This window comes from Streptomyces sp. NPDC044719 (assembly GCF_056433405.1).
Window position 1 is genome coordinate 56,799 of the sequence record NZ_JBWKHE010000016.1, and the last position, 42,190, is coordinate 98,988.

The following is a 42,190-nucleotide window of genomic DNA, read 5'->3' on the forward strand; positions in this document are numbered from 1 at the left end:
TCCGGCATCCCTCTATTGGCTCCTCTGCCTTGCTGGCACACTCGTCCCGGCCACCGTCACCATCACCGTCTGGCTCTGAAGCGGCGGCGCCCCCCCGCTATCGAAACTCACCTACATTCCCCAGCATGCCGATCACCAACTGCTGCCAACAATCGGGGACGTGGGCTGTCAGCAAGCAGTCATCGACAGAGCGGCCGGCGCCGGACGTCTTTTTGGCCGGTTGCTTTTTCGCGGCCTTCTTCTTCGGCGGCTCGGGGTGTTCCCGCTTCGCTTCCCTCGAGGTCCTCACGGGTCATGCTGTCCATGAGCGCGAGCGCGCCGTCGATCTCCTCGTCGCTGAACTCGACTAACGGCGGCGGCTGTTCCTGCGGCGACCTGATCTCGTCCGGCCACTTCGCTCCCGCACTCCCCGTCAATGCAGACATCAAGACGCACTACCGGGCCTTCGAGAAGGTCAAAGAACATGGCTACGCCCTGAACGCCACTTCATGGCAACGTCTCGTCCAAGCTTCGGGCGGTGAACAGCATGTCGCGGCCCAGTCGAGGCTGATTCGGCGCGGGCGCGCAGCCAGGGTTTCCCTCACTTCTGGCCGCGCCACGGGACTCGGAGAACGTGCGCCGGTAGGCGCTCGGAGAGACGCCGACGATGCGATGGAAGTTCCGGCGCAGGGTGGTGGCCGTCCCCATGCCGACCTGTTCGGCGATCTGCTCGATGCTGCTGTCGGTCGTCTCCAGGAGTTCCTGTGCGCGGCGGATGCGCTGGGTGAGGAGCCACTGCAGGGGGCTGGTGCCGGTGACCGCGATGAAGCGGCGGCTGAAGTGGCGGAGGCTCATGTTCGCCCGGCGGGCGAGCTCGGCGACCGTGAGCGGCTCGTGGAGGCGTTCCCTCGTCTGGTCCAGCAGGGTCGGTAGACCGTACTGGTCGCCTCCGGTTCCCGAGCCGTGCCCGTCCGGCAGCGGGCTGGCGATGAACTGCGCCTGTCCGCCCGCGCGGTGCGGAGCGATCACGAGCCGCCGGGCGAGCGTGTTGGCCATGGTCGCACCGAGATCGCTGCGGACCATGTGCAGGCACAGGTCGATCCCCGCCGCCTGTCCCGCCGAGGTGAGTACGTCCCCCTCGTCGATGTAGAGGACTCCGGGGTCCACATCGACCCGCGGATAGTCGTCGGCCAGTCGCCGGGTGTACATCCAGTGGGTGGTCGCGCGGCGTCCGTCGAGCAGCCCGGCGGCGGCCAGCACGAACGCTCCGGTGCAGATGGAGGCGACCCGCGCGCCCCGCTCGTGTGCCGCGCGCACCGCCTCCACCAGGCCGGCAGGCGCCCGCTCCATGGCCTCGTCGCAGGCGGGGACGATCACCGTGTCGGCCTCCACCAGGTCGTCCAGCGTGTGCGGGGTCTCCGAGCGCAGCCAGCCTCCGACATTGGCTCCCGGGGCCCCGCAGACGACCAGCTCGTAGCCGGCCCCGGCTGCCTCGGGGTTACCGGGGCCGAAGATCGTGCAGGGGATGGAGAGTTCGAACAGCGGCATCCCGTCCGTGACGGCCAGTGCGACTCGCGTCATGGCACAAACTGTACGCTGAATGTCGTTTCGGCCACTTGAGGACCCTCGCGGACCGCCGTCAGTGTCGTATGCATGAGCTACCCGACATCGCATACGTCCCCAGAGGCCCCCCGGGGCGAGGCCCGGTTCTCCGGTGCGGGCGGCCGGGCCTGGCTGGCGATCGCTTCGGGGGTTGCTGCCGTCGGCTGGGGCGCGAACCAGTTCGCGCCGCTGTTGCTGATGTACCGCTCGGAGCTGGGCGTCCCGACGACGACGGTGGAGGCGACCTACGCCCTGTACGCGGTGGGGCTGATCCCCGGGCTGCTGCTCGGAGGCCCGTTCTCCGACCGGTACGGCCGACGTCGGGTGCTGGTGCCCGCGCTGGTCATCTCCGAGCTCGCCAGCGGGCTGCTCATGCTGGCCGGGTCAGGGATCGGATGGCTGTTCGTCGGCCGGCTGGTCGCCGGTGCCGCCAGCGGAGCGGCGTTCAGCTCGGGCACCGCGTGGATCAAGGAACTCACCGTCAGCGGTTCCGGCCAGGACGAGCACACCGGCGCCCGCCGCGCGACGATCGGCATGACCATGGGCTTCGCGGTGGGCCCGCTGGTCGCGGGTCTGCTGGCGCATGCGGCGCCGGACCCGGTGGTCAGCTCCTACGTGCCGCACGTGGTGCTCACCCTGGCAGCCGTGCCGTTCGTACTGCACACGCCGGAGGCCAACGCGGCCAACAGGGACGCCCCCCTCTGGTCTCGCCTGCGGTTGCCTGAGGAGAGCAACCGCCAGTTCTGGACGGTCGTCGCGCCGCTGGCGCCCTGGGTGTTCGGCGCGTCCTCCATCGCGCTGGCCTATCTGCCCGGCCTGGTGCTGGACCGGCTCGGTGACAATGCGCTGATGTTCAGCTCGGTCGTGACCATGCTGACCATGGTCGCGGGCATCGTCGTCCAGCCGCTGGCGCGCGGGGTCAGCCACCCGGACAAGCCGTACTTGATCGCGACCGCGCTGGGCATCGTGGTGGGCGGGCTGGTGCTCGGCGCGGTGGCCGCGGCGCACGCGCACTGGTGGATCGTCGCCGGCGCCGCGCTGGTGCTCGGCGCGGGCTACGGCTGCTGCCTGGTGTGCGGACTGATGGAGGTGCAGCGCATGGCCGGCATCGAGAAGCTGGGCCGGCTGACCGCGATCTTCCAGGCCTTCGCCTACCTGGGCTTCGGGGCACCTTATCTGCTCGCTCTGATCGAACACGTGGTGCCGCCGTCGGAGTTGCTGTTGGTGGCCGCCATGCTGGCGGTCCTGACCCTCGCCTGGACGACCTACCGGGCTTTGCACGGCTCCGATCCTGCGAAGCGGCCGACAAAGGCCGCTTCGCGTTCGGTGGTTCGGGGGTCACAGCACGATCCGACCGACTCTTCCGCGAACCGACAAGACCGGTGAAGGTGACCGATATGAAGACGGGCCCGATCTGCAGGTGCTGGCCCGGTGCGATCGTGGCCACGGAGCTGCCGAACTCGGGCAAGGACCACGATCGCGGGAACGATCGCCGCCCAACTGAGGGAGAGGTACCGCAGGGTGGAGACGCTGGACGGGGACGAGATACTCCGCGCGAACCCACCGCATCATCGACGCACTGGAGGAAGTCGGGGTGAGTGCGGTGCTGACAAGTGATCGCTGCAACTGACCGCCCGCCCGAAAGCGCGGAGAGGGCCTCGACATCAACGCCGGAGCCCCTCCCGCTCATCGGAGCCCAGCCCGATCAGCCACCCGCCGCAGCGTTCCCGCGCTCGGCGCCCCCTCCACCGTATGGGAGATTTTGAAGGGGGCCGGAATCGCCCCACCCCCCGGCCGCTTGTCCCCGACCTGGTCCGGATTCCGGCGCTCCAAGGCAGAGGCACTCTTGCTACAGGCGAGTTGAAGCAGGCCGAGGTGGAGGTCAGCGTGCCGTTCGTATCGGACACGGAGCCCTTGAACTGCTGCAGCCAGGCGAAGGCACCCTCGACAACCCAGCGCACCTTGCCCAGGCCGGAGCCGTCAGCGACGCCGCGCCGGGCGATCAACGGTTGACGTCAGGCTTCCACAGCAGGCGATGGTACTTGTCGAAGTCGTAGCCCGGTCGGCATACACCCTTCGGGGCTTGTGGCGAGGCCGTCCTCTCAAGCCCCGGATTGGCGGGACCGCGTCCAGTAGGGCAGGAGCTGGGTGATGTCGTGTCGGTTGCCGCCGGTGAGCGTGACGGTGAGTGGGGTGCCGTGCGGTCGACGATCAGGTGGTGCTTCCAGCCGGGACGCGCTCGGTCGACGAGTGAGGGCCCGACATGATCCCCCCTTTCAGAGCGCGGACATGCGAGCCGTCCACGGCACAGTCGCAAGGTCCAGCAGGTCGGCGCGAGGCAACTCGGGCAGTAAGGCGGCATGCGGCCTCGGCCAGACGCCGGCCTCGGTCCAGTCCCGCAGCCGGCGCCATGCGGTCACCCCGGAGCAGCCCACTGCCTCCGCAGGAACGTCGCGCCACGCGACACCGGTACGCAGCACGCACATGATTCCCGCGAAGGCCGCCCGGACGGGAACAGGCAGTCGGCCGGGATAGCGCGGCCGCCGCTCGGGAGCTGGTGGCAACAGCGGAGCCATTCGCTCCTAGATCATCCGGAACAAGATCAGCACGCACCCAGAAACCCTGTCGGCCAAGATCGCCGGGCACAAGACCCGCGGCTCAACTCATTCTGAAACGATCAGTTACTGATCTTTTCGTAAGTTCGGTGGGTGTGCTGGCCTTGCGAGTGGGAGGCTTTTGGGGTGGCTTATCGACCTTCGCCTTCGGCTGCCGGCTCGTCTCTTCCTCCTTTGTCGCGGCCTCAGTTGGCGGAGGCACGGCGTGTTCGGGCGGTCGAGTTGTTCGAGGAGGGCGCCTCGAATGCGGAGATCGCGCGGGCGGTGGGTGTGTGTGCCGAGAGTGTGCGGCGTTGGCGTCGGGTGTGGGAGGGAGGCGGCGTTTGGCCCTGCGGCGGCGTGCGGCTACCGGTCGCCCCCGCAAGCTGGACGACGCCCAGGTCGAGATGGTCCGGGCCGCGTTGGCGCGAGGAGCTCAGGCTCATGGTTTCGAGGCCGACCTGTGGACCCTGGAGCGAGTCGGCGCCGTCGTGGAGCAGATAACGGGGGTGGCGTTGTCGCGGGCGTCGGTGTGGCGACTGCTGGCCGGCCGACTCGGATGGAGTCTGCAACGTCCCGAGCGGAGGGCGGTCGAGCGGGACGAGTCCGAGATCGTTCGCTGGATCGCGCACGAGTGGCCGCGCATCAAAAAGGGGCCGTGAACACACGTGCCTGGATCGTGTTCCTCGACGAATCGGGTGTCTCCCTGCTGCCTCAGATCCGCCGCACCTACGCACCCCGTGGCCGGACCCCGCTGCTGCGGCACCGCCTGAACTGGAAGCGGGCGTCGATGGCCGGGGCCCTGGGCTACCACTCCACCGATCCCGAACGCGGGGCCCGTCTGTGCTTCCACCTCAAGCCCGGCAGCTACGACACCACCGCCCTCATCGAAGTCCTCGAGCAGATGAAGGCGTTCTACCGCGGCGAGCGAGTGGTGCTGGTCTGGGACGGCCTGTCGGCCCATTGGAGCCGGGCGATGCGCGCATGGGTCGCCGAGCAGGACTGGCTCACTCTGGAGCGATTACCCGCCTACGCTCCCGAGCTGAGCCCGGTGGAACTGCTGTGGTCCTCGCTCAAGAAGCGTGAACTCGCCAACCTCGCCGGCGACCACCTCGCCGATGTCGCCGACGCCACCGAACAAGGCATCCACCGCATCAACCACAACCAACAACTGCCATGGTCCTTTCTCGCCCACACCGGCCTGACCATCCACCCAGCACACCCACCGAACTTACGAAAAGATCAGTAGAAACAGGTACTTAGCTGTCGGTGCACGAGGGCCAGTGGTCTTCCGCCCACTCCGGCCAACCCGGCCGCCCCGCCGGCGGGGTGGGGATCTCGCCCCCGGCGAGTTCGGCGGCGTCAGGCACCTGGAACTGCTCCCGCCATTGGTCTACGTCGCCCTCGCTCATGGGAAACGTCTGATGCGGTTTCGTCGCTTGGCGGTGCGCGATGCGGGCGAGCTGGACGTCCTTGTCCACGGGCACGTAGACCACCTGACATGCTGCCCCGGCCGAGCGGGCCAGCCAGCGCAGTGCCGACCGTTCATCGCGGCCCCAGAGCCCGTAGTGGACCGACTCATTCGCCTCTGCTCGTAGGGCTCGACGAAAGGGCACAGACATGCCTTCGGCCATGCGTAAGACGACGAAAACCCGACGGGCACGGCTGGCCGCCGCGGCCGTCGCGCTGGGCAGTTTCCTGGCGCTCGCCGTCCCGGCGGCACCCGCCGGCGCGGCACCCGCGGACCCGGTGCCGACCGTCTTCTTCGGCGACTCCTACACCGCCAACTTCGGCATCGCCCCCACGAACGACCAGGACAACGAGAGGGGCTGGTGCTACCAGGCCACGGAAAACTATCCCGCCGTCGCCACCCTGCGCCTGGCCGACAACGGCATCACACTGGACGTCCAGTCGGACGTCTCCTGCGGAGGCGCGCTCGTCGAACACTTCTGGAAGGAACAGGAGATGCTCGGCGGCGGGACGGTCCCGGCGCAGCAGGACGCGCTCAAGGAAAACACCCAGCTGGTCGTGGGCGGTATGGGCGGCAACACGCTGGGCTTCACCAGCATCCTCAAGCAGTGCTCCGCCAAGCTCCGGGGCAACGAGGGAGCGCTGCTGCCCGGAGAGCCGGTGGACCCTAACAAACCGGCGGGCGAGTGCCGGGACTTCCTCGAGTCGGAAGACGGAAAGGCATGGCTGGACTACCAGTTCCAGCGGGTCGAAGGGGACCTGGAGGAGATGCTCCTGCGCATGAGCTACTTCGCTCCGGTCGCCGAGCGCGTCCTGGTCGGCTATCCCCGGCTCGTGCCCAAGGACACGGCCAAGTGCCTGACCGCGGCCCCCGGCCAGACGGAACTGCCGTTCGCCGACATCCCCAAGGACGCGCTGCCAATCCTGGACCAGGTCCAAAAGCGGCTGGACGACGTCATGAAGAAGGCCGTCGCGGATGAGGGCGCCGACTTCGTGGACCTCTACGGCCACACCGGGGACAACACGGCGTGCGACGGCGCCAACCGGGGCATCGGCGGCCTGCTGGAAGGCTCCAAGCTCGAATTCGGCCAGCCGATCCCGTGGTACGCACACCCCAACGAGAAGGGCCGTGACATCCAGGCCGAGCGGGTGGCTGCCAAGATCGAGGCAGTCCTCAACCGCTGACCGGTTCTACTCAGCTCCGAACCGGATGGCCTGTGCTCTGACGTGCGACATCCGCTCCTGAACGAGGCCCCGGGTCCGGACCTGGGGCCTTGCCGCGCAGCGCCCCGGGGCCGGCACCGGTCGGCTGGCAGTCCGGCACCGCCCGGCTCCTGCCGCGGCATCGCCGGCGTTGGGGCAGTGAGAGTCGCACGATCAACAGGACGGGCCTGCCGCTGCCGTCGGTTGCGGCCTGCTGTCGAGAGTGGCTGTCCACGAGATCGGACGGCAAATGTTCACGAGACCGGGAGGCAGCGGGTGGCGTTGCTGTTCGAATGGCATCTCGGCAGCGTCGTTCCGGGGTGGGAGGGGGCGGATGACTCGGTCATCGCGGCAGGGCGGCTCAGGCCGGCGACATCTTGCCCAATCGATGGCGGGCTACGTGACTCATGATGTGCTGGACCGTTGATCACGGCATGAAGCCGCGCACCGTACTCGGGGCCATCGCCCTCATGGCCATGCCCCTGTTCCTGGCGACTCCCGCCCAGGCCGCCGCACCCGAAACCCCGCAGAAGCCGGCGCTCGCTGCTGCCGAGGGGCCCGTAGGCCCGGGGCTCAGCGAACTCGTCGCGATCGCAGAAGGCATTCTGCGGACGTACGGCATCACCAAGTAGTTCTCGGACAACCAGGACCTCGACACAGGGATCCCGGGGTAGGCCGAGGTGTTGGCCCGCCTTCCCGTTACGGGCGGGCCAACGCCTGCTTGGTTCGATTCCTCCCCAGGCCAGACGTCTCCCGGTCGCGTGAACATCTGCTGTCCGGTTCTCGTGAACAAAGCCAGTCACCGGCCGGTCAGCGGAGAAGGACGCGGTCGAGTCTGTGCGGGGGAACAGGTCCTGGACCGCATACGCGGTGCTAGTGTCGCCGGTTGGACGAGCGCAGTCCTGCAACGGCACGAGTCCGTCAGAGTTCGCAGAACTCGGTCTCGGCGGTCGCGTCCTCCAGCCGCTGATCGCCCCAGTCGCCGTTGCGGTTCATGGTCATGACGTGCCGGCCGTCCGCCGAAACGAGCGCCCGGGTCGCGGAGCCCGGGATCATGCCGCCGTGGCCCCAGGCCCAGCAGCCCTCCTTGAGCTTGAAGTGCTGTATGACGAGGCCGTAAAGGTCCTCCGGAGCGCCGTGCCCCTTGTCTCCGTCGACGGGCACTGCGTCCAGCAACTGCCGCTGCTAGGCCGGTGGCAGCAAGTCACCGGCCAGCAGCCTGGACAGGAAGGTGTTCACGTCTCCCACGCTCGAGATCATCTGCCCGGCGGAGAAGGCAACGGTCGGGCTGAACTCGCTGACGTCGCGGACCCTCGCCTTGGGCCCGTCCTCGAACAGCGTGGAGTAGTGCCTCGCGTGCGGTGCGGGCAGCAGGGGCGAGGCGCCCGGCACGCTCGTGCCGTGCAAGCCGAGCGGCCGGATGACCATGCGCTCGACGGCCCGCGCGTAGGTGCCGCCGGTGGCTTTCTCGATGACCATGCCGGCGAGGACGTAGTTGGTGTCGGAGTAGTCCCATCGGCCGGGCTCGCCGGGCCTGCTGCCCTGCTCCGGCTGGAAGTTGGGCGGGTGGGCGAGTGCGATGTCCACCAACTCTTGCGGGGACCACCTGAAATGGCGGTTCCGGTCGAAGTCGTCCCCCGCGTACCGGGCGCGGAAGCCCTCGTCCATGTTGTAGTCGAAGACGCCGCTCGTGTGGTTCAGCAGGTGCCGCACAGTGATGCTCCGGGGCCGGTAGCCCTTGCCGCGCACCACCCCGGGCAGCCACTTTGCGACGCGTTCGTCCAGCGAGAGCCGGCCCTCGGCCTCGAGCCGGAGCAGCACCGTGGCGGTGAAGGTCTTGGTCACACTGGCGATACGAAACTTCTCGGCAGTGCTCCTCGGCCGCTCGGATCCCAGCTTCCTGACACCGGCCCGGCCCTCCCACACCCCGCGTGGGTCTCGCACCTGAGCGATGACGCCGGGGGTGCCCTGCGCGACGATCTCGTTCAGCGCGGCCTGGGTCTTCGCGTGTAATCGGGGCGGCGTCTGGTGGGGGTGGGGTGGCCCGGCTGGTGCGGTGGCGAGCGTTCCTAAGGAGACGGCTGCAACGGCAAGGGCGACGAAGAGTCCACGAAAGGACTGGCGATGGCTCATGAGAACAGCTCACCAACTGCCCGATCCTCACACTATGGGGGGATGCCCCGGAAAAGGGGTCTGGGACCCCACCTAGGGGTTGCTGCCCGCGTGATCTTTCCGTCCTGTTTGAACCCGCTGATGACCACGTTGTACTTCTCGCCGTCAATCATCGCGGTCTCGGGGGAGCGGAACTCGTCGAGGGTGACGAAGTCGGGGCCGTCATCCGTCTCGTTGTGGTGGAAGCGGAAGCTGAATTAGTGCTCGACTTCGTCCTCGAAGGTGATGGCCACCTTGAGGTGGACGTCGAACTCCTGGCCGGACGACTTCCTGGCGGGTGTTGCAGCCGTCGCGGTCGGCGTCGATCCAGTCGCCGAACTCCCTGACGCGGTTGTAGCCCTCGCGCTGCTTGGTCGCGACGGGAAGGCCTGCCGGCGTCCGTCCGGGCGACCAGGCAGGGAGCGCCTGAGTCCGGTCGCACGCGTAGTGGAGCCCTGCCTGCCCCGTGGGGCACGTGAGGGTTCACGCGGCATTGTTCTGTGCCGCGACCGGGCTGCTGAACAACGGTGCAAGGCGGTGTGATGGATACCAAGGGAGATCCCGGGGCGGCGCGGGGCGCTACCGCTCGTGTGCCGCGCCGCTCCGCAAGGCCGTACTCCTGCACCGAGACAGAGGGAGAACACCGATGAGCCCCGACGACGCCCGCCGGCCCGGAAGCGTGACCCTCGCGGTGATCCTGGTGATCCTGGGAACATTCGTGGCGGCCGTGGCGTCGTCCTCCGACCCGGGAGTGCAGAACCTGACGGCCGGGCTCGTGCTGGCCTGTTTCTGGTTCGGGATCCGGGCCGGCCGTGGACGGCGTACAGCCCGGACCGCAGTGACCGCTCTGACGGCCGTGACGCTGGTGTTCGCCACGCCGTTCGCCCTCGCCGACCCGCTCTACGGGGGCACCACACTTCTCCTCGGCGTGGCGCTCGCGGTCCCGGGCGTGGTCCTGCTGTACACGCCCAGAGCCGAGGCGTACGTCCGCGCCCGGATGGATCTCCTGCACGCCGGACAGGCTCTGAACGACGACTGATGCGGGCTGGAGTACCCGGCACCTCTGGTGGCCGGGTCGCGGAACTCGACGATGCATCTACCGGGGCGCTGGGGACTGCCCCAAGGGCGCCCACGCTCACCCGCCCACCTGCGGGCCAAGGACCTGCCGACGGTCACGCAACCGTGGCAACGTTGCCGGCATCCACGACGCCCTGGTCGGCCTCGGCTCCGAGCTGGAGCGCCGCATCGCCCTCGACGGCGACCTTGACGGTGTGCCGCAGCTGATGGTCGTGATCGACCGATCCGACGCCACCCTGCGGCACCTCGCCCGCTACTGGGAGACGTTCCGACGGAAGGGCGACCCGCAGCGCTCCCCGGCCATCGGCGCCCTCGAGGTCTCCTGTACGAGGGGCGCGAGGCCCGCATCCACGTCATCTTCGGCCGCCCCCCCACCGTCGGCGGTCGCCTCATCCCCGGCGCCCGTGAGTATTTCTCCACCGTCATCCTCGCCCGGCTCGGCGCCGGCACCTGGCAGCGGCTAGCCCCGACAGTCGACCCCGCCCCAGAAACAGCCCGCTCTCGGGCCGCGTCCACGTCGTCCAGGACGGCGACGCCCACCCGGCCCAGGCGCCGCTGATGACCGACGCCGAAGCCGCCGACTGGCTCACCGCCACGGCGGCCGGGGAGACCTGACCAGCGTCCGCGGTGCCCGAAGGCTCATGAGCGCGCCGGGCAGATCCGCTCCGGCAACTCCGACGGCAGGCTGCGGCGCTCGTCTTCGGTCAGGTCACGGCCGAGGACCTCGCACAGCCGCTGTTTCCACAGCGCCGCATCGAGCCGGAACAGGTCCATCCCCCCACCGTCCACCTGCCGTAGCAGCGTCCTGCCGTCCCTGGAGATCGCGTAGAAGACCTGGTCCTTCTCGAAGTCGTAGGAGTCGAGCCGGTCGAGATCTGTGAAGTGGAAAAAGCGGACCGAGTTGCCGTTGGCAATGGCGAAGGACGAGTCACCCACGGCCGTCAAGGTTCCCTCCTGGGGCCGCAGCGCCGGTCCCAGCGGGCCGAGAACGCGTGTGGGTGTGCGCCCCGGTACGGACCAGCCCTCCACGAATCCGCCCGTGGTCATGACGAGGGCGTGCTGTCCGTCTTTGGTGAAGGAACCGGCGATGAAATCGTCGCCGAACTGCATACGCAGTGACGTGTTTTCCCTTCCCGTGCGGCGGTCGACGGCGTGGATGGTGGGTTCGTCGCTGATCTTGACCAGCAGATGCCCAGGCGTGGGATGCCGCCGGACGAACAGGTCGGGTGACGGCTGTTTGGTGAGGCCGAGGGTGCGGATGTCGATGGTCTTCTCCAGCCGCAGCCCGTTGCGGGCGTTCCACTGCTCGATCCGGCTGCCGGATACCGTAAGGAGTTCGTCGTTGTCGAGGAACCCGAAGTACGGAGCAGCGGTCTGCCCCTGCATGTCCGGGGCCGGCGCCGCTGTCTTGATCACTGCGACCTGGCGCAGGGAGGGCAGGGACCGGATCACGACCCGGTTACCGGTGACCAGATCAGCCAGCAGGGTCTCCGAACGGTTCACCTGCATCTGTGTGAGTGGGCCTTGCAAGGGGTCCGGTGACGGTTCGCGGTCGGCCCGGCGCAGGACTTTTTGCTTTCCGCCGGTGAGGGCCGGCTTGGTGTCGACGAGGGTGAGGTGCTCCCCGTAGTCACCTTGGTGGGCCAGCATCTTGTCGCCGTCGTCGATCAGCACCGGCGGGCTGACGACGTCGAAGACGTCCGTGTCCATCGGCCGGGCAACCACCGCGCTCTCGTCCCACACCAGGGCGACTGGGAGGTCACGGCTGCCCAGCAGTGGCATGCCGACGACGCTGCCGGTGGAGTGCCCGATGGTCTGGCGCACCGCGCCGCCCCGGCCGGTGCCCACCATGGTCCACTGCCCGTTTCCGTGGTGGATCGCGAATCGGTTGCCGGTCCGGTCCACCGTAATGCCGTCGCAAAGGAACCCATGGCTGGGCCGGTGACGGGCCAACTCCTGCCCGTCCGCGACCCTGACGGCCCGGTACACCTCGGCGCTACCAGAGGACGGCTGGCAGAAGACCAGCACGCGTCCGTCCCCTGACAGGCCGCTCGTGGGGATCTCGTCCCTCACCTCGACGTCACGCGCCAGTGTGCGGGCCGTCCCGGTGCCGATGTCCACGGCGGCGAGGGTGGCCTTGGTGCTGTTTCCCTCTTCGTCTCGAAGCTGAGCGACCAGGGTGGCGCCGTCCGGACCGAACGACACGCCGTGCACGTGCCCGATCCGCACGGGCAGCCGCCGGTTGCGCCCCGTATCGAGGTCCCACAGCCACAGCTCTTCGTTGTCGGATGCCGTGACCACGCGCCGTGCGTTGGGGGAGAATCCGGCGATGCCGGCCGGGGACAGACCAGTGTTCTCGGCTCGGCGAGGGTTTTTGAATCCGGCGGCCCGGATCTTGTGCTGCGGGCCCAGTACCTCGTGCCCCGTGGGGTCGACGTCGTGCCAGTACAGATCGCTCTGCCGCGAGGACAGATAGGCGATGCGGCGTCCGTCGCGGCTCACGGCCGGGACGACGGCGTTCACCGGGACCCGGAGATGGGTTCGCCGCACCGTGCCAGTGGCATTGCGCACGTACAGGGTGGCGCGCCCGCGTTCCGTCGTCACCAGGGTCACCGTGCCGTCGCCGCTGGTGGCCACCCCGCGGATCGTGCCCTCGGCGCCGCTCAGCATCCAGCGCGCCTCCTTCAGCGCAGCGTAGCGGCGCATCAGCGCGCTGCGAGCCTCGCTGGTCGGCGAGAGGTCGAAGGCGGCGATGGCGGCCAGCGAGGCCAGGCCAGGGTCCCGTGCCGCCTGCTCGTCCGAGACGTTGGCCACCGCCCGGGACCGGGCCTGCGCGTCCCGCTCCTCGCTGATCTGCGACTGGTAGACGAGGAAGGTGCCGAGACCGGCGATGAGCGCGAGGACCACGGCGATCGCCGTCCACCCCGCACGGGCCCGCGTACGCCGGGCCTGCAGCCTGCGCCGGGCACGCGCGAGGAAGTCCATTTCCGCCGCGGTGAGTTCCCGCTCACGCCCATCCAGGCGCCCTTCCAGGACACTCAGCTGGATCGGGCCGGGCAGCAGGTCCGCAGACGTCCCGCCCCGTTTCCAGCGCTCCAGGTCGTGCGCCAGTTCCGCGCGGGCCGTGAGGAACTGAGTGTCCCGTGCGACTTGGTCGCGCAGCTTGTCCCAGACGGTGATCAGTGCCTCATGGGCGAGTTCGGTGGTCTCCGGCTCGCCCTCGTCTCCGTGCAGGACGAGCAGCCGCCGCTGGGCGAGTTCCCGGGCGATCCCCCAGCGCAGCTCGCCCGCCTCCTGGCGGGTGAGCCTGCGCCGCAGCGGGGTCTCGCTACCTGGCAGGACCCGAACCAGCCCGGTGAGCAGCCCCCTGGCCTCGACCCCGGTCTCGGTCACCGTCTCGTCGGCGCTGAGTTCGCCGACGCACTCCGCCCACACCTGGTCGGCATGCCGCTGGAGTGCACCACGGACACCGCCCATCTCCTCGTACGCTGCGGCGAGTAGTCGTCCGCCGCAGCGCCGCTGCCACAGCTCCTCCAGGACGAATCCCAGCAGCGGCAGGACCCCCGGCTCGCCGCCTGCGTCGTCCAGGACGCGGGCGGCGAGACCGGGGTCGTAGCGCACCGCGGGAACCCGTTCGACCGGCTTGGTGATCACTTCCTCCAGCTGCGGCCGGGACATCGGCGTGAGCGGTAGGGTCCGTCCGCCGCGCAGCGCGGGGCCCAGGCGCGGATGCTTGAGCATCGCGTCCATGAAGTCGGCGCGCAGGGTGAGCAGCACCCGCAGTCCCGTTCCCGGCCTCCGCTCCGAAAAGAGCAGTGCGACGGCTTCCGCGACTTCCCCTTCGGTGCGGTCCAGGAGAGTCTCGGCCTGGTCAAGCAGGACGAGTAGTCGGTCGTTCTGCGTTCCGCGCAGCCGGTGCAGGGTGTCCGCCAGCCCATATTCGGCGAGCCAATCCTCCACCTGGCCCGCGCCGCTCGCCCGGTACGGGCCCTGGCCGCAGTCCCGGACGGCCTCCCACAGCTCGATGGCAAGCGCGGCCCGCGGGGACGACACCTTCCCGGCGTCCACCACCAGCACCTCGTACCCGTCCCTCCGCATCCGGGGCAGCACACCGGCGCGCGCCAGCGAGGACTTGCCACATCCCGATGGCCCGTACAGAGTGACGGCCCCTCCGCTGCCCCGCAGGGCCGTAACCACTTCCTTGATGTCGTGGGAACGCCCGAAGAAGAGGTCCTCGTCGCTCTCCTCGAAAGCCACCAGACCACGAAACGGCGAGGGCGGGTCGATTACGGGCGCCAGTTCGGGGACCTCCCGCAGCACCGTGCCGGTGTGCAGCACGAAGGCCTGGGCGTCCTGCCCGAGCTGTGCCGCCACCATCAGGCCGATGACCGCGCTCAGCTCCTCGTCCCACACTGGGCCCCCGCTGAACCCTTCCCGGACGTGGGTGGTCTGCCCGTCCGCCCGGGACAGTTGGAGCCATCCTTCGCTGGTGCGCCCGCCGAGCCGTCCGCGGAACCAGATCTCGCTCGGCTCGCCGCCCGTGAATCCGACCGCGCGCGCCGGATGGTTCCAGACCTCCTCTGGCAGTGCTAGCGGCAGCGGACATGCGCCATTGGGGGCGGGTCCCGTCAACCGCAGTACGGCGATGTCTCCCGCGCGGTCGCGGCGGATCGGCGCCCAGTGCTCAACCTGGGCGGCCACGTCTTGCCGCTCGGCCCGGCCGGAGGCCTCCACCAGCGGAAATCCGACGTGCACCGTGGTGCCCTGAGCCACCGGTGCTTCACGCGGCCGCTCCAGGGCGTCCGACACGACATGGGCACACGTCAGCACCCGATCGGGCGTGATGAGAACGCCGGCTCCGCCGAGCGTGCCGTACTCCCCGCCGATCCGTACGACGCCCGCGGCGAGCATCTGATCAGTCCCGCGCGGCGGCGGTCCCGCCGTCGCGTTGGTGGTGTCGCTGTCCGTCATAGGGCGCCGGCTCCCTGCGCCGGGGCCTCGGCCGGGTCCGCTCTCTCCGCGTTTCGGTTCCAGGTCAGTGTCACCGAGAAGTTCGCCGCAGTCGCCGTGCTGGCGATGACGACGTCCGCTCCTGCCGACAGAGACACCCCGAACTCCAGCGTGATCTCGTCCGGCGCGCTCGCCAGGTCGCGGAAGCGTCCTACGAAGCTCTCCGCCACCGGCCGTACGGTGTCCAGCATCTGACCGAACGACCGCTCGGCCCGCGCCACCGAACGGCCCCCGCGCCCCACCCGAATCAGGGCCTCGTCGACCTCTCGAATCTGCACGCGGATCGCTTCGTCGCTTCCGTCGTCCAAGGGCACCTCGACCGTATGAACGGGCCGATCGCTCATCACAACCTCCAATGCCGGGAGCTGGAGATCGTAGGGAGACCGTGAACGGTCCAAGGGCGCTTCAAGCATGCTTCACCCCTGCGGGGTAGCGCAGTTCGCGAGCGGGCCAGCAAAGTGATTGGCCGGGGGCCGGGCATGACGGAGGCCGGCCATTGCCGGCCGTCGAGTTCTCGGAGAGCGGGTCAGCCGATCAGCACGAGCCGGGGAAGTTCTCGACCTCGGTCGTCGTGGTGAGCGCCGCCCACGAAGATGGCGCCGCCGAAGACGAGCGGCTTGAGTTCGGCGCGGGCTGTGTAGAGGGCGGTCCGGCGGGGCCGGAGCCGATGATGACGACCTCGCGTATGTCGTTGCCGGTCACCGGCGTCACGCCTTCTGCTTGGCGTCGATCTCGGCGATCAGGGCCTCGATGCGGGTCCTGATCTCGTCACGGATTGGGCGGACGGCATCGACGCCTTTGCCGGCCGGGTCGTCCAGGGCCCAGTCGAGGTACTTCTTGCCCGGGAAGATGGGGCAGGCGTCGCCGCAGCCCATGGTGATGACGTAGTCGGACGCCTGGACGGCCTCGGTGGTGAGGATCTTCGGCTTGGCGCCGGCGATGTCGACGCCGACCTCCTTCATGGCCTCGACGGCTGAGGGGTTGACCTGGTCGCCGGGGATGGAGCCGGCGGAGCGGACCTCGATCCGGTCGCCCGCGAGGTGGGAGAGGAATCCGGCAGCCATCTGCGAGCGCCCGGCGTTGTGGACGCAGACGAACAGCACGGAGGCGAGCGGGCTGGAGGACATCGGTTCTTCCTTCGTCAGTGGTTCTTGCGGTGGTGCGGGTGCGGATTCAGGTGCTCGGTAGGGAGGCGAGCAGTTCGGTGATGTGGGCGTCGATCTCGTCGCGGATGCCGCGGACGACGGCGATCGGGGCGCCCTCGGGGTCGGTGACGGGCCAGTCGAGGTAGCGGCGGCCGGGCAGGACGGGGCAGGCGTCCCCGCATCCCATGGTGATGACGATGTCGGCGGCCTGCACGACCTCGTCGGTCAGCGGCTTGGGGAACGCGTCGCTGAGGTCCACGCCGGCCTCGGTGAGCACCTGTGTGACGACCGGCTCGACCTCGGCGGCCGGGAGCGTGCCCGCGGACGAGACGACCACGTGTCCGCCCGCGCGGTGCGCGAGGAGGGCCGCTGCCATCTGCGAACGGCCGGCGTTGTGGCTGCAGACGAACAGCACGCGGGGCAGGCCGCAGCCGGGAGCGCCCTCGATGTGCGCAAGCGCGTCCAGCCGCTCGGTGGCCAGGTGTTCGGTCAGTACGACCAGGTGGGTGCGGATGCGGGCGTGCTCGGCGAGGCGCTCGTAGGAGTCGGTGACGAGGCGCTGGATGGTCTCCGGGGAGAAGCGCCCGCGGTAACGCAGGGCGAGTCGGGCGATGCCCGACGCGAGGCGCTCATCAGGCAGGACAGGAGGCGGGGAGGCGGTCACGGGAACCCCCTTCGGGGCGGAGGGATGCGGGTCCCAGGTATCAGCCCCGGCTGGTATCAGCTCGGAGTGATGTGAGAGTATCAGCCCATGCTGACGTCAGTCGACACTGATCTGATCCGGGTTCTGGCCGACCCGCTCAGGCTTCGAATCGTGACCTTGCTGGCCAAAGAGACGCTGTGCACGACGCATCTGGTGGAGGAGACCGGCGCCCGGCAGACCAACCTCTCCAACCACCTGAAGGTGCTGCGCGAGGCCGGGGTCGTGGAGACGGAGCCGTGCGGCCGGTTCACCTACTACCGGCTCAAGGCCGACGTCATCGCCGCGCTCGCGGGTCAGTTCGCCGACCTGGCCGAGGCCGCTCGCACTGCCGCCGACAACAAGAGGGCCTGCCCGTGACCCGCACCGAAGCATCCGCGACGTCCCCCACCGAGGATTCCTCGGTCGTCGCGAAGCTCTCCACGCTCGACCGTTTCCTCGCCGTGTGGATCCTGCTCGCCATGGCCATCGGCCTCGGCCTGGGCCGCGCCATCCCCGGCCTGAACGACGCCCTCGCGAAGGTCGAGATCGGCGGCATCTCCCTGCCGATCGCCATCGGCCTGCTGATCATGATGTACCCGGTCCTGGCCAAGGTCCGCTACGACAAACTCGACGCCGTCACCGGCGACAAGAAGCTCATGGCCTCGTCGCTGGTCGTCAACTGGATCATCGGCCCGGCGGTCATGTTCGCGCTGGCCTGGACCTTCCTGCCGGACCTGCCCGAGTACCGCACCGGCCTGATCATCGTCGGCCTCGCCCGCTGCATCGCGATGGTCATCATCTGGAACGACCTCGCCTGCGGCGACCGCGAGGCAGGCGCCGTACTGGTCGCGCTGAACTCGGTCTTCCAGGTCCTGGCCTTCGGCCTGCTCGGCTGGTTCTACCTCGACCTGCTGCCCGGCTGGCTGAACCTGGGCAACGGCGAGCACCTGGACATCTCCATGTGGAAGATCGCGCTGAACGTGGTCATCTTCCTCGGCATCCCGCTGCTGGCCGGCTTCCTCACCCGCCGCATCGGTGAGCAGAAGCTGGGCCGCGAGAAGTACGAGACGGGCTTCCTGCCGAAGATCGGCCCGTGGGCGCTGTACGGCCTGCTCTTCACGATCGTCATCCTCTTCGCCCTGCAGGGCAAGACCATCACCTCGCAGCCGCTGGACGTCGCCCGTATCGCGCTGCCGCTGCTGGTGTACTTCGCGGTCATGTGGTTCGGCACGTTCGCCCTCGGCAAGGTCATCGGCCTGGCCTATGACCGCACCGCGACGCTCGCCTTCACCGCGGCGGGCAACAACTTCGAGTTGGCCATCGCGGTCGCCATCGCCACGTTCGGCGTCACCTCCGGGCAGGCCCTGTCAGGTGTCGTCGGCCCGCTGATCGAGGTGCCGGTCCTGGTCGCGCTCGTGTACGTCTCCCTGGCCTGGCGGCGCAAGTTCAGCGACAGCCAGCAGCTGACGGCCACGCCGCAGGAGAGCTGATGTACTGCCTGGACTGCACCGGCACCGGAGCGCAGGTCGCCGCGGTCGGCGTCTGCGCTCAGTGCGGAGCCGCTGTCTGCGCCGCCCACGCCGAAGTCTCCAAGCAGTACCTGACCTGCATCAAGCCGGTCTCCCGCCCGGTGGCCACCGAGCCACCGGTGCGGCGGCTGCTGTGCGCCACCTGCGCCGCCGCACATCGCGCCCACGCCGCATGCTGCCCGCAGACCAGCGGCATGGTGCGGACCTCGTGACCGGAGACCGGCACACGCAGGTGGCGATCGTCGGCGGCGGCCAGGCCGGGCTCGCCGCCGGCTACCACCTGCGCCGCCTCGGCCTGGACATCGTCATCCTCGACGCCCAGGCCGAGCCGGGCGGCGCCTGGCAGCACACCTGGGACTCACTGCACCTGTTCTCCCCAGCCGCCTACTCGTCTCTTCCGGGGCGGCTGATGCCGCCGCAGCCGGGCGCGGAGTACCCGGACGCCGAGCATGTGGTCGCCTACCTGCGTGACTACGAGAAGCGGTACGACCTCCCGGTCGAGCGGCCTGTACGGGTGCTGGGCGTGCACCGGGACGGCGGGTTCCTGCGTGTGGAGACGGACTCGGGCACCTGGCGGGCTCCCGCCGTGATCAGCGCGACCGGCACTTGGCGGCGACCCTTCCTCCCAGCCGTGCCCGGCCTCACCGACTTCGGCGGCCGGCAACTGCACACCGTCGACTACCGACGGCCCCAGGACTTCGCAGGCCGCCGGGTGATCGTGGTCGGCGGCGGCAACTCAGGCGCCCAGATCGCCGCCGACCTCGCCCACGACACCGAGTTGACCTGGGTCACCCAGCGCCCGCCACGCTTCCTGGCCGACGACATCGACGGCCGCGCCCTCTTCGACGCCGCCACCGCCCGCCGCCACGCCCTCGACCAGGGGCGCACCGACACCGGCGGCGTCGCCTCCCTCGGCGACATCGTCGCCGTCCCGCCCGTACGCGAAGCCCGCGACCGCGGCCTGCTCAAGGCCAGCCCAATGTTCACCCGCCTCACCCCCGGCGGAGCAGAATGGGCCGACGGCACCCGCGCCGAGGCCGACACGATCATCTGGTGTACCGGGTTCCGGCCCGCCCTATCGCACCTCGCACCGCTGCAACTCCGAGGGCACCGTGGCCACATCGCCGCATCCGGCACGCGGGCGGTGGACGAACCGCGACTGCACCTGCTGGGCTACGGCGACTGGACCGGGCCCGCCTCCGCGACCCTCATCGGCGTCGGCCGGCCGGCCCGCGACGCCGCCCAGCAGATCCGTGATTTTCTGCGCTGAAGACCGAAGAGCGAAAACCCGGCGTGCTGAGGCCCGGCCGGGGCGTCTAATGAGCGTTTGTGACAGAACAGCCCTCATCTGCCCTGCGGCGTTTCGTGGAAGACGACGACCCCAGCGGTCTCACCCTCGTCGTGGACACGCCCCAGGGGACGCATCTGCTGATTCCGAGGTTCATAACTGGTGTGGCGGGAGCTCCTTGAGCTTGGGAGTTAGTGATTCCCTGATAAGGAGTCCGGCGCTTACGGGGAGTTGGAGGCAGTGGTGATGGGACGCCTGGCCTGTGGTTGTTGGGGGTTGGTTGATAACGGTGGTGTGGTGTGGGTGATGGTGTCCGGCATCTAAAGGGCTGACGCGGTTTTGTGCTGGTTAGAGGATTGGCGGCGGGGTGGGTCTGCCGGTCCAGTACAGGGCGGTGTCGATGTCGCGTGCCGTCCAACCGGCGGCGTGCGCTGCGCCGTGCTCGATGAGGTCGTCGAGGAGTTGCATGTAGCGGCCGTAGCGTCCCGGTGTGGGGGTGAGGGTGAGGGTGAGGGTGAGGGTGAGGGTGTCGAGGGCGTGTTGGACGCGGCGGTCGTAGACGGCCATCCGGTGCGGTGCTGCTGCGGTGAGGATGGCTGAGGCGAGGGCGTCGCCGGTGCGGAAGCCGGGCAGTTCCCAGATGATGCCGCGCCCCGTGCAGGCGGCCTCGCTGCGCGGGACCGTGTGGTCGCGGACGGCGGTGACGGCCCGTTCGGTGACGGCTCGGACCTGGGTGTCGGGCAGGGACATCAGTTCTGTCACCCAGCGGGTTTGTGCGGAGAGCCGTTTCCAGACGACCAGGGCTGCGATGTCCGTCTTGCCGAGGCTGCCCGTGTGCTCGGTTCGCTGCGCGACGTCGTGGAAGACCTCGTCGTAGTGGGGCGAGACGCCTGCCAGGTAGTCGGCGCGGGCGGGGACCAGGATGTCCCATGTTCGGCCGCAGAGAGCAGCGAAGGCCTCGTCAGCGGGCGTGTCAGCACTCCTCTTCACCTCCGCATCATGCCGTTCTGGCTGGTTGGCGGGTGCGGGGGCGGCTTGCTTCTTCGGCGAGGTGGTCGAGTTGGATGGCGTCGAGTGTTTTTTTGGTGATGCGTTCGGTGCCGTCGCAGATGGCGGTGATGGCGGCTTGGCGGATGAGGCGTGCGAGGGATCCGATGCGGCCGGCGGTGCGCTGGTGGAGGTAGGAGGCGTGGCGGGGGAGTGTGCCGGTTTTGTGCTGGGTCAGGTCGAGGGCGTTCTCCATGTCGGTGATGAGGTCGGTGAAGGGGCGGGCGTTTCCGTGGCGGGCGGGGAGGGGGCCGCAGGTGATGAGGCTGGCGCGGCCGGCGAGTTGGGCGCCGCGTACTCCGGCGAACAGCGTGGTTGAGGCGACGTCGATGCCGGTGTAGACGAAGGTTGCTCTGATGCGTTCGGTGAGGTCTTTGAGGAGGTCGGCGGCTTCGGCGCCGGTGGTCGTGCGCGGGTTGAGGCGGTGGATCTCGTCGATGAGGACCAGGCGGACGCCGGCGGCGGTGTAGGTGTGGCAGACGGCCTCGGTGATCTGGGGCTGGGTCATGCGGGTGGTGACGGGGATGCCGAGGTAGCGGGCGAATTCGGTGGCGAGGGTTTTCGCGGTGGCGCCGGGCGGCACCAGCAGGTACGCGACCGGTATCTGCTGGTGGGTGCGTCCGGGCGGGGCGGGGTGTTTGCGGGTGTGGGCGAGGTGGCAGGTGCGTCCGACTTCGAGGAGGGCGGTCGTTTTCCCGGCTGCGGCGGGGCCGGTGACGATCAGTGAGGGCCGGGCGGTGGTCTTTTGGTGGCGGCCGAGCAGCATGAGGGTGCGGACCTGGGTGGCGAGGGTGTTGATGGCTGGGGTGCGGACGGTGACGAACGCGGAGTGGTAGGCGAGGCGTTCTTCCGTGCTGCGAGGGGCGTTGCCGGGCTGGGGCGGAGTGGGGGGGGGGCGGCGTGGTGGCGAAGTGCTGCCAGCCCTGCCAGGTGGTGATCGGCCACTCCGGTTCGTTGGCAGGGGCGTCCGGCCACGGGCCGTCAGCGCGTGTGCGGGCAGGCTTGCTTGCCGGGCCGGCCGTGGTGATGTGCGGGCGGGTGGTCACCAGTTGAGGGCTTCCTGGGCGGGGTCGTAGAGGCCGAGGCCGGTGTACGGAACGGGGGCGTCGGCGGTGTCGTCGCCGGGCTGGTCCTCGCCGTCGGTCTGCTCTGGGTCGTCGGGCAGGTCGTCGAGGCTGTCGTCGTCCCAGCCGTCGGCCTGCTGCGGGTCCGGAGGGCGGGTGGCGGTCGCGGGCGGGGGTGTTTTTAGTGGTGCGGTGCGGGTGATCAGGCGTTGCTCGCCTGCGGTGGCGGTGCCGGTGTGGGCTCGGCGCATGAGCTGGTCGAGGGCGTCGGCGAGGTCGGCTTCGTGGGTGTCGCGGTCGCCGTGGCGGGTGGTGATGGTTTTGATGTGCTGCCAGGTGGCGCTGTTGAACGGCTGGTGGATGTGGTTGCGGTGGATCCAGGGGATCTCTGTCAGGTGTCCGTCGGGCAGGCAGATCCAGACCTGGCGGGCGTCGTGGGGGTTGGTGTGGACTTCCCATTTGCCGCCGCGCGCGGTGACGGGGGAGGGCTGGCCGCGGTAGGGGGCGAGGACATCGTGGTCGTAGGTGCGGTGGTCGACGCGGATGCCGCGTTCGGTGATGGCCTGCCAGCGCACTGGCAGCAGTTCGAGGTAGTCGCTGCCGCTGAGGGGGAGGGGCACGTGGCCGGCCACGGCGATGAGCGCGGCCCACATCTGGTTCGGGGTGAGGGCCTTCTTGGGCAGGGTGGGGTGGCGCAGGCCTTCGTGGGGGCGGTGGTGGTAGTGGATCAGCCATTCGTCCAGCAGGTCCTGCAGCTGGGCGACGCTGAAGCAGGCCTCGGTTTCGGCATCCGGTCCGCGGCGGGTGACGTCGGAGCCGGTGTAGCCGGGTAGGTGCTGGCACAGCAGGGCGTTGATGGTGCCGAAGGTGCGTTCGGCGATGCCTTTGGCGGCGGGGGCGTGGGGCGGGGTGGGCTGGACGCTGATGCCGAGGGTTTCGCAGGCGGCGCTGAACGCCGTGGACAGGTAGATCTTGCCTCGGTCCACGACGATCGTCTCGGGCACCACGACCGGACGGGCGGCGGCGCCCTGAAGGCGTTCGTCCAGGGTCATCAGCCTTTTCAGGTGGGGGAGTTGGGTGTGGGCGAGGCGCAGGGCGTCGGGCCAGGTGGGGCGGGCGGGGTGCGGGACGGTCATCTCCGCCAGCAGCAGGGCCGCATCCACGGCCTTGGTGCCGGCCGGGCGCAGGACGGCGGCGAGGATGGCGCGGGTGGCGACATCTACGGCGATCGTGAGTTCGGGCCGGCCGGTGGTGCCGTCGTCGAAGACGGCCAGGACATCCAGCCGCGTGGTGTCGACCTGCACTTGCTCGCCCGGCCGCAGCGCCACGGTCGGAGTGAACGCCCGCCTGCCGGCCGGGGTGGGCAGAGTGGGGGCGGGGCGGTGGGGGTGTTCAGCCGGGTTGGCGAGCTGGTGGACGAGCCGGTAGAACGTGGCCTGGGAGGGCATGGTCACCGTGTCGCGGCCGTGCCGGTCGGTAAGGATCTGCGCGACCAGGGGCATCAGGCCCTTTACGGTGCCCTTGGAGCGGCCGCGCTGGCGGCGCAGCGCTTCCTCGATGGCGGCGATGACGCGTTCGTCGGTGCGCCCGGTAGGCACGGGCCGACGGGTGGTGCGGTGGTCGACCAGCCCCCACAGTCCCTGCTTGCGGTAGGCCAGGCGCATGCGCTGCACCGTGGTCCGGGAGACAGGTCCGAAGCCGATCGCGTTCAGCTCCGCGGCCTTGGCCTCCTCGCGCTGCGCGAGCGTGAACCGGTCAGGGTCGTACTCGGCCCGGGGCACCCCGCCGCTGTCCGTCCCGCCGGGCAGGCCGGACTCCACCTCGCGGATGTGCCGCTGCCAGGCCAGCGCCTTGCGCCGCGCGTCCTCGGGCGCGGTTTCGAACAGACCCCACTGCGTCACGGCCTGGGGCATTTCGGCGCCCACGATGGTGAAGGACGGGTCGGCGAACAGATGCCCGGCCACGACCGTCTCGTCTTCGCCTGTTTCACCGGCTAGGTGGACCTGCTGCCCCGCCACAGCGATGACCTGCCAGACGCGGTCACGAAAACGGACGTGCGCTCCCACCTGCAGCACCGGCCGCCCGCCACGCCGCACGCTCATCGTCCATCCCCGCTGCCCGGGCCGCCGCGGCCGTTCGCACTGTCGGCGCCGGTGCTGACGAGGACCCGCTCGTGCAGCGGCGTCTCCAGGTCTGTCGTCAGCTTTCCGTGCCATAGGGAGTGGAAGACGACGGGCAGGACTTCGATCGGGTCGCCCGCCGCTTCGGCGCCCTCGATCAGCGGCCGCGGCTGTGCGAACGTTTATGCTGCTGTCTCCTGCGCCAAGAAGCACCGTGGGTGACTGCAGCGCGTCGGCGACGACCGGACTGCGGACCTCTACACGCGTCACGTGTTCCCCTGTCAGCGTCACGGAGCAGTAGTGATGCGGGCGGTGGTCAGCAGCGCCTGCTGATGGGGTGGAGCCGGTCCCACTGGGCGATCTGCAGGTGCGCCCAGCGCCGCAAGCTCTCCGTGCGATGTGCCGGTTTGGTGTCAGTGGGAGGGTGTCAGTGACGGCTTGTCAGGCCGGGGTGTTTCCGCTGGTCGGGTGTTGAGGTAGGGCGTGATCACTGTCGTGGGGCGGTTTCCGTAGCGGTGCGGCTGTCGTGGGGCGGTACACCCCGCTCCGTTCCACTGTCTTGAGAACGGTACTTCTGATCCTTCCGAGGTCTGCGCGGCTGCACGGTGGCCGGTGTCGGTCTTGCTGTGGCGTAGCTGTTGTGCTTGCTTAATGATCTTGATTGTGGCGTGGTGTTGCTCAGTTGTGTTGAGCGGTGTGTTCGTTTCGTGGGTGGGGTCTACGCCTAGCCGGGTGTCCGGCGCCGATGGGTATGTGGGCTGAGCTGGCTGTTTGGTGTTGCGCAGTGTGGTGGGTGGGGCGGCGGTTTTTGCGCAGGGTGGTTGGCGCGTCTATAGGTACGGGGGACTTGTCGGCCGATGTGCTGAGGTCAGGGCAGCAGGGGCATGTGGGTGGTTCAGCGGGTGCGCAGGCGTTGCCAGAGCAGGTCGTGGTCGGCGGGTGCGAGGCGGGGCAGGTTCAGGCGGCTGGCCAGGTCGTGGAGGAAGGCGCTCTGCTCTGTGCGTGTCAGGGGGTGTGGGGGCAGTCGGTCGAGGGCTGTGGCGAGGGTGAGGGTCTCGGGGTAGGTGATCAGGTTCCGGCAGGTCAGGGTGGGGGAGGCCGGGCCTGGGGGGATGTGGGGGTTGGCGGTGGTGAGCCGGTTGAGGCGTGTGTGCCAGCGTTCGTGCAGGTGTTGGTGGTGGTCGTACCAGCGTGTGGTGATCGTCGATGCCCAGCTCAGGGAGGTCGCTGTCGGGCGGCGGCGGGCTCGGAGGGGGGTCCGTGTGAGTTCGGGGACAGGGCGGATGTCGAGGGGTGCGGGGTGTCTGGGGTCGCTGGCGGCCTGCTGGTGGCGGGTACAGATCATGATTCTGGGCAGGTCGGGTGCCGGGTGGATCCATGCGGGGACGGCTTGATGGGGGCTGCGGCGGATGGTGCAGGCGGTGCATGCCGGCAGTGGCTGCATCGCGGGCGGGGCGGGCTGCCAGCGGGCGGTGGCGGCGTGGGCCATGCCGATGGCGGCGGGCGGGGGCCGGCGGGGCAGGGCGCGGGAGAGGTGTGCGGGCGGGATGCGGGTGAAGTGGGACAGGCGGCGGGTGGCTTCGTTGCTGAGGTGGATTTCGGTGGCGGGCAGGCCGTCGAGGTGCCGGTGGCGGTGATGTGCAGGCCGTCGAGGAGCTGGGCGGGGGAGAGGTGGTAGGCGGCTGTGAGGCGGGTGAGTAGGAGGCTGCGCTCTCGCGGGGCAGCGGCCTCACGCGCAGTGCGCCGGGCGGGGTGGGCCACATGGTGCCGGCTCGCACGGCGGGGCGGCTCGCGGTATGGGCGGTCACCGGCTGCGGGGCCGGGCGCGGCGGGGGGTGCGGGGCCGGTACTGCTCTTCGGCGAGGTGGTCCAGCGCGATGGAGTCCAGCAGTGGTTTGGTGATGCGTTCGCTGCTGTCGAGGATGGCTTCGATGGCGGCTTGTCGGATCAGGCGGGCCAGGCTGCCGATCCGTCCGGCGGTCCGTTCGTGGAGGTAGGGCGCGAGTCTGGGCAGGCTGCCCGGCCGGTGCGCGGTGAGGTCGAGGGCCTGTTCCAGGGCGGTGATCAGTTCGCGGAACGGTTCGCGCTCGCCGGCGCGCGCGGGCAGTGCGCCGCAGTCGATCAGTGAGGCCCGTCCGGCGAGTTGCGCCCCGCGCACGCCGGTGAACACGGCGCTGGCGGTGACGTCGATGCCGGCGTAGACGAACGTCGCGGGCACACGTTCGGTGAGGTCTTTGAGCCAGTCGGCGGCCTCCGCGCCGGTGGACGTGCGGGGGTTGAGCCGGTGGATCTCGTCGATCAGCACGAGCTTGATGCCGGCCGCGGTGTAGGTGTGGCAGACAGCGGTGGTGATCTGCGCTGTGGTCATGCGGGCGGTTGTGGGGATGCCGAGGTAGCGGGCGAACTCCCCGGCCAAGGTCTTGGCGGTGGCGCCGGGCGGCACCAGCACATACGCCACCGGCACACTGTCGTCGCCCGGGGCGGCGCGGCGGGTGTGGGCGAGGTGGCAGGTCCGGCCGACCTGCAGCAGCGCGGTTGTCTTGCCGGTGGTGGCCGGCCCGGTGACGATCAGTGACGGCCGGGCGGTGACGTGCTGGTGCCGGCCGAGGATCATCAGTGTGCGGACCTGGCGTGCGAGGGTCTCGATGGCCGGGGTGCGCACGGTGACGAACTGCGAGTGGTAGGCGAGGCGTTCCTCTACCGGTCGTGGTGTCTGGCCCGGCTTTGGTGGTGTGGGGGGTGCGGCGTGGGCGAAGCGGGCGAAGGCGTCGAACGTCGTCACCGTCCCCGCGGCTGCCTCTCCGTCACCGGGGGCGGGGGGATCGGTACGGGTCACCACAGTTCGGCCTCCTGATCGGCGTCGTACAGCGTGAGTGCGCCGGTCACCGGCAGCGGGTGCGCGCCGGGCTCTTCGGCGCCGACGTCGTCACGGGCCTCAGCCTGGGCTCGGGCTTCCAGTGCGTCGAGGCTGTCCTCAGTCTCGGCTTCGTAGCGGCTCACCGCTGGTCGGTCGCCCGCTGCCTGGGGGGCTGCCTTGGCGGTGTGAGTGCCCGGCGTCGTCTTGGGCGGTGCTGGTTGTGCCGCGGTGGTGGGCCGGGCGCGGCGCAGGACCTGGTCGGCGGCTTCCGCGAGGGCGGCTTCGTGCGCCTCGCGGCCTGCGCGCCGGTTGAGGGCGGTGCGGATGTGGCGCCAGGTTGTTTCACTCATCGGGGCGTGGACGTGGTCGCGGTGGATCCACGGGATCTCGTGCAGGTGTCCGTCGGGCAGCCGGATGTGGATCTGGCGTACGTCGTGCGGGTTGAGGTGGACCTCCCACTTGCCGCCCGCGCAGGCGGGGGAGGGGCGGCCGCGGTGCTCGTTGAGCAGGGTGTGGTCGTAGGTGCGGTGGTTGATGCGGATGCCGCGGCCGGTGACGGGATGCCAGCGCACGGGCAGCAGTTCCAGGTAGTCGGCTCCGGTCAGCGGCAGCGGCACGTAGCCGGATGCGCCCAGCAGCGCGCCCCACATCTCGTTGGGGGTCAGGGCTGCTTTGGGCAGGACCGGGTGGCGCAGGCCCTCGTGGGGGCGGTGCTGCCAGCACGCGGTGATCCATTCGTCCAGCAGCTCCTGCAACTGGGTCACGGTGAACCGGGCTTCGTCCTCCACTGCCTCGCCGCGCGCGAGGACGTGGGGGCCGGTGTAGCCGGCGACGTGCTGCGCGAAGAGCGTGTTGATGCTTGCGAAGGTCCGCTCGACGGCGCCCTTCGCGGCCGGGGACCGGGGCGGTGCGGGCTGCACGCTGACACCGAGGGTTTCGCACGCGGCCAGGAACGCGGTGGAGACGAACACTCGCCCGCGGTCGATGACGATCGTCTCAGGCGCCACCACCGGCCGCGCTGCCGCCTGTTCCAGCCGGTCGTCCAGGGCGAGGAGCCGGTCGTAGGGGACGGCGGCGTGGGCCAGGCGCAGGTGGTCGGGCCAGCCGGGCCGCGCCGGGTGCGGCACGGCCATCTCCGCCAGCAGCAGGGCGGCGTCCACAGCCTTGGTGCTCTCCTCGCTCAGCACGGCCGCCACCACCGACCTGGTCGCCACCTCGAGAGCGATCGTGAGTTCCGGGCGTACCGCACGGCCGTCCTCGCTGATGGCCATCACATCGAGGCGGGTGGTGTCGATCTGCACCAGCTCGCCCGGTCGCAGTACCACCGTCGGTGTGAAGGGCCGCACCGGCGCGGTGGCGGTGCGGGCCGGCCGTCCGGGATGCTCCAGCGGGTCGGCCAGCACCCGCGTCAGCCGGTTGAACGTCGACGGCGGTGGCAGTGCCACCGTGCCCGGCCCGTGGGTGTCGGCCAGGATATGCCCGGTCAGCTCCCGCAGCCCTTTCAGCGTGCCTTTGGAGCGGCCGCGCTGGCGGCGCAGCGCCTCCAGGATCGCGGCCACTACCCGTTCGTCGGCCTGCCCGGTCGCACTCGATGGTTTGCGGCGTCGGATCAGACCCCACAACCCGTGGTCGTGGTAGCGGGCACGCATGCGGCGCACGGTGGCCCGGCTGACCCGCGGCCAGCCCAGCCGGGCGAGTTCGTCGGCCTTAGCCTGCTCCCGCTCGGCCATCGATGTGCGCTGCGGGTCGTACTCGGGCCGCGGCTTCCCCGGGCTGCCCGGGCCGCCGGGCAGCCCGGTCTCGATCTCGCGGATGTGCCGCTGCCAGGCAAGAGCTCGCTCCCGCTCCCGCTCGGGCACCGACTCCAGCAGCCCCCACGGCTGCACCCCGGCGGCTGGAGAGCCCACCACCGTGAACGTCGGGTCGGCGAACAGGAACGAGGCCAGCACCGAAGCCGTCTGCCCGTCCTCGCCGACCAGCGTCACCGACGCACCGGCCACGGCGGCCACCTGCCAGGTACCGCCCTGGAACGTCACATACGCCCCCAGCTTCACCTGCCTGCCGCCCGCAGCGGCCACGGGCCGGCCCGGACGGCTGGGTGCACTCACCACTGCTCGGCCTGCGCCTGCGCGTCCCACCAGGCAATCGCCCGCTCCCGGGCCAGCAGGGGCAGCGCCGCCCACACGGTGGCGGCCGGAACCTGCAAGGTGGCCTGGTCGACGACCTCGAAGCCGTCGGCGGCCACCAGGTGGGCGGCCAGCACGCACCCGGTGGTCCCGTCGTCGGCAGCCAGGTACACCCGCCCCTCGACCAGACCGGTCACCTGCCAGGTGCGGGCCTCGAGCCTGACCCGAGCGTCCACCTCAACACATCGCCCGCCGGGGACGGTTACCTTGTACCTGCTCACCTGCCGTGCTGCTCCTGCTCCCCGTCGCCTGCGGTAGGGCCGGGCGTCACGAGGGTGTGCTCGCCCAGCGGCCGTGTCAGGTCCGCGGTCAGCCGGCCGTGCCACAGCGCGTGGTAGAGCACCGGCAGCGCGGTGAGGACCTCGCCCGCCGCCGCGGCCCCGGCCATCAGCGACCGCGGGACGGCGAACGCCTCCAGCACCGCCTGCTCGAGCCCGCCGGCGTCGCGGTGGCGCGGATGGCGGTAGCCGGCCAGCCACCGCACATTCGCCGCCACCGCCTTGTCCGGCGCCACCAGACGCCGGTAGGTGAACCCGACCGCCGCACACGCCGCGGCAAGCACCGCGGCGGCGTGCTCGGCCCGCGTCCCGGCGGTCGTCGAGGCGGCGGGGCAGTCGGCGAGCAGCGCGCGGCCGCCGGCGTAGCGGGCGAACAGTTGCGGCACCCACGTCAGGGCCCGCCCGCTGTCCGGATCCCGCCAGATCAGCCGCACCGGCCGCGCTGAGAGGCCCACCACCTGCGGATCGCGGTCCAGGACCATCAGCTGCATGCACATCGCCTGCGAACCGTGCATCACATGCCGCCCGGTCGTGGCCGACCACCACCAGCCCGGCCCCCACCGCCGCCCCGGCACCACCGGGAACGCCGCCACCGGCGCAAGCCGCTCGAACCGCACCACCACGGCCGCCTCAGCCCAGCGGCGCTGCACCAGCGTGCCGTCCACCCCGGCGAACTCCGCCTCCACCGCGCCCGCGTCCGGTACCCGGCAGGCGCCGGACGCGGGCGCGGGCAAGCCGCCCTGCGCGCCGTCCTGGCTGCTGTCGATGATCACGGACTCCACACAACGCCATGCCTGTCCTGCCGCGCAGGCGAACCGGCCGGTAACCCAAAATCGCGTCAACTGCACTGCATGGCAGGCCTGTTGGGCTGCGAGCGCGGGCCAGGATGCCACCCAGGCTCCCCGGTGTCAGTGCGCACCCCTGCACTTTTCTCGGATGCCGGGCCGCCCTTCTCCGACGACTGCTCGCCGTACGCACAGTGGACCGCGTAGTGCCAGGGCCGCTGCCCGGGCCGGCGTCGGGTGCGTCAGTCTTCACCGCGGCCCGCGGCGAGGATCTGATACAGCTCCTCGGCGGGCAGGCGGGACCACTGAGCCACCTCCTCAAGCGCCACCCCGGCCACGACGGCTGCGGCGGCGGTATGCAGCACGGCCCGGTCGATCAACTCGGCACTCTGACTGAGGCGCTCCAGCAGTTCCCGGGCCACCTCGGCGGTGGTGCCGCTCTGCACGCCGCGCAGCTGCGCCAGCTCCTCGCGGGCCTCATCGAGCAGCTGCGTGATGTTGAAGCGGTGTTCGGCAGAAACGGTGGCACGCCACCGGGTACCCGAGCCGCCCGCCTGCGCCTCCGCCGCCATCACGCGCAACTGGCCGGCCATCGTTGCGGACTGCTGCTCCCGCTTCAGATGCCACGGATCGTCCCGCCACCCCGGCGGCCCGCCGCCGCGGCGGGCACGTACGATCGCACTCCTCCAGTCGCTCAGCGGGCCGCCGTAGTCGGCCGCGGCCAGCGGCCCCAGCCAGTCCCGGTCCACCCGCTCGCCCAGCCGGTGGCACAACGGGTCGTCCCCGCCCCGCACCCGAGGCCGCGTCCCCCCGCTGGCCCCCCAGGCCAGCTCGGCCATGGCCGGGTCCAGCAGTGCGTCGGCGACGGCCACCACTTCGGGGAAGACGACGGCGTCCCGGCCCACGATCCGCCACCGCTCCAGCTCCGTCCCGGCGTTGCCGCCCGCGACCTGGTGCAGCCGCCGCGGCCAGATGACTTCGCGCTCCCAGTGCAGGGCCTGCTCCCACCACCGGGCCACCACCGCGTGCGCCAGCGCGAACACCCGCTCCGGCTCGACTCCGGCCCGTACCGCCCGCCGCGCCACACCGGCCCACCGCCGCTGCGCCGCGGCCACCTCCGGCACACCCCGCACGTCCAGATACTCAAGGGGCTGGTCGGCGTCCGCGTCCAGGAGCCACCGCCCGTGCCGGACACACACCCGCTCCGATCGCGGCGCGTACCGCACCACCCGCACGGCCGTCCCCGTGCGCCGGGCCGCGCACAGGCGGCAGCCGAAGGCGACCGGTCCGGTGACCGCGCCTCCGGTCCGCCAGGCCGCCGCCGGCACCCCGTTCCTTCCGGCCGACAGCTTGGCGTCCTCCTGTCCCCAGGACGGCAACGCCCGTGCCAGCACGTGCTCCTCGACGCCGCACAGGCCTGCCAGGAGCTGCCGTCCGGCTGCGTTCAGCAGTACCTCGGCGTCGGCCCGCGCGCCCCCGCCGTCGTGCCCAGGCGGGTAGTTACGCCAGTGCCAGCAGGACCGCAGGACCCTCGCCTCCAGCCCGTAGCGGCCTGCGATGCGGCAGATCAGCGACGAGGTCGTCTCCCCCTGCAGGGGAGCTGTCCGCAGGAGGCCGGGATGATGGGTCACTCCACCACGGTCTCGTGTTCGGCGATCCGGGCGGGCGTTTTCGCAGCAGCCGTCCGGTCCTCGGCCTGTCGTCTGCTTACTTCCCCAGGCCGTGGGTCTCCCCTTCCTGGAGCCGGCAGGCGTCGGTGTGGCGGGGGATTGGCCCGTTCGAGCGCATCGTGATGATCCGATCGCACTAAGCTACGCCTGTGGTGGTTGGCGAAGATGCTCAGGTGAAGGGCTTCTCGGGGGCCCGCAGAGCCAAGCAGTGGCTCGAGGGCACGATGCGTATCTTCGGCGCGTACGCGAACACGGACTCGGAGTCCTGCGGCCGCAGGCTGACTCTGTCCTGGCCGTACGGAGGCCGGACGTTCTCCTTCGATCTGGGGGGCGCCATGCGCGGCGACCCCTACCAGAACGACATGTTCTGCGCGGAGGTCAAGAACTACGCGCAACCCAGCGATCAAGGAACCCAGTTCGACGAGTTCCTCGCCAAGTGCTACGTCGCCGCCCAGGCCCAGCACCATCTCAGCGATCACTTCATGTGGATCACCTGGGCACCCTTCCGTGCGAACTCCTGGTCCACCCTCAACTCACCCGGCCAGGTGGAGGCCGCGGTCCTTCAGCACAGCAGCCGCGTCTTCGGCACCAGCGACACCGAGGAAGCCCGAAAACTCCTGGATGCTGAACTCGCCCAGTCGGTCGCCGCACGCCTGTGGCTGATCGTGCTCTCGGACAAGCAGGAAACCCTCCTGCCGCTCAAGGACTGGGCAGCCATCGTCGCCGCCGAACTCACCCGCAGAGAGGGCTCGTGGTGAACATCGTCGAACAGTCGATCTCCCAGGCCATGGACGAGCCCGACGACCGGATGATGTTCACCCGTGTCAAAGACATCGTCGCCCGCCACCTGCGCCGCATGGACCCAGGCGCCACCGTCACCAAGACCGAGTTCTTCAACCACACCCATGTCCCCGACATGGTCCTCGAATGGCCCGGCAGACCCCGCACACCGCGCCGGTTCATCTATCTGCGCACCACATCGGACCAGCGCGAACTCGAGGACGACCTCCATCGCCTTCCCCGTGCCGACCGGCCGGTGCTTCTCGCTCTCGGTCAACTGCCCACCGCCCGGCAACAAGGGGATCTTCTCCCGCTTCCCGGCAGCAGCACCGCGCTGCTCCTCGACGCCTCCGCGCTCGGCGCACTCCAGCCGGCCGACGACTCTCCCGGCATCCCCCATCTGGTGTCCCGCTCCGTTCTCGAAGGCGGCCGCGGCACCCTCGACAAAGCGGCGACCGAGGAGTTCCTGAACACGGTCGTCCAGGGAGCCGAGGCTGCTCGCGCGGGGGAACGCGTTCCCACCCGTGAGGCCGTCGACGCCCTCAGCGCGCGGATGACCACCGATGTCGCCGACCGGATGTCAACCTTCCTCGCCGCGCTCTGGCAGGGCGGCGGATCCACACTCGCCAGCTTCCCCGCACCCCAGCGAGGCGTCGGCCATCTCGACGAGACGGCCCTGATGTACCTGCTGGAATCCGAAGACATCGCCGACACCGCGTTCTGGAACCGGGTCGTCCGCATGATCAGCCTCCCTATCTTGCTACGCACCCCGGCCGCCGGCACCGGCAATCTTCAGCACCTGATGCGTGAGGCGATCCGGCTCTGGACCAGCCGCGTCTGCATGATCGTGCCCGGCGCGGCTGACGCGGACATCAGCCCGTGGCGCTGGGCGGTGAAGGCCGGACAGCTGATCCTGCAGACCCCGCGTTTCCATGTGCTGGTTGCCCAGTCCCGACGCCAGCTCCCGCAAGGGCAGGAGCACGATCTGCCCCGCCTCGAAGAGGTGAGGAACAGGGCTGACCGCTTCGGCATCCCGCTGACCTCTCTTCGCATGGTCGTGACGGACCGCCACGTCGGATACGGCGGCCCCGGCGACGACATCTCCCACGACGCCCAACTCGACGGCATCAGTGACGCGCTGGGACAGGCCGAGGGAGTCATCGAGGCCGAAGCCCGCATCCCCTCCGGCGAGACCCTCCAGTGCCTGTTCGGCACCGGAATCGCCAGCGCCCGCGGCGCACGTACCCAGGTACCGCTGGACGCCCTCCTCGGAACCACGGCACGCCTGCTCTCTGATCTCTCAAGTGACGAAGCCGAGAAGATCACCCAGCTTCTCGGTGCTCAAGGTCCGCCCCCTGAACAGCCATGGAGTCAGCCCAGCTTCGACGACGTATAGGGCTTCGTTGAAGTGGTGGCCGCCCAGAGACCAGGATGGCCGTCTGAACCGCTCCAGGTACGACGGTGGCCGACTACGCGGGCTCTCCTCCGGGTTGTCCAGGATGGAGCCCGATCCGAGGTCCTACTGCTGCCCAGCCCGGGGCCACAGGCCAGCTGGGCAGTGCAGCAGCGAGCATCTTGTCACGAAGTGTTCTGGTGTCGACGCAGCCAGTCAGGGTCCCGCACTGGTGTGACTACTGGGTCAGGCTCAGCTGAGTCCGCGTCCGATACTTGCATCATCCTGTCGAACAGCCAGATGAGGCGGAAGAAGCGTAGTGCCGCGAAGGCCATGGCGAATTCGAAGATGAACCGTGCGGATGCGGGGTCCTTGTCTCTGTCGAGTGCGAGTGCGCTCAGCAGAAGGGCGCATACCAGCGCGGTGCCGCGCAGCAGACTGCGCCAGCTTCGCCGGAGACCGACTTGATGGTGACGTCGGACAGCGCGTAGGCGCTCCCCGTTCGCCGCGGTGTAGATGGAGATCGCGATCGCACTCAGCCCGCCGATTGCTGACACCACACCAGCAGAAGCGGCATACAGGTCAGTTCGCTGCGATGAGTCGATCCACGACAGCCAGTCTCCTGACCCGGTCGTGCGGATCGCCAAAATGTGAGCGCAGAGTATGAGCGCTGCTGTGAGGTAGTCGATCCAAAGGTGTTCTGCCCACCGATCCGCGATGGTGTCGCGTACCTCCACAGGCCCCCCTCGTCTATGCCCAGGTCACGAGCCCCCGGCATCCACTGCGAGTCGCAAAGCGTCCTCATGCTCGGCCGCTGCTCCCAGGATGGCATCCACCGCTGACATGATCCGGATTGACCTACCTTCGCCATCTGTGGCCGGTACGCGCTTTTTGGCCGTAATGCTGTGTTCTACTAGCTCGACGAGTCGACTCTGCTCCGGCCCGCCCGGCTCGGAGAAGACCAGTCGGGCCCGGGCCCGCTCGGCACCTGTGACCACATCGGAGATTTCTTCCAGGTCAGCAAGAAGATGCTCACGGTGCTCCCTGAGCTCCTTCTTCTTGGGCACAGAGATGATCATGGTCACACTGATCTCCCCGTACGATTCCCCGGCTACACGGAGCGTCCGAGCCAACCCACCGCGACGTTCGCTCAGCGCACCCATCTTGTTGGCCATGATCTTCACTTCTACCCGGCTCGCGCCAGAGGCGGTCTTGAGTTTCTCCACCTCGGCATGCGTCACTACTGGGCGGATCTGCAGCTGCCTGCCAGGGAATATCTGGATCCCGTTGAGCCACGTCTCCAGCGCCTTATGCGACGGCGCCGACACACCTCCCTGCATGATTCCCACAACGTTGCCGAAGGGAAGGAAGCAGATCACCGACGTGTCCAGGTAGCCCTCCTGAGCCGACTGTTCCAGCTCGCGCAGAGTTCCTGTGTCGAAGTTCATGACAGACAACCACTCGCCAGCGTCCTTCACACGATGCAGGAGCAGATGGTCCTGCATGTCGTAGGTGGCGATGGTGCCCACCATCTGTGAATCGGCTTCGAAGGTCCGGGCTGCGACAGGTGCCCGTGAGAGATCCGAGAGTGCGCCGTCCCAGTCCATCAGCTCGGGGATTCGTCGGGCTTCGCCGTCCTTGAGGACAACCACCTCGTAAAAGCCAACCGTGCGTTCCTTCATGTGGCCCAGCGTTGCCAAGGCGCCCCCTCACTCGTGCCGACAGCAGCAAGCCATGCGTCCGATCTAACAGTCGGTCACCGTCTGCTGAATAGATCGTAAACCCGTGCAGTAGGCCAAAAGGGCGCGAACCAGCGAACCGGTGTCGCTGGTCGTTCTCAGACTTTCATGTCCGAAATTGCTCCAGCCCTCGGTGAAGCTGGCAGTGGTGAGGAGTTGTTGTTGGCCGGGGTGGAGGGTGCTCCATTGACTGCGTTGGGCGTTGGCCCACCGTTGGAGGGTGTCGGGGAGGGGCTCGTTCCCACTGATCGTGGCGCGGTATTGCTGCCAGGTGCGGTGCCAGGTGTAGGGCCAGGGTGGGTTCCACCACGGGTCCAGGGCAGTGAGCGCCTCAACGGTGGTGGTGGAGAGGACGCCGGCGCGGGCTTTGCGGCGTTGCTGGCACAGCCATCTGCCGAGGGGGAAGCCGTCGTGGTGGGTGTGTTTGTCCGGGGTGAGGTGGCCGTGTCGGGCGGCGTAGACGCGTGCGTGGCCGAGTCCGGGGCTGGCGGGGTAGGAGCGTGTGGCCGGGGCGGGCCGTCCGCCTACGGCAGCGTGGGGTGTGACGCCGACGGCGGTCAGGAGGTCCCGCTGGCCGGGGTGGAGATGCTCCCAGGACTCCTGCTGGACACGGGCCCAGCGGCACAGGCCTAGGGGGAGATCCGCGGCCGCTACGCCGCCGACGCCCGTAGCTGCTGTGCGGAGGCGGTGGTAGGCCTGCTGCCATTGCAGGGGCCAGGGCGGATTCCACCACGGATCGATCATGGTCAGGGCTTCGGCCCGAGTGGGGGAGAGGCGACCCTGGCGGGCGCGTCGTCGTTGCCAGGCCAGCCACTTCCCCAGCGGGAACCCGTCGAGGACGGTGCTGGCGGGCGCGGCGATATGACCGTATTCGGCCGCGTAGGCGCGAGCTTGCGCGAGCGCGGTGCCCAGGAGACCGGGCTCGGCGCGGGGAGCCGGTGGTTGGGCGGCTCGGGCTGTTTCGGCGGTGATGCCGATCTTGGTCAGCAGGCGGTGCTGTTCGGGGTGGAGTGTGCCGTAGCCGGTGCACTGACGCCTCAGCCAGTCGGCCGACTCCTTCTCAAGGCCCGGAATGCCGGTACCACCGCCGTCAGCTGCGGACGCGGACTCTGACCGCTTCCGTACGCGGCTCCAATTGCGTTGCCACTCCAAGGACCAGGTCGGATTCCACCAGGGGTCGAGCGCTGCGAGGAGCGCGCTGACCGGCCATGTCCCGCCCGTCCTGCGATGGTGCTCCCGCGCCTGGCGGCGCTGTTCGCTCAGCCACCGGCCCAGCGGAAACCCCTCATGACAAGCTTTCAGGGGCGTGGCGAGGTGGCCGTGTATGGCGGCATACGTGCGCGCGTGGGCCAGCCCGGGGCCCGTACCGCAGAGCTGGGCGATGACCTCGTGGGGGCAAGCCGCGGCGGTCTCGGCGGTGATGCCGATCTCCGCCAGCAGACGCTGCTGCGACGGATGCAACTGCTTGTAGCCGGTGCACTGCACGGACAGCCACGTGGCCCAGCCGTCACTGCCGTCCGGCCAGCTCCCCTCTGCGGCCCCCTGATGCCGGTCCCGGGCATGAGCGCGGATCCGGTGCCAGGTGCGCTGCCACGCCAAAGGCCACGGCGGGTTCCACCACACGTCGATCGCGTCGAGCACCTGAAGGTGCGCTGGTTCGTCCTGGCGACGGGTGAGGCAACGCTGAGCAGTGAGCCACTTCCCGAGCAAAAACCCCTGGTACGAGATGTTCTTGGTGGCCAGGGCCAGGCATCCGTGTTCGGCGACGAAGGCGCGCGCACAGGCAACAGCCTTATCGATGCCCGCTGTCCGGCTCGTTCGGCGCGGTCGTGCGCTGCCGACGGCCTGGGCCGTGAGGCCGATGTCGGCCAGAAGACGGCGCTGTTCGGGGTGGAGTGAGCTGTAGTCGGTGCACTGCAGGTACAGCCACTCCCCGGTTAGCACGTGGGTGTCGGGGAAGCCGTCGGCGGCGTTGAGGGGGCCGTGGCGCCTGACGTGGTCGCGGGCGCGGTAGTAGGAGCGCTGCCACTTCACCGACCAGGGGATGTTCCACCACGGATCCACCTCCTTCAGGGCGGCGGCCTTTTCTTCAGGCAGGGCCAGGGAGTGGGCCTGCTGGTTGTGCACCCATTTCCCCAGGGCGAAGGAACCGACTCGCGTGTCGCGTTGGGTGGCGAGGTGGCCGTGCTGGGCGGCGTAAGTGCGCGCGTGGGCCAGGCCGGCGGCGAAGGCCCCGTCGGCGTGCACGCTGTGGCCCCGCAGCCGTTTCTGAACCGGCAGACCCTCTGTGCCCGCGGTCTTCCGGCGCTGGTAGCCCGCGAGAGCGTCGGCGAGAGGCCGGGGCCGGAGCGCCAAGGGGACCTGCCACAGCCGCTGTTCGTCGTCTCCACTGCCGCCCTTGGTACGGATGCACTGGTACGTCCAGGCAAACAGCGGTCCGTGGGTGCAGGCGGCCAGACGCGCGGTGAGCCACGGTCGCCGCAAGCGATCGCCCAGCTCGCTGGGCACGCAGGGCACATCAGCCAACCGGTAGGGGAGGTGACCACCACCGTCAGCAGCGACACGGAGCCGCCAGACCGGGCTGGCCAGAAGCGTGGCGAGGGCGACGGTCTCGGGGTAGGTGACCAGATCCCGCGCCAGGATCCGCCACCGCTGCGGATCCTCGCCCGCGGGCATGGCCGCCTCCAGCCGCATCGGCCACAGGCGCTCCTCGGGCCACTTCTGCGCCCACCACCAGGCTGTGACCGCCTCAGCAACCTCGAATGCCGAAGCAGCGACGGGGGAGCGGCGCAGCAGCCTCCGGTGACCCTCCTGCGCCTGAACCACCTCCGGGCATCTGGCCAACCCAACGACACGGCCCCCGCTGCCAGGCACGCTCATCAGCCAGTACCCGTGGCGTGGGCAGACCCGCTGATGCGCCGCCAGATACACCCGGGCTCGAGCAACGCGACCGGTCCGCGCAGCCACACAGCCCGGGCACGCCGGACCCCAGGCAGCAACCGTCTCCACCCCGTTGCGGAGCCGCGCCGCCGGCCGCTCCTTCGAGAGACCCAGCGGCTCCTCCCGCGTCCAGGCCGGCAACGCACGGCGCAAGCCCACCTGCGGCACACGACACAACGCCGCGAGCCGGTCCCGGGCTGCGGCGTTCAAGAACACCTCGCTGTCGCCCTGCAGAGCCCCGACGACATCCTGCTGGCCAGCCACCTCGGTAACCGACGAGAGCAGACTCCGCACCGCCAGGCCATACCTGTCCGCGATCCGCCCCAGGAACGACAGCGTCATCTCACCCTGCAGCGGGGCCACACGAAAGGCACTCGCGGCCAGCAACAGATTCCCCATCCGTCTCGCCCTTCCAGACACTCCACCCGCGAGTCGGTCAGTCGAACAGCCCCAACACGGCCAGCCGCTGCCGCGTTTCAGTAAACGCAAGACGACTCACGGACCCCACAGCCGCTCCTGAGGGAGGAGCCTCGGCCACCGACCTGACCAAGCCAACACAGCGCCAGCAGTGCGTCCTGCATCCCGCAACACAAAGAGGGTCCGTGCCGGATGCGTCCGGCACGGACCCTCGCGTAGCCTCCCATGCGCGGCTAAGCCCTGGCCCAGTGCAGTCCGAGGTCGGCGAGCTGCTGGAGTCGTTCGGGGGTGAGCTTTGCGCGGCGGCCTTTCTGGTTCATGATCCACACACCCAGTCGAACCTCTGTACCGTCTTCCAGCCGCTCTACGTGACCCCTGGGGACGGTCACGGAGCCGGTACGGGCCTTGTACTGCGCGAGGGCCGCTACGCCCCGCTCGAACGCCCCTGAGGTGCCCCCAGAAGCCTTGGCGGGTGTCTCCTGCTCTGGCGGTAGGGGCTGGATGCCGAGTTGCTCCAGGCGTTCGCGCTGGCCGTCCGTGAGGCGTTCCCACACGTTCGGCTGTCTCTGTCGCAGCAGCCATCGTCCGACGTCTTGGCCGGCAACTGTCACGCCGGGCAGAACCTCGGTGCCCTGTTCGTCGCGGACGAGTTCGCGTAGGGCGGCGTAGTGGCGTTGCCAGTCGGCCGGCCATGCGGGGTTCCAGTCCGGGTCGATGGCTTCCAGCGCTGCCCGCCACTGAGGGTGCCCGTCCAGCGCACCCGGGCGCCGCAAATTCGCCAGCCACATCCCCAACGGCTTGTCCAGCGCTGTGGCCGTCCGCGGAGCACAGAGGCTGAAGGCCTGCTCGTAGTAGACGCGGGCAGCTTCCAGGTTCTCCTGGAAGCGTTCGTCAGCCATGGACCAGACCATGCCCAGCGCTTCGAGCCGGCGGGCGCGCTGGCCGGTCATCTCTCCGGCCCCGTAGGCCCGTCGCTGTTCAGCGACCCATTGCCCAAGGGGGTACGGGCCGGGGGCCTCCTTGTGGCCGTAGGGCACCCGTGCGTGGCCCTCCCGCTCGGTGAACCGCTTGAGCGCCGCCCAGCCGCGCCCCCAGTCCTGCCGCTCCGTATCGATCACGTTGAAGGACACCCACTCCGCGACCATCACCGGGTCCCTTGGGGCGGCGAAGCGGAGCAGCAGGCGGGATTCTTCCTCGCCTTCCTCCGGTTCCGTACCGATGCTCACCGAAGGCTGCGCCACGTCCTTCTGCGGCTCCTGTGGAATCGCGAGAAGTTCGATGGCTTCTTCATCGTGAGCCCGCAGTCCCTCAAGTACTTTCACCAGGGGCCGGTACGAGCCGGAGGTGAACATATCCTCAGGCTTCTCATCGGGCTGCAAGAAGACGGGCACGATCAGCGAAGCCAGCTTTCCCTGTCCCGGCTTCTGCCGGAGTGCCCGGCCGATGGCCTGGACGATGTCATGCGGGGCGCCCTTGGGGTCGAGCAGCGCCACGCTGTCCACGGCCCGGATGTCCACGCCCTCACCCAAAACGCGACAGTTCGAGAGCACGGCCCGCTGCGCCGTGGACCCGAATGAACCCAGCACCTCACGCCGGCGCTCGGGGGCGTGCTCGCCGCAGAGCCAGTCGGCCCAGATCCGCTTGGGGTACGTCTCGGGCTGGTCCGCGTGCAGCTTCGCCGCCACCCGCTCCAGACCTTCCGCGTACGCCTGCGCCTCCATCGTCCGATGGTGGAACGTGATGCACGTCTGAAGGTCATGCTCGGCCATGGTGTGCAGGAGCGCGGCCTGGAGCGCCCCGAGCCGCTGCCCACGGACCTCCTCGCTGCGCCGCTCCTCACTCATCAGCCGCTCGGGCGTGACGAGGGGGTCCTGGAGCTCGAGGACGATGATCTGATACCTCGCCAGCAAACCCCGGGACACGGCCGACGCCAGCGACAGCTTGTACAGCACGGGCCCGAACACGGCTTCGTCGTCCATGGAGGCCGCCATCTCCCGCGGCAACGGATCCCGCGCCCCCTCGGCGACCTCCCGGTTGAGCCGCTCCTCCCAGATCCGCGGCGTCGCGGTCAGGTACAGCCGGCGGTACGCGGGGATGACGGCCTGGTCGTGGATCTCCGCCCACGCCTTACCCATCGACCCGGAACTCCTGTGGGCTTCATCAACTACCGCAAGGTCCACCGGGGCCAACTGCTGGCCATAGGCGCCCTCGAAAGCCTCAGCAAGGACGCCCAGCGACGCGTACGTCGCGTAGATGGTCACCGGCCCGGAACCGTGCCACAGCGCCAGCTGCACGGGGTTCGTCGTGGCGCGCACCTTCAGGTTCCACAGCTCCGGGTCGTCCTGGAGCGAGCACACCGCGACGGCCGGCCCCTTGTGCCCGACCTCGTGCCACGCCTTCACCGTCTGCGCCAGGAGATCCAGCGTCGGCACCAGCACGAGAGTGCGCCCCTTGGGCACGAGCCGCTTGGCCGAGGCGGCAGCAATAATCGTCTTCCCTGTGCCGCACGCGGCGTGTACCTGCCCGCGCAGGCCATTCCATGGAATACCGCCCGGCGGGACATCGAAGCCGCGCACAATGGCGCTGACGGCCTCGACCTGATGGTCACGCAGTTTCACGGCCATGCCCGTGCTCTCCTTTCAGCGGAATGCGGAGCGTAATCCAGAAGGGGAAGCCCGGGGCGGTGGATAGCTGGCCCAGGGGTATGCTGTCTGATACCAGATTCTACACAGTGCATCACTGTGATACATCTGCCTCGCGATAGCTTCCTCTCTCGGAGTGACACATGACCGAATCCTGCTCAGTCAGGGCCGATTACCCTGTACGCTTGAGGGTGCTGTTGAGGTTGACCGAGTGAGGTTTTGAGGACTGGCAAGGGGGTCGGGTGGAGCGCAGCGGAGCCCGTCTCTGCGACGCAGGCCGGCGTTCGATCGAGCCGACGGCCTGTCACCTCCGTTGTAGGGGTGGTGGGTAGGAATCCCAGTGGCTACACAGCCCCGCGCATGATGCACCCTCCCCTTGTAGCCAGCCTCAGGAATCCCGCTTGCGGGATTCCATCAATTCGCGCTTGCGCGAATTGACACGTTTTTAGAATTCCGCTTGCGGAATTCAATTCCCGCGCTTGCGCGGGAATATGGCGAAGCGTCAGCGGAGCCACGCCCGAAGCGAAGCGGAGGGCGCCACT

At 69.5% G+C, this 42,190-nt stretch carries 35 protein-coding genes and 4 pseudogenes; 14 read left to right on the forward strand and 25 right to left on the reverse strand.

The annotated features are described in order from the left end of the window. Window positions 1-125 precede the first annotated feature (125 nt). On the forward strand, window positions 126-350 hold the full coding sequence (locus tag AC07DF_RS40345) for a hypothetical protein (RefSeq protein ID WP_478982408.1): 225 nt from the start codon (window positions 126-128) through the stop codon (window positions 348-350). Window positions 351-486: 136 nt separating this feature from the next. Here AC07DF_RS40345 and AC07DF_RS40350 read toward each other — a convergent pair whose 3' ends face one another. Further along, entirely contained in the window at window positions 487-1,560 is a 1,074-nt protein-coding gene (locus AC07DF_RS40350; RefSeq protein WP_478982410.1) for a GlxA family transcriptional regulator, read from the reverse strand. Window positions 1,561-1,632: 72 nt separating this feature from the next. Between AC07DF_RS40350 and AC07DF_RS40355 the strand changes: the two genes are divergently transcribed. Next, a complete protein-coding gene (locus tag AC07DF_RS40355; RefSeq protein ID WP_478982412.1) occupies window positions 1,633-2,967 on the forward strand; it encodes an MFS transporter in 1,335 nt (444 codons plus the stop codon). A 462-nt stretch (window positions 2,968-3,429) separates the two neighbouring features. Here AC07DF_RS40355 and AC07DF_RS40360 read toward each other — a convergent pair. Further along, window positions 3,430-4,194 (reverse strand): annotated as a pseudogene (locus AC07DF_RS40360) (IS5 family transposase); the annotation flags it as partial. 128 nt (window positions 4,195-4,322) lie between these two features. Between AC07DF_RS40360 and AC07DF_RS40365 the strand changes: the two are divergent. The 3 genes and pseudogenes from AC07DF_RS40365 to AC07DF_RS40375 form a co-directional block, all read left to right on the forward strand. After that, window positions 4,323-4,505 (forward strand): annotated as a pseudogene (locus AC07DF_RS40365) (helix-turn-helix domain-containing protein); the annotation flags it as partial. Between the two features lie 14 nt (window positions 4,506-4,519). Beyond that, window positions 4,520-4,837 (forward strand): winged helix-turn-helix domain-containing protein, encoded by a 318-nt coding sequence (locus AC07DF_RS40370; RefSeq protein ID WP_478982481.1) that lies wholly within the window; start codon window positions 4,520-4,522, stop codon window positions 4,835-4,837. Beyond that, a complete protein-coding gene (locus tag AC07DF_RS40375; RefSeq protein WP_478982414.1) occupies window positions 4,834-5,424 on the forward strand; it encodes an IS630 family transposase in 591 nt (196 codons plus the stop codon). Before AC07DF_RS40370 ends, AC07DF_RS40375 begins: the two co-directional genes overlap by 4 nt. Before the next feature lie 10 nt (window positions 5,425-5,434). Here AC07DF_RS40375 and AC07DF_RS40380 read toward each other — a convergent pair whose 3' ends face one another. Then, a complete protein-coding gene (locus AC07DF_RS40380) occupies window positions 5,435-5,809 on the reverse strand; it encodes a P-loop nucleotide/nucleoside kinase family protein (protein ID WP_478982416.1) in 375 nt (124 codons plus the stop codon). Here AC07DF_RS40380 and AC07DF_RS40385 point away from each other — a divergent pair. Continuing rightward, window positions 5,808-6,830 carry an SGNH/GDSL hydrolase family protein gene (locus AC07DF_RS40385; protein ID WP_478982418.1) on the forward strand — a complete coding sequence of 341 codons (1,023 nt, stop codon included), beginning with the start codon at window positions 5,808-5,810 and terminating at the stop codon, window positions 6,828-6,830. The genes AC07DF_RS40380 and AC07DF_RS40385 overlap by 2 nt on opposite strands. 452 nt (window positions 6,831-7,282) lie before the next feature. After that, entirely contained in the window at window positions 7,283-7,480 is a 198-nt protein-coding gene (locus AC07DF_RS40390) for a hypothetical protein (protein ID WP_478982420.1), read from the forward strand. 289 nt (window positions 7,481-7,769) lie between these two features. On the opposite strand, the gene AC07DF_RS40395 is transcribed toward AC07DF_RS40390, so the two are convergent. The 3 genes and pseudogenes from AC07DF_RS40395 to AC07DF_RS40405 all read right to left on the reverse strand — a co-directional run. After that, a complete protein-coding gene (locus tag AC07DF_RS40395) occupies window positions 7,770-8,024 on the reverse strand; it encodes a hypothetical protein (RefSeq protein ID WP_478982422.1) in 255 nt (84 codons plus the stop codon). Between the two features lie 9 nt (window positions 8,025-8,033). Then, window positions 8,034-8,981: a serine hydrolase domain-containing protein gene (locus tag AC07DF_RS40400; RefSeq protein WP_478982424.1), complete on the reverse strand. Its 948-nt coding sequence runs from the start codon at window positions 8,979-8,981 to the stop codon at window positions 8,034-8,036. Between the two features lie 32 nt (window positions 8,982-9,013). After that, window positions 9,014-9,205: pseudogene (locus AC07DF_RS40405) on the reverse strand (hypothetical protein); the annotation flags it as partial. A 440-nt stretch (window positions 9,206-9,645) separates the two neighbouring features. On the opposite strand from AC07DF_RS40405, the gene AC07DF_RS40410 reads away from it, so the two are divergent. Further along, window positions 9,646-10,038, forward strand: a complete 393-nt coding sequence (locus tag AC07DF_RS40410) for a hypothetical protein (protein ID WP_478982426.1) — start codon at window positions 9,646-9,648, stop codon at window positions 10,036-10,038. A 133-nt stretch (window positions 10,039-10,171) separates the two neighbouring features. Here the strand turns inward: AC07DF_RS40410 and AC07DF_RS40415 are convergent, their stop codons facing one another. The 6 genes and pseudogenes from AC07DF_RS40415 to AC07DF_RS40440 form a co-directional block, all read right to left on the reverse strand. Beyond that, window positions 10,172-10,321, reverse strand: a complete 150-nt coding sequence (locus AC07DF_RS40415) for a hypothetical protein (RefSeq protein WP_478982428.1) — start codon at window positions 10,319-10,321, stop codon at window positions 10,172-10,174. 394 nt (window positions 10,322-10,715) lie between these two features. After that, window positions 10,716-15,047 carry an nSTAND1 domain-containing NTPase gene (locus AC07DF_RS40420; protein WP_478982430.1) on the reverse strand — a complete coding sequence of 1,444 codons (4,332 nt, stop codon included), beginning with the start codon at window positions 15,045-15,047 and terminating at the stop codon, window positions 10,716-10,718. Beyond that, the gene (locus tag AC07DF_RS40425) at window positions 15,044-15,499 is read right to left on the reverse strand and encodes a CU044_2847 family protein (RefSeq protein ID WP_478982432.1); all 456 of its coding nucleotides are present in this window, start codon (window positions 15,497-15,499) and stop codon (window positions 15,044-15,046) included. Before AC07DF_RS40425 ends, AC07DF_RS40420 begins: the two co-directional genes overlap by 4 nt. A gap of 130 nt (window positions 15,500-15,629) precedes the next feature. Further along, window positions 15,630-15,788, reverse strand: a pseudogene (locus AC07DF_RS40430) (thioredoxin-disulfide reductase); the annotation flags it as partial. 5 nt (window positions 15,789-15,793) lie between these two features. Beyond that, window positions 15,794-16,213 (reverse strand): arsenate reductase ArsC, encoded by a 420-nt coding sequence (locus tag AC07DF_RS40435; protein ID WP_478982434.1) that lies wholly within the window; start codon window positions 16,211-16,213, stop codon window positions 15,794-15,796. A gap of 46 nt (window positions 16,214-16,259) precedes the next feature. Beyond that, on the reverse strand, window positions 16,260-16,895 hold the full coding sequence (locus tag AC07DF_RS40440) for an arsenate reductase/protein-tyrosine-phosphatase family protein (protein ID WP_478982436.1): 636 nt from the start codon (window positions 16,893-16,895) through the stop codon (window positions 16,260-16,262). A gap of 87 nt (window positions 16,896-16,982) precedes the next feature. Between AC07DF_RS40440 and AC07DF_RS40445 the strand changes: the two genes are divergently transcribed. The 4 genes from AC07DF_RS40445 to AC07DF_RS40460 are packed head-to-tail and all read left to right on the forward strand — an operon-like array spanning window position 16,983 to window position 19,712. Then, a complete protein-coding gene (locus AC07DF_RS40445; RefSeq protein WP_478982438.1) occupies window positions 16,983-17,291 on the forward strand; it encodes an ArsR/SmtB family transcription factor in 309 nt (102 codons plus the stop codon). Further along, window positions 17,288-18,403, forward strand: a complete 1,116-nt coding sequence (gene arsB, locus AC07DF_RS40450) for an ACR3 family arsenite efflux transporter (protein WP_478982440.1) — start codon at window positions 17,288-17,290, stop codon at window positions 18,401-18,403. Before AC07DF_RS40445 ends, arsB begins: the two co-directional genes overlap by 4 nt. Next, window positions 18,403-18,654 carry a DUF2180 family protein gene (locus AC07DF_RS40455; protein WP_478982442.1) on the forward strand — a complete coding sequence of 84 codons (252 nt, stop codon included), beginning with the start codon at window positions 18,403-18,405 and terminating at the stop codon, window positions 18,652-18,654. The genes arsB and AC07DF_RS40455 overlap by 1 nt, the downstream gene beginning before the upstream one ends. Further along, window positions 18,651-19,712 carry an ArsO family NAD(P)H-dependent flavin-containing monooxygenase gene (locus AC07DF_RS40460; RefSeq protein ID WP_478982444.1) on the forward strand — a complete coding sequence of 354 codons (1,062 nt, stop codon included), beginning with the start codon at window positions 18,651-18,653 and terminating at the stop codon, window positions 19,710-19,712. The genes AC07DF_RS40455 and AC07DF_RS40460 overlap by 4 nt, the downstream gene beginning before the upstream one ends. A 366-nt stretch (window positions 19,713-20,078) precedes the next feature. Here the strand turns inward: AC07DF_RS40460 and AC07DF_RS40465 are convergent, their stop codons facing one another. The 9 genes from AC07DF_RS40465 to AC07DF_RS40505 form a co-directional block, all read right to left on the reverse strand. Next, window positions 20,079-20,720 (reverse strand): hypothetical protein, encoded by a 642-nt coding sequence (locus AC07DF_RS40465; protein WP_478982446.1) that lies wholly within the window; start codon window positions 20,718-20,720, stop codon window positions 20,079-20,081. A gap of 7 nt (window positions 20,721-20,727) precedes the next feature. Next, window positions 20,728-21,576 carry a TniB family NTP-binding protein gene (locus AC07DF_RS40470; protein ID WP_478982483.1) on the reverse strand — a complete coding sequence of 283 codons (849 nt, stop codon included), beginning with the start codon at window positions 21,574-21,576 and terminating at the stop codon, window positions 20,728-20,730. 243 nt (window positions 21,577-21,819) lie between these two features. After that, window positions 21,820-23,943, reverse strand: a complete 2,124-nt coding sequence (locus tag AC07DF_RS40475) for a transposase (RefSeq protein ID WP_478982448.1) — start codon at window positions 23,941-23,943, stop codon at window positions 21,820-21,822. Between the two features lie 913 nt (window positions 23,944-24,856). Then, entirely contained in the window at window positions 24,857-25,306 is a 450-nt protein-coding gene (locus AC07DF_RS40480; protein WP_478982450.1) for a hypothetical protein, read from the reverse strand. 459 nt (window positions 25,307-25,765) lie between these two features. Further along, the gene (locus AC07DF_RS40485; protein ID WP_478982485.1) at window positions 25,766-26,743 is read right to left on the reverse strand and encodes a TniB family NTP-binding protein; all 978 of its coding nucleotides are present in this window, start codon (window positions 26,741-26,743) and stop codon (window positions 25,766-25,768) included. Window positions 26,744-26,793: 50 nt separating this feature from the next. Next, window positions 26,794-28,929 carry a transposase family protein gene (locus AC07DF_RS40490; protein ID WP_478982452.1) on the reverse strand — a complete coding sequence of 712 codons (2,136 nt, stop codon included), beginning with the start codon at window positions 28,927-28,929 and terminating at the stop codon, window positions 26,794-26,796. Further along, window positions 28,923-29,180, reverse strand: coding sequence for a hypothetical protein (locus tag AC07DF_RS40495; protein WP_478982454.1), 258 nt, complete (start codon window positions 29,178-29,180; stop codon window positions 28,923-28,925). The genes AC07DF_RS40490 and AC07DF_RS40495 overlap by 7 nt, the downstream gene beginning before the upstream one ends. 41 nt (window positions 29,181-29,221) lie before the next feature. Further along, on the reverse strand, window positions 29,222-30,055 hold the full coding sequence (locus tag AC07DF_RS40500; protein ID WP_478982456.1) for a TnsA-like heteromeric transposase endonuclease subunit: 834 nt from the start codon (window positions 30,053-30,055) through the stop codon (window positions 29,222-29,224). 254 nt (window positions 30,056-30,309) lie between these two features. After that, window positions 30,310-31,698 (reverse strand): TniQ family protein, encoded by a 1,389-nt coding sequence (locus tag AC07DF_RS40505; protein ID WP_478982458.1) that lies wholly within the window; start codon window positions 31,696-31,698, stop codon window positions 30,310-30,312. Between the two features lie 188 nt (window positions 31,699-31,886). Here AC07DF_RS40505 and AC07DF_RS40510 point away from each other — a divergent pair, with 188 nt between their 5' ends. Next, complete coding sequence (locus AC07DF_RS40510) at window positions 31,887-32,495, forward strand: hypothetical protein (RefSeq protein WP_388257888.1); 609 nt, start codon at window positions 31,887-31,889, stop codon at window positions 32,493-32,495. Further along, entirely contained in the window at window positions 32,492-33,913 is a 1,422-nt protein-coding gene (locus AC07DF_RS40515) for a hypothetical protein (RefSeq protein ID WP_478982460.1), read from the forward strand. Before AC07DF_RS40510 ends, AC07DF_RS40515 begins: the two co-directional genes overlap by 4 nt. A 182-nt stretch (window positions 33,914-34,095) precedes the next feature. On the opposite strand, the gene AC07DF_RS40520 is transcribed toward AC07DF_RS40515, so the two are convergent. From AC07DF_RS40520 to AC07DF_RS40535, 4 genes are all read right to left on the reverse strand, one after another. Continuing rightward, entirely contained in the window at window positions 34,096-34,647 is a 552-nt protein-coding gene (locus AC07DF_RS40520) for a hypothetical protein (protein WP_478982462.1), read from the reverse strand. 24 nt (window positions 34,648-34,671) lie between these two features. Next, window positions 34,672-35,592: a hypothetical protein gene (locus tag AC07DF_RS40525; RefSeq protein ID WP_478982464.1), complete on the reverse strand. Its 921-nt coding sequence runs from the start codon at window positions 35,590-35,592 to the stop codon at window positions 34,672-34,674. 63 nt (window positions 35,593-35,655) lie between these two features. Beyond that, entirely contained in the window at window positions 35,656-38,988 is a 3,333-nt protein-coding gene (locus tag AC07DF_RS40530) for a Helicase associated domain protein (protein WP_478982466.1), read from the reverse strand. A 251-nt stretch (window positions 38,989-39,239) separates the two neighbouring features. Next, window positions 39,240-41,630, reverse strand: coding sequence for a helicase associated domain-containing protein (locus AC07DF_RS40535; protein ID WP_478982469.1), 2,391 nt, complete (start codon window positions 41,628-41,630; stop codon window positions 39,240-39,242). Window positions 41,631-42,190: the final 560 nt, after the last annotated feature.

Coding starts and splice junctions, on each gene's coding strand:
- AC07DF_RS40380 (WP_478982416.1), bottom strand. CDS start 5,809: ATGGCCGAAGGCATGTCTGTGCCCTTTCGTCGAGCCCTACGAGCAGAG.
- AC07DF_RS40355 (WP_478982412.1), top strand. CDS start 1,633: ATGAGCTACCCGACATCGCATACGTCCCCAGAGGCCCCCCGGGGCGAG.
- AC07DF_RS40410 (WP_478982426.1), top strand. CDS start 9,646: ATGAGCCCCGACGACGCCCGCCGGCCCGGAAGCGTGACCCTCGCGGTG.
- AC07DF_RS40350 (WP_478982410.1), bottom strand. CDS start 1,560: ATGACGCGAGTCGCACTGGCCGTCACGGACGGGATGCCGCTGTTCGAA.
- AC07DF_RS40425 (WP_478982432.1), bottom strand. CDS start 15,499: ATGCTTGAAGCGCCCTTGGACCGTTCACGGTCTCCCTACGATCTCCAG.
- AC07DF_RS40530 (WP_478982466.1), bottom strand. CDS start 38,988: ATGGGGAATCTGTTGCTGGCCGCGAGTGCCTTTCGTGTGGCCCCGCTG.
- AC07DF_RS40475 (WP_478982448.1), bottom strand. CDS start 23,943: ATGAGCGTGCGGCGTGGCGGGCGGCCGGTGCTGCAGGTGGGAGCGCAC.
- AC07DF_RS40390 (WP_478982420.1), top strand. CDS start 7,283: ATGAAGCCGCGCACCGTACTCGGGGCCATCGCCCTCATGGCCATGCCC.
- AC07DF_RS40455 (WP_478982442.1), top strand. CDS start 18,403: ATGTACTGCCTGGACTGCACCGGCACCGGAGCGCAGGTCGCCGCGGTC.
- AC07DF_RS40445 (WP_478982438.1), top strand. CDS start 16,983: ATGCTGACGTCAGTCGACACTGATCTGATCCGGGTTCTGGCCGACCCG.
- AC07DF_RS40420 (WP_478982430.1), bottom strand. CDS start 15,047: ATGACGGACAGCGACACCACCAACGCGACGGCGGGACCGCCGCCGCGC.
- AC07DF_RS40435 (WP_478982434.1), bottom strand. CDS start 16,213: ATGTCCTCCAGCCCGCTCGCCTCCGTGCTGTTCGTCTGCGTCCACAAC.
- AC07DF_RS40535 (WP_478982469.1), bottom strand. CDS start 41,630: ATGGCCGTGAAACTGCGTGACCATCAGGTCGAGGCCGTCAGCGCCATT.
- AC07DF_RS40385 (WP_478982418.1), top strand. CDS start 5,808: ATGCGTAAGACGACGAAAACCCGACGGGCACGGCTGGCCGCCGCGGCC.
- AC07DF_RS40480 (WP_478982450.1), bottom strand. CDS start 25,306: ATGATCTGTACCCGCCACCAGCAGGCCGCCAGCGACCCCAGACACCCC.
- AC07DF_RS40345 (WP_478982408.1), top strand. CDS start 126: ATGCCGATCACCAACTGCTGCCAACAATCGGGGACGTGGGCTGTCAGC.
- AC07DF_RS40400 (WP_478982424.1), bottom strand. CDS start 8,981: ATGAGCCATCGCCAGTCCTTTCGTGGACTCTTCGTCGCCCTTGCCGTT.
- AC07DF_RS40525 (WP_478982464.1), bottom strand. CDS start 35,592: ATGAAGGAACGCACGGTTGGCTTTTACGAGGTGGTTGTCCTCAAGGAC.